The sequence below is a fragment of the Streptomyces sp. NPDC047028 genome (assembly GCF_040644095.1).
In the GTDB taxonomy this organism is placed as follows: domain Bacteria; phylum Actinomycetota; class Actinomycetes; order Streptomycetales; family Streptomycetaceae; genus Streptomyces.
In genome coordinates, this window is record NZ_JBEYVS010000025.1 from 1 (window position 1) to 57,671 (window position 57,671).

The window sequence follows — 57,671 nt, forward strand, 5'->3', positions numbered from 1 at the left end:
CTCGGCGTGCGCCCGGATCGCCCTCGTACTGGACGTACTCGGGTGATTCGGGCGTGCGGCGAGAGGGCGTGCCAGGCGTCGCGGGCCCACGAAGATCCGCCGGACAGGTCCTGGCGGCACGCATGCCCGCAGCTGGGTAGGACGGCCGCTGCCGGGTGGGCGCCGCCTCGCCCGGCGGGCGGCGGGGCTGCTGGGCTGTCCGCCGTGGCCTGAGGGCGGGAGGCCGGGGCCGCTCGATGGCCGCGACGGCTTCTTGGTCGTCGAGTCGTTCGGCATCCGGCGGGCGGGGCCGGGCCATACTGAGGGTCGTGCGTATCGCGATCATGACGGCGGGATCACGGGGTGACGTGGCCCCCTTCACCGGGCTCGGGCACGGGCTCACCCGGGCCGGACACGAGGTCACTCTGGTCACACACGGCTGCTTCGAGCCACTGGCCGAGGGGGCCGGCATCGGTTTCCACGCCCTTCCCGTGGACCCGCGGGCCGAACTGGAGTCCGCGTGGGGGCGTGAGCTGCACCGCAGTGCCAGCGGTGCGGGGAAGCTGGCGCGGATGGTCGTGATGGCGCGGCGGCTGGTCGGGCGGATGACCGACGATCTGGTGGCGGCGGCGCGCAGCAGTGACGTGCTCCTGCTGTCGGGCCCGCTGGGGCCCCTCGGGCACACGATCGCCGTGGGTCTGGGACTGCCGAGTATGGGCGTGTATCTGCAACCCCTCGCGCCCACCCGGGAGTTCGCGCCGCCGGTGCTCGGCGGCGGCTCGTGGGGCGGGGCCGGGAACCGGATCGCCGGGCACGGCGTGAACCTGGCGGTCGAGGAGGTCTGCGCGGCGGCGGTCCCCGCCGTGCGGGCCCGACTGGGCCTGCGCCGGGCGCGGGCGGGTGCGGCGCGGCGGGTCCGGGAGCGGCAGCGCTGGCCGGTGCAGCACGGGTTCAGCCCGCTGGTGGTGCCGAGGCCCCGGGACTGGCGGCCGGGCCTGGACGTGTCCGGCTACTGGTGGCCCCGCGACCCCGACGACCGCCTGCCCGACCCGCTGCCGGAGTTCCTCGCCGCCGGTCCGCCGCCCGTCTTCGTGGGCCTCGGGAGCGCGACCGTGCCCGATGCCGGCCAGCTGAGCGCCCGGGTCGTGGCGGCGCTGCGGCGGGCCGGGCTGCGCGGGGTGATCCAGCGCGGCTGGGGCGGGCTGGCCGCCGACGGGGACGACATGCTCACGATCGGCGAGGTGTCGCACGCCGCGCTGTTCCCGCGCATGGCCGCCGTGGTCCATCACGCGGGCGCCGGCACGACCGCGGCGGGTCTGCGGGCCGGGGTGCCGTCCGTGCCGGTCCCGATCCAGTTCGACGGCGGCTTCTGGGCGTCCCGACTGGTCCGGCTGGGCGTGGCCCCGGCCGCGGTCCCGCTCCGCGGGCTGACCGTCGAGGCGCTGTCCGGCGCCCTGATCCGGGCGACACGGGACCCGTCGTACGGCGAACGCGCCCGGGCCCTCGGCACCCGCGTCCGCGCGGAGGACGGGGTGGGCCCGGTGGTGGAGGCGGTAAGCCGTCTGGGCGGGTAGCCGGGTGAGCCGCCTGGGCGGATGGCCGGCTGGGCGGGGAGCCGCCTGGGTAGGTAGCCGGGCCGGCGGGCCGGACACGTGGGCGGCGGCCGATCAGCGGCGGCGATCCGCCCGTGGCCGGCTGCTCAGGACCCCCGGGTCCAGCCGTCCGGGCGGAGCATGCCCAGGAGGAGGCGGACCAGTTCGTCGACTACCTCGTCGAGCGTCGCGTCCACCCAGCCGGCGCTCCAGTCGTGCAGCAGACCGTTGACGCTGCCGATGAAGGCGGTCGCCGCGAGGCGGTAGTCGCGGGGGGCCGCCTCCCCGCGGGCCGCTGCCGCCTGGGCCTCGGCGCGGATGAGGTCGACCCAGCGGGCCCGGCGGGCGAGCCGCTGCTCCTCCAGTCGGGGGCTGACCCCGATGATCTCGACGAAGGCGATGCGGATGCGGCGCGGGTCGGAGGTCACGTCCCGGGCGTAGGCGCGGAACAGGACCGTCACCCGCTCGGCCAGCGGCAGCCCCTCCGCCGCCGTGAGTGCGGCCAGCACAGCCTGCTCGGCCCAGCCGTTGACCTCCAGGTGCAGCGCGGCGAGGACGTCCTCCAGGGTGCGGAACTCCTCATAGAACTGCCGGGTGGAGAGACCGGCCGCCTGACTGAGCGCGGCCACGGTGGTCCCCCCGTAGCCGGGCTCGTCGCCGAACAGCCGCAGCGCGGCCTCCAGGAAGCGACGTCGGCGCTCGGCCTGCCGTTCCTCCGCGGAGCGTCCGCCGTACCGGCCCGTCGGTGCCCTGAGCCTGCCCGCCACGGTCCCACCCCCTTCTCCGACCGTCGGCCAATTTTGTCGTGTACGCATCTTGCGGAGTAGGCCGCCCCCTCCTTACTTTCCAGTAAGTCCACTGTGAATGCGCCCGTGTTCAGATTTGACGACCCGCTGCCGCACGCGCGTTCCCCCACACCCAGAGGAGAGAGCAGTCATGCCTGCTTCGAGAACCAGGCACCTTTGCTCCGTGGCCGCCGCCCTCGTCCTGACCGTCACCGGCCCCGCCACCGCCGCCTCCGCCGCCACCTCCGGCTCCGCGGACCCGGCGCTGCGCGAGGTGATGTTCGTGGGCAACAACTGGGACGGCACCGCCGATGTCATCAAGTCCACCGGCGACTTCGCGAAGATCGGCCGAATCGACGTCATCCCCGACAAGGACCAGCGGATGGCCGAGATCAACGCCGACCCGATCAAGTGGATCTACTTCCAGGCGATCCGCAACAGCGTCGGCGAGGGACACGACCAGTTCGCCGACGACATGTACTCCACCCCGGACGGCAGGTCGGTCGTGGTCTCCCGGCCGAGCTTCGCGGACGTCGTCTCCATCGACCTGGCCACCGGAAGGATCAACTGGCGCTTCCCCGTGGCCGGTTACCGCGCCGACCACATGGCGGTCTCCCCCGACGGCAGGCGTGTCGCCGTCTCCGCCTCCACCGCCGACGTCGTACAGGTGCTGGACATCGACACCGGGAAGGAACTCGGTCGGTTCGCGACGGGCGACAAGCCGCACGAGAACATCTTCACCAAGGACGGCAAGTACATCTGGGACATGTCCATCGGGGAGGTCAACACCTCCCTGGACAGCCCCGGCTGGGACTGGACCAAGGGCGACCGGCACATCACCGTCGTGGACGCGACGACGTACAAGCAGGTCAAGGTCATCGACATGCGGCAGCGGCTGGACGCCTTCGGGCTGAAGGACTTCTCCGACGCGCTGCGCCCGGCCGTGTTCTCCCCCGACGAGTCGAAGTTCTACTTCCAGGTGTCGTTCTTCAACGGCTTCTTCGAGTACGACGTCGCCACCGACAAGATCACCCGGATGAAGACACTGCCGAAGAACCCCGCGACCAGCGACGACCGCACCACCATGGTCAACGACTCGCGCCATCACGGCCTGTCCATGAACCCCTCGGGCACCAAACTGTGCGTCGCGGGCACGATGGACGACTACGCGACCGTGGTCGACCGGGCCACGCTGCAGGAGGGCCCGCTGGTCGCGGCCTCGAAGCCGTACTGGGCGACGGTCAGCGGCGACGGCAAGGACTGCATCATCTCCGAGAGCGGCGCCGACCAGGTCACGGCCATCGACTTCGCCACCGGCGAGAAGGTGACGTCCGTGGCGGTCGGGGACCACCCGCAGCGCGTCCGGCTGGGGCACGTCCAGGCCGACTGGCACGGCCCGAGCGGGAGTTGACGCGGGCCGGCCTCCCCCGAGGGGCCGACCACGCGGCTCTCAGAAGTGTGCCGCCGCCCACCCGGCCAGCTCGGAGCGCGCCGCGTCCAGCAGGGCGGCGGACGGGTTCGCGGCGCCGTTGGTGACCAGCGCGTAGTGCAGGGTGCCGGCGTCGGTGTCGGTCAGCAGCAGCCGCCTGCTGCCGGTGCCGCCCGGCTCGGGCGCCACGCCCACCGGCGCCGACGGGGTGTACACGGGCGGCGCGAAGACGGTGCCCAGGTCGGAGACGACGGTGGTCGCCGAGGCGGGGAAGGACGCCGGGAGGTGCAGTTCGGTGGGTGCGCTGCCGTCGCCCGAGCGCCACACCAGCAGCCCGTACTGGCCCGAGCCGACCAGCCGGGCCACGTTCGGCAGGGAGGGCGGCACCGGGTTCCAGGTGAGTGTGGCCGCGCCGTCGCGGGAGCGGTCCTCGTAGGTGAAGGCGAGGGCAGACCCGGCAGTGGCCGCGGGATAGATCCGGTCCAGCAGGCGGGCGTCCTGACGCAGCGTCACCCGACCCGAGTCGTCGAGGCGTACGGCGGACAGGTCCTCGTCGTTCCAGGCGTCGGCCGCGGTGCGGACCTTGCCGGGGTCGCCGTTCATCAGCTCGTGGTGGCGGCCGCTGTAGAGGTCCCACTGCCACTGGGAGCCGGAGAGCACCGGGCCGGACCCCGCCGGGTCCGTCCACCAACGCGCCCCGGGGACAAGGGAGTCGAGTGCCTGGTACATGGCCTTGAGGACGGTGGGCGCCTTGTCGGACACGAGGCCGGACAGCGGGTGCCCGAACTCGCTGACGACGGCCGCGGTCCCGGCGGCCGACGCGCGGTCGCGGACCGTGCCGAGGTCGGCGGTGTACTGGCCGTCGGCCGCCTTGCCCCACATGAGGATCCCGGAGATCGCCTTCTGGTCGTAGAAGTGCGTGTTGAAGACGTAGCGGGGGCCGAGCGTGCCCGCGTCCAGCAGGCCGCCTTCCTGCCTCTGCGAGGAGATGTCTGCGTTCCAGAACAGGTTCGGTTCGACGAGGGCGGGCTTGTCCTGCCAGCCGGCCGCGTCCATCCGGGCACGGAACCGCTGGTAGAAGGGCCACAGCAGGTCCTGCTCCCAGGTGCGGGAGGTCTGCCCGGACTCATAGGCGCCCGCGTACGGCTCGTTGCAGGGGTCGAAGCCCACGATGCCCGCGAAACCGGCCTCACCGAGGTGCTGCCGGAGGTAGGTCATCGTGGCCCCGGCCGTGTCGAGAAACGCGTCCTGGACGCCGTGGGCGTTGTGCCAGAAGTCGTACTGCGCCTGCCGCACGGCGGTGTTCTGGGTGATGTTCTGCCCCCAGAAGAGGCAGATGCCGCAGGACTCCTTGGGGTAACCACCGGCTTCCACCGCCCACTTGGGAGCACCGTCGCCGGTGTACCAGCTGCCCTCGTCGAACAGGTACCGGGAGTAGAGGTCCTGGTGGAAGTCGGGGTAGACGCGGATACCGGCGTCGAGGAAGGCCCGCATCTGCGCGGTGGCGGCGGCCAGGTAGGCGGTGTCCACCTGGCCGCGCCCGGGTTCGGCGCGGGCCCAGGAGAGCAGGAAGCGGACCGCGTTGCCGCCGCCGAGGGCGCGCAGCGCGGTCGCGGACTTCTCGGCGTCGGCGACGGAGGCGAAGGGCAGTCCGCCGTTCTCCGCGAGCTTGGTCTCGCCGGATACGTTGTAGCCGCGCAGGACGATCTCGCGGCCCTGCCCGTCGGTGAAGCGGCCGTCCCGAACGGTGAGCGGGGCGCCGTCGAACCAGAGGGAGCCGGAGGGGGTGGTCGCGGTGGCCGGCGAGGCGCCCGCGGTGGCCGGCGAGGCGCTCGCGGGGACGGGCGCGGCGCCCGCCACCGTCAGGAATCCGCAGAGGACGACCAGAGCGACCAGCAGACGTGCCCGGACAGTCGGCATGCCCCCTACCGTCCGGCGATGTCCGGTCGACGTCAATAGGTTCTGACCCACGAGTAAGTTGACTACAAGTCAGATCAGTTGCCCCCGTCCGCCGTTCTGCGGGTGACGTTCAGCAGGTACTCCTTGCGGTCGAGCGGGTTGTGGTCGGTGCGCGGCCGCTCGGGCGGCGTGGTGCCGGTGAAGGGCGCGTAGTGGTCGAAGGCGCTCTCCAGCTCGCCCTCCCCGCGGGTCAGTCCCGGCAGCCGCTGTCCGAGGGCGTGCACCCGGGCGGCGGGTACGGTCCCCTCCAGTACGCAGGTGTCGCCGCGCGTCCAGGTGGTCCGCGGTACGGCCCGTGACCGGGTCAGCAGCGGCAGCAGCGCGCCCAGGGTGTCCGCCGGGGCGTCGACGCGGAAGCGGTGCATGGGCTCGTACACCCGGCTGCCGGCCCGGCGCAGGGCCTCGACGAGGACCAGCGGGGTCAGGCACCGGAAGTCGTAGCCGGTGCTCGACATGCTCTTGTCGAAGCCCTGGTGGGCGTGGCTCTGCCGGGGCGAGTAGCCCGAGTGGGTCATGGTGACCGCGCAGTCGGTGACCTGCCAGCCGTGCAGTCCCTGGGCGAGGGTCTCGCGGACGGTGTCCTCGACGGCCTTGAAGAAGGCGTACGGCATGGAGCCCAGCTCCACTTCCAGGCCGAAGCGCACGCCCGAGCCGGGCGGGGCCTCCTCTACGCGCAGGCCGACGGTGGCGAGGAACGGGTTGCCGTCCTTCTTGTTGAACTCCACGGCCCAGCCGCTGCCGGCCGGGCGCTCGACGCACAGGGTGGTGGTCTCGCGGAAGGTGACGTCCAGGCCGTACTCGTCGGCGAGGGTCGCCTGGACGACCTCCTTCTGCACCTCGCCGTACAGGGACACGGAGGTCTCCTGGCGCACCTCGTCGTGGCGGACGCCGATGAGCGGGTCCTGTTCGGCCAGTTGGGTGAGGGCGAGGTGCAGCCGGCCCCGGTCGGTGCCGGGGCGGGGGACGACGACGGACTCCAGGGTGGGCGGCGCGAAGTGGTGCTCGCCGGCCCGGCCCGGACTGCCGAGCGCGTCGCCGATCCGGATGCCGCCGAGGCCCCACACGCGGGCGATGCGGCCGGCGCCGGCGGCGTCCGCGCGCCGGTCCGTGCCCCGGTCGAAGACACCGAGCGCGGTGACCCGGCCCTCCTCGCGGCCGTCGCCGACCGGGATCCGGTCGCGGACGCGCAGGGTGCCGGAGAAGATCCGCGCATAGGCGACCTTCTCCCCCGCCGGGCCGCGTTCGACCTTGAACACGGTGCCGGACAGCGGGCCGTCGGCCGTGCCGCCCGCGGCGGGCAGCAGCCGTTCGACGCCGTCGATCAGTTCGGGTACGCCCGTTCCGGTGAGGGCGGAGCCGAAGTACACCGGATGGACGAGCGCCTTGGCGGTCTGCTCGGCGAGGGCGCCGCGCAGGCGGTCGCCGGTGAGGCGGCCGTTCACATAGGCGGCGAGCAGATCGTCGTCGTGGTCGGTGAGCGCGTCCAGGGCGGACGGGGCGAGGCCCGGGACGAAGTGGGCGGCAGGGCAGCCCGGTTCGGCCGCGGCACCCATCGGGACGAGCGGGACGGCCAGGGTGCTGGCCATGTCCCGGAGCAGGTCCTCGCCGCGGGCGCCCCGCCGGTCGATCTTGTTGACGAAGACGAGGGTGGGGATGCCCAGCCGGCGCAGGGTGCGCATCAGCACCCTGGTCTGCGCCTGCACGCCCTCGACGGCCGAGACGACCAGGACGGCGCCGTCGAGCACGCCGAGCACCCGCTCCACCTCGGCGATGAAGTCCGGGTGGCCGGGGGTGTCGAGCAGGTTGACGGTCACGGTGTCGAGCGGGAACGACACGACCGCCGATTTGATGGTGATACCGCGCTGCCGTTCCAGCGCGAGGGTGTCGGTCGTCGTGCTGCCGGCGCCGACGCTGCCGATCTCTTCGATGACTCCGGCCGTGTGCAGGAGCCGTTCGGTCAGGCTGGTCTTACCGGCGTCGACATGGGCGAGGATTCCCAGGTTGAGCATGTGCACGAAGCGTCATGTCCTTGAGTGAGTGGGTGATTCCTTCCTGGGTGGACATGAACGGTGCGCGCATGATCGCTCCTGACGGTGTGGGGGACTCGACCGGGGAAGTGCAGCAGACCGGCGGCCACCGCGCCAACGGATTAACGTTCAACTACAGCTCGCCGTGGGGCGGGCCGAGGAGCGGACGATGCGCGAGATTCTCGCCGTGCTGGAGCGGTGGTACGCCGCCGGTGAGCCGTTCGGCCTGGCCACGGTCGTCGCGGTCAGCCGCAGCGCGCCGCGCGGCCCCGGCGCGGCGATGGCGGTCGGCCCGGACGGCGAGGTCGCGGGCAGCGTCTCCGGAGGCTGTGTGGAGGGCGCGGTGTTCGAGCTGGCCCAGGAGGTGCTCTCCGACGGTACGGCGCGGACGGCGACGTACGGCTACAGCGACGAGGACGCCTTCGCGGTCGGGCTGACCTGCGGCGGCGAGATCACCGTCCTGGTGCGGCGCGTCACCCCGGCGGCGGATCCCGCCTTCGGCGCGGTCGCCGCGTCGGTGGCGGCCGGTGAGCCGGTCACCGTGGCCACGGTGGTCGACGGGCCGGCCCCGCACGGAGCGAGCCTGGCCGTGTGGCCCGACACGGAGGCGGGCGGTCTGGGCGCGCCGGGACTCGATGCGGCGGTGACCGCCGACGCGCGCGGTGAGCTGGCCCAGGGTGCGACGGGTCTGCGGCACTACGGCGCCCAGGGGGAGCGGCGCGAGGACGCTGTCGGGGTGTTCCTGCAGTCGTTCGCGCCGCCGCCGCGGATGCTGGTGTTCGGTGCCATCGACTACGCGGCGGCCGTGGCCCGGATCGGGGACTTCCTCGGCTACCGGGTGACGGTGTGCGACGCCCGCCCGGTGTTCGCCACGCCCCGGCGCTTCCCGGCGGGCGTGGAGGTCGTCGTGGACTGGCCGCACCGGTATCTGCGGGGCACGGACACCGACGAGCGGACGGTGATCTGTGTCCTCACCCACGACCCGAAGTTCGACGTGCCGCTGCTGCGGGAAGCGCTGCGCCGCCCGGCCGCCTACGTCGGCGCGATGGGCAGCCGCCGCACCCACGAGGACCGCCTGCGCCACCTGGCCGACGCCGGCCTCACCCCCGCCGACCTCTCCCGCCTCCGCTCCCCCATCGGCCTGGACCTCGGCGCTCGCACCCCGGAGGAGGTGGCCGTCTCGGTGGCGGCGGAGATCGTCGCCCTCCGCTGGGGCGGCACCGGGTCACCCCTGACGGCGACGCCGGGAGCGATCCATCCGCGCACGCGGAAGTGAGGTGGGGGGCCGCCGACCCACGGTGGCGTGCCCGGGGGGCGCCGGGCCGGGGGCGGGGCGCCGGGCCGGGGGCGGGGCGCCGGCCCACGCCGGTGCCTCCGGGCGGAGCCGCCCAGGGGCCGGCTGCCGTGTCGTCGCCCGTCCTTTTTTCAGCGGCGGCGGGGCAGGAAGGTGCCCGGTAGCAGGGACAGGGCGAGGAGGGCGGTCGCCGTGTACAAAGCGGCGGAGCCGAGGGCGACCGTGTGGAAGCCGTGCAGGAAGCTGGTCCGGTCGCTCGGTGGGCCGGCGATGGCGCCCGCCACGGCGATGCCGATCGCGCCGCCGGTCTGGCGGGCGGTGTTGTTGACGGCCGAGGCCAGGCCGGAGCGTTCGGCGGGGACGGCCGAGATGGCCGCGGCGACCACGGCGGGCGTGAGCAGACCGCAGCCGACGCCCCAGAGGAGGAACGCGGGCACCAGCAGGGCGGAGCCGGCGTGGGCGTCGGCCCGGGTGAGCAGGGCGAGCCCGGCCGCGGCTACGAGCAGCCCGGCGGCGGCCGGTACGCGGGCGCCGATGCGGCTGGTGATCCGGCCGCCGAGCAGCGCGAACACCGCCAGCGGGCTGAACAGCGGCAGCATCGCCAGGCCCGCCCCGAACGCCGACCGGCTCTGCACCGACTGCAGGAACAGCGGCAGTACGAACAGCGTGCCCAGGGTGCACAGGTTCATGATCCCGGCGGTGAGGTTGGCGGCGCCGAACGCCGGGCGGCGCAACAGGGCGAGCGGCACCATGGCGCTGTCGCCGCGCCGGGCCTCGGCCGCGACGAGTCCGGCGAGGGCGAGCGCGGCGACGACGGCGGAAACCAGTACCGGGGGCGCCGTCGCCCCGGCGCGCCCGCCCTCGATGAAGGCGTACGTCGTCGCCAGCAGCGCCAGGCCGCCGAGCAGCAGCCCGGGCAGATCCAGGCGGGGGGCGTCCTCGTCCCGGCTCTCGCGGACAACGGCCCGCGACCGGAGCAGGGCCACGAGCACGATCGGCACGTTGACCAGGAAGATCGCCCGCCAGCCGAGACCGTCGGTGAGGGCGCCGCCGAGCAGCGGGCCCGCGGGCAGGGCGAGGCTCCCCACGCCCGCCCACACGCCGATCGCACGGGCCCGTTCCGCCGGGTCGGGGAAGGCGCGGCCGATGATGGCCAGCGTGCCCGGCAGCAGCAGGGCGGCGCCGACGCCCTGGACGACCCGGGCCGCCACGAGCACGGGCACGTCCGGGGCGAGCCCGCACCCGAGGGACCCGGCGCCGAACACGGCGAGGCCCGCGAGCACGACGCGCTTGTGGCCGTACCGGTCGCCCGCCGTGCCGCTGGCGAGCATGAGCGAGGCCAGGGCCAGCGCGTAGGCGTCGACCATCCACTGAAGGCCGGCGATGTCCGTGCCCAGCCCGGAACCGATCGCGGGCAGCGCGACGTTGACGATGGTCACGTCGAGCAGCACCAGGAAGTAGCCGGCGCACATGACGACGAGGACGGTGTACGGCGAGCCGCCGCGGACGCGGGGAGTACCGGTGCGGCGCAGCAGGGTCAGCGGTGACTCGGGCATACGTCACGGGTACCACGGGCCACTGACACCACCCCCGGCCGGCCGGAGGCCCGTGCGCCCGCTCAGACGTCCCCGGCGACCCGGGCGTGCAGGTGCTGGTCGTGCCAGCCGTCGGCGTGCAGCAGGGCGCTGCGCTGGACGCCCTCGAAGGCGTAGCCGGCCTTCTCGGCGACCCGGCAGGAGGCGGGGTTGGCCGCCGAGTGGCACAGGCGCAGGCGGTGCAGCCCGAGGTCGTCCAGCGCCCATGTGCTGAGCCGGCGGGTGGCCCGGCCGACGAGCCCGCCGCCCCGGGCCTCGGGCAGGACCCAGTAGACGACCTCGGCACTGCCGCCCGCGAGATCGACGTCGTTGAGCCCGACGAGGCCGACGGCCGCCCGGCCGGGCGGGCCCACGGCCCAGACGGCGCCGGTCTCGGAGCGCCACCGCTCGTGCATGCGGCTGATCCGCTGCCGGGCCTCTTCCCGGTCGGCGACGGAGAACAGGTTCCACCGGCGGATCGCCGGGTCGCGGCCGGCGGCGAGGAGCGCGTCGGCGTCGGCGTCGTCCGCGCGCCAGGGCCGCAGTTCGGCGCCGCCGGGCAGGCCGAGCACGGGCTGGCCCGCCCCGGCCATGCGTCCGGCGGGTACGACGGCGGGTATGCCGGAGCTGGAGATCATCGCGGCATCGTGTCACAGGTCGCTCACCGGGGCGGCAGGCGGTGCAGGGTGACGTCGGTGAGCGTGCCGTCGGCGATCTCGGCGGTGAGGTACGTGCAGTGCGGCTGGCGGCGCCGGTCGGTCGGGGAGCCGGGGTTGAGCAGGCGGAGGCCGGTCGGGGCGGTGGTGTCCCAGGGGATGTGGCTGTGGCCGAAGACGAGGACGTCCAGGCCGGGGAAGCGCGTCGCGCAGCGGGCCTCGCGGCCCTGGGCGGGACCGGTCTCGTGGACCACGCCGAAGCGGAGCCCGCCGAGGTCGGCGTGGGCGACCTCGGGGAGGCGGGCGCGCAGTTCCGGGCCGTCGTTGTTGCCGTACACCCCGATCAGCCGGCGACTGCGACTCTGCAGCAGGTCGAGCGTGGCAGTGTCGACCCAATCGCCGGCGTGTACGACGACGTCGGCGCGCGGGAGTTCGGCGAGCAGCGGGTCCGGGAGCCGCTTGGCCCGCTTGGGGAGATGGGTGTCGGACATCAGCAGCAGGCGCACGGCTCTCACCTCAGGGAGTCACCTCAGGGAGTCATGAGGTCAGGCGGCGGATGCCGGTGACCGCGCCGGCGAGTACGGCGCCCGCGCCGACGGCGGTGGCGGCGGGGTGTCGTACGAAGGTCTCCTGCCAGGACCGGGAGTGGGCGCTGTCGTCGAAGGAGCCGTGGGCGCCCTGGTCGTCGGCGGCTGTCCGGTCGGCCGGTTCGAAGAGGTTGTCCAGGCCGGCCGGCGGGATGCTGTCGGTCTGCTGGGAGTCGAAGCCGGTGCGGGCGAGGTAGCGGTCGAGCAGGGCCGGGGCGAACCGGTTGGCCCAGGTCGTGGCCACGGTCGTGGCGCCGATGTAGTACTGCTTGCGCGTGGGGTGGTCGGCCGCGTAGGCGACTCCGCGGGCGGCGACCTCCGGCTGGTAGATCGGCGGGACCGGCATCGGGTGCTTGGACAGCTTCGAGCGCACCCATTCGAACTGGGGCGTGTTGACGGCGGGCATCTGGGCGACGGTGACGTGGACGTTGCTGCCGCGGTGCAGGAGTTCGACGCGCAGGGAGGAGGTGAACCCGTTGATGGCGTGCTTGGCGCCGCAGTACGCGGACTGCAGCGGGATGGACCGCTCACCGAGCGCGGAGCCCACCTGTACGACGGTGCCGCGGTCGCGGGGCAGCATGCGCTTCAGGGCGGTGCGGGTGCCGTTGACGAAGCCGAGGTAGGTGACGTCGGTGATGCGCTTGTACTCCTCGGCGGTGATCTCGTCGAAAGGCGCGAAGACGCTGGCGAAGGCGCAGTTGATCCAGATGTCGATCGGCCCGAACGCCTGCTCGGCGGCCTCCGCGACGGCCTCCACCTGGTCGGGGTCGGCGACGTCGGCGGCCTGTACGAGGGGGCGTCCGCCGAGGACGGCGACCTCGTCGGCCGCTTCCTCCAGGCCGCCCTTGCCGCGCGCGACCAGGACGACGTCCGCGCCGCGCCGGGCGAACAGGCGGGCGGTGGCGCGGCCGATCCCGGCGCTGGCTCCGGTGATGACGACGGTGGGAGGCATGTCAGTTCCTTTCGGCGACGTGGGCGGCGCGGGTGCGGTGGCGGGTGTTCCGGGGTGTCCCGGCGGTCATCGGTTCCTCCGCAGCCGCAGGGCCGCGCCGGTCCCGGCCGCGGCGGCGAGGGCGGCGGCGGAGGCGGTCGTGGCCCAGCGGGCGGTGCGGGAGGGCCGGTCCGGGCGGACGGCGAGGCGTTCGGGCATGCTGCTGGGCAGGTTGCCGTCGAGCCCGAGGGCGAGGACCTCGGCGAGGTGCAGGGCGCGGCGACCGGTGCCGCCCTCCTCGATCTGGGTGCGGCAGCTGAAGCCGTCGGCGAGGACGACGCTGTCGGGGGCGGCTCCGCGCACGGCGGGCAGGACGCCTTGTTCGGCGACGGCCATGGAGACCTCGTGGTGGCCGCGTTCGAAGCCGAAGTTGCCGGCGAGGCCGCAGCAGCCCTCGTCGAGGACGTCGGCGTCGAGGTGGGCCCGGCGCATCAGTTCGCGGTCGGCGTCGAATTTCATGATGGCGTGCTGGTGGCAGTGGGTCTGCACGGTCGCCTGCCGGGTCACCCGGGGCGGCTGCCAGTCGTCGGGGGCGTGGTGCACGAGCTGTTCGGCGAAGGTGCGGACCTGCCCGGCCAGCCGCTGCACGTCCTGGTCGGCGGGCATGAGTTCGGGTGCGTCGGAGCGGAACACGGCGGTGCAGGAGGGTTCGAGGCCGATGACCGGGGTGCCGGCGTCCAGATAGGGGCGCAGCACGTCGAGGGTGCGGCGCAACACCTTCTGCGCGACGGTCAGTTGCCCGGTGGAGATCCAGGTCAGGCCGCAGCAGACCGGCTCGGCGGGTACGGCGACCCGGAAGCCGGCGTCCTCAAGGACCCGGACGGCGGAGATGGCGATGGAGGGATGGAAGTAGGCGGTGAAGGTGTCGGGCCACAGGACGACGGTGCGGGGGTCGGCCGGGTCGGGCTCCTCATGGCCGCGGTCCTGCCACCACTGCTGGAAGGACTGCTTGGCGAACACCGGTGCGGAGCGGGCCCCGTCGACGCCGGCCAGGCGTTTGCCGGCGCCGGACACGCCGGGCGCGTGGAGCGCGGCGTTGACCAGGGAGGGGGCGACGCGGGAGAGCCGGGCGAGGACCGGGAGCCAGCCCAGGGAGTAGTGGGACGCCGGGCGGACGCGGCCCTCGTAGTGGTGGGCCATGAACTCCGCCTTGAGGGTCGCCATGTCGACACCGGTGGGGCAGTCCGACTTGCAGCCCTTGCAGGCCAGGCACAGGTCGAGGGCGTCGCGCACCTCGGTGGAGCGCCAGCCGTCCTTGATCGCGGAGTCGGCGTGGCCGTCGAGCATCTCGAACAGCAGCCGGGCCCTGCCCCGGGTGGAGTGCTCCTCCTCCATCGTGGCCCGGTACGAGGGGCACATCACGCCGCCGGAGTGGCCGCGGCAGTTGCCGATGCCGACGCAGCGCATCACCGCGCGGTTGAAGGAGTGCTCGTCCTCCGGGAAGTCGAAGTGGGTGTCGGAGGTGTTCGGGCGCCAGGCCGGCCCGAGGCGGAGCTGGCCGTCGACCGGGTTGGGGTCCACGATCTTGCCGGGGTTCATCCGGTTGCCCGGGTCGAACAGCTCCTTCAGCTCGCCGAACGCGGTCACCAGGCGTTCGCCGAACATCCGGACGAGCAGTTCGCCGCGGGACTGTCCGTCGCCGTGCTCTCCGGAGAGGGAGCCGCCGTAGGAGGCGACGAGGTCGGCGGCGCGTTCCACGAAGCGGCGGAAGTCGGCGACGCCCTCGGCCGTCTTGAGCCCGAAGGGGATACGGGTGTGGACGCAGCCCTGGCCGAAGTGGCCGTACAGGGAGGGGTGGTCGTAGTCGAACTCCTCGAACAGGCCCTTGAGGTCGCGGAGATAGTCGCCGAGCCGCTCGGGCGGGACCGCGGAGTCCTCCCAGCCCTCCCAGGTCTCCCGGTCGTCCGGCGGCCGGGCGGTGACGCCTAGGCCGGCCTCACGGGCCTTCAGCATCTCCTGTTCGCGGTCGGGGTCGTCGGAGAAGGCGACCCGGTCGTCCTTCTCGCTGCGGCCGAGTGCGCGCAGCAGCGAGTGGGCCTGTTCGTCGACCTCGTCCTGGGTGTCGCCGGAGAACTGCACCATCAGCCAGCTGTCGCCCTCGGGCAGCACCTCCAGGGAGTCCAGGTAGGCGCCCTCCTCGTGCATCAGCTGGGCCATGCGCCCGTCGAGGGCCTCCAGTTGGGTGGGCGAGCAGTGCTCCAGCAGGACGGAGACGTCGTCGCCGGCGGCGCAGATGTCGTCGTAGCCGAGGACGAGCAGCGACTGGTACGCCGGCACGGGTACGAGGTCCAGTTCGGCGCGCAGCACGGTGACCAGGGTGCCCTCGCTGCCGACCAGGGCCTTGGCCACGTCGAAGCCGTTCTCGGGCAGCAGGGAGTCGAGGTTGTAGCCGGAGACGCGGCGCGGGATCTTCGGGTAGCCGCGCCGGATGTCGGCGAGGTACTCCTCGGCGATGCGGTCGAGGCCGGCGTAGATCCGGGCGAGCGGGCCGCCCTCGTCGGCGATGCGGGCGCGTTCAGCGGCGGAGGCCGGGCCGACCCAGGCGCGGGTGCCGTCGTAGGTGAGGATCTCCAGGCGGCGCACGCTGTCCACGGTCTTGCCGTACGCCTGGGCGGAGGAGCCGCAGGAGTTGTTGCCGATCATGCCGCCGAGGGCGCAGTGGCTGTGGGTGGAGGGCTTGGGCCCGAACTGCAGTTTGTGGTCGGCGAGGCGCCGGTTGAGTTCGTCCAGGACGATGCCGGGTTCCACCACGCAGACGCGCCGGTCGGGGTCGACGGAGATCAGCTGGTGGCAGTACTTGGTCCAGTCGATGACGACGGCCGTGTTGGTCGTCTGCCCGGCGAGGCTGGTGCCGCCGCCGCGGGACAGGACGGGGGCGTCGAAGCGTGCGCACACGGAGACCGCCCGGGCGCCGGCCTCCACGGTGCGGGGCACGACCACGCCGATGGGTACCTGCCGGTAGTTGGAGCCGTCGGTGACGTAGGCGCCGCGGCTGCCCGCGTCGAAGCGGACCTCGCCGTCCACTTCGGCGCGCAGCGCCGCCTCGAGGCCCGACAAGTCCGCAAGGGTCATCTGCGCTCCCTGTGATCGCTGGCGTACCGGCTCTTCCAGGACCAGCGGGTACCCCGCTCTTGTCCTGTGCAACGGCCCGCCGGGAATTCCACCCGACCGCACGCGTCCCACATCGTCAGTCGAAACTGAACAGTTCGAGCTGGACAGTTTCTCCTGCCGGTTCTAGGGTGGCGGGCATGGACGAGATCTCCGACTCGGCCGCGCGGGCCGCGCGTGACCTGCGCGTGGTGTTCAGCCGGCTGCGGCGCCGCATCCGCGAGGTGGCGCAGGACACCGACCTCTCCCCCTCGCAGGAGTCGGCGCTCACGCTCGTCGGCAAGCACGGCGCCGCCACGGCCAGCGCGCTCGCCGCGGCGGAGGGCGTCCGGCCGCAGTCGATGGCCACCACCCTGGCCGCCCTGGACCAGCACGGTCTGATCCGCCGCGCCCCCGACCCGGAGGACGGGCGCCGTCAACTGGTCACGCTCACCGAGACGGGCCGGGCCCGGATCGAGGGCAACCGCCAGGTGCGCGAGGAGTGGCTGGCCCGCGCCTTCCAGGACCGCTACAGCGAGCAGCAGCGGGAGACGGTCCTCGCGGCACTGGCCCTGATGGACCGGCTGTCCCGCCCGTGAACCACCGGTACGACGGCGCGGGCGGCCCGGGCCACGCGCGCCCGGCCGGCCGCCATCACAGCGGCGGCACGCCCGTCCCCGTCGCCCGACGCCTCGGGGGGCGGCTCCCGCCCCTCTCTCCTACGCGTACACCGAGGAGACGTCGGGCCCCGGCCCTTCTGCCGGGCCGGCCGGCCCGGCTCCGATCGCGCCCGTCGGCGCCGCCCCGCGCCGGCGCGCTTCCTCCCGGACCGGCACCCGGTCCGTTCACCCCCTCGAAAGGCCTGAACGACATATGTCCGTCAGCACCCTCGACCCGCGTACCGCGCTTGTCGTGATCGACCTCCAGCAGGGCATCGTCGGCATGCCCACGCAGCCGCACGCCGCCTCGGACGTGGTGGCCCGCACGGCCGAACTCGCCGCCGCGTTCCGCGCCCGGAACCTGCCCGTGGTCCTGGTGCGGGTCTCCTTCGCCGCCGACGGCTCGGACGCGCTGCCCGGCCGCACCGAGCGCCAGGGACCGGCGCGCGCCTTCCCCGAGGGCTGGGACTTCGTCGTGGACGAGCTGTCCGGGCACCCCGGGGACATCCTGGTCACCAAGCGCAACTGGGGCGCCTTCCACGGCACCGGCCTCGACGTGCAGCTCCGCCGCCGGGGCGTCACCCAGATCGTGCTGACCGGCATCTCCACCAGCATCGGCGTGGAGTCCACCGCCCGCGCCGCCTACGAGCACGGCTACCACGTCACCGTCGCGACCGACGCCGTCACCGACTCCGACCCGGTCTCGCACGCCCACGCCGTCGAGCGGATCTTCCCGCGGCTCGGCGAGTCCGGCAGCACCGCGGAGATCCTCGAACTCCTGGCCAAGACACACGCCTGAGCAGCTGACGGCCCCTGTCCCGTGGCACACGTTCGGGTGTGCCACGGGACAGGGTCCGTCAGCGGGTCGTGCCGCTTCAGTCCTCGCCCCGCACGATGTTGCCGTCCCGGTCCGTGCAGCCGTCCGGCGACGCGGCGCGCTCGGCGATGGCGGGGAGGCAGGTGCGCGGGCCCTTGTCGCGCCGGTGCGCCTTGGACCAGCCGGTCTCGGGATGCGGAACTGCCGATTTCTCAGTGGTGTGCGCGGTCACGGCCCTTCAACTTCCTTCTGCCTGAGGGGGCGGCCCGCCGATCCCGCGGGATCCGGGGGCGGCCCGTGCGCGGTGTGTGCCGAACGGGTCCCCGCGCGCCGGGGGCGCAAACCCGGGCAGCGGCCCGTGCGCCGGCTCAGGTACGGCCGCTGCCGCCGCTGCCGAAGGAGCCGCTGGAGCCGGGGGACCACCGGCGGCGCCGCTGGTCGTCGGCGCGCCTGCTGCCGGCCGCGTTCAGCTCGTGCGGGGTGAGCCGTTCGCTCTCGTCGGCGGCCCGTGGCACCGCGTCGGGCTCGCGGACCTCGCTGGTCTCGTGCACCGGCCCGGAGGCCGGCGGCCGGGGCTGCTCGTGCGGCCGGGGCGGCGAGGGTTCCCGGTCGCGCACCTTCATGCCCAGGCGGACGGCCCACACCAGGGCGACGACGACGGCGACACCGGCGATCAGGATGAGCACGTAGCCGAACACCTGACCACCCGTGGCTGCTGCATACATGGCACTGTCCATGGCCGTCGGGTACCCGGCGGTCCGCACCGGATGCCTGCGGTCACCCCGATGCCGGTCAGGGCTCGCACCCCGTTCAGTCCTGGTCGGCCGCCGCGCGTTCCACCTCGGCCTCCACTTCGTGGCGGGGGCGGCTTGTGTCCCTGGCGTACTCGCTCACGGCGGTCTGCACGTCACGGGCCAGGTCCCGCCAGGCGCGCAAGGCCGTCTCGTAGGTGCCCGACTGGGCGCCGATCCGCTGCTCCGCCGGCGGGCCGTAGGTGTCACGCAGGTCGTCGACCGTGCGGTGGGCCGCCTCGGCCGCGCGCTGCTTCTGCACCAGTTCCTCGAAGGTGTGTGCCACGCCCACCGACCCTAGGCACGAGGGGCACGCACACTCCTCCGACCTGCCGCGCCCACGCTCCGGCGCACCCGAGTGGCGGTCAGCCGCGGGGCACCGGACCGGCGGCTCAGCGTCAGAGGCGTGGGTGGAGAGGGCCGGTCACCGGCAGAAAGCCGGGCCGGGAAGGCCGGTCACCGACAGGAAACAGGGCCGAGAGCCGTCGCCTCAGAGAGCCGGGCGTGACGGCCCGTCGCCGCCGAAGGAGCCGCCGCGGGCCGCCCCGTCGGCCGCCCGGCGCCCAACCAGCCCGGCGACCGTCACCTCCACAGCGCCGCGCCCCCCGTCAGCCGTCCGGCACCAGGTCCGCCCAGACCTGTTTGCCGCCGCTGACCGGGACGGTGCCCCAGGCCGCCGACATGGCCTCCACCAGGAGGATGCCGCGCCCGCCGGTGGCCTCCCAACCGATGCTGGTGGGCTTGACCGGGCTGCGGGGCGAGGAGTCGGCGACGGCGAGCCGCAGCCGGTGGTTGACCAGGCTCAGGTCGAGCCGGACCGGGCCCTCGGTGTGCACGAGGGCGTTGGTGACCAGTTCGGAGACGACCAGCAGGGCCGCGTCGACACAGTCCCGGGCCACGCCCCAGGTGCGCAGGGTGCGGCGGGTGAAGCGGCGGGCGTGCCGTACCGCCTCCGGGACCCGCCACACGGTCCAGCTCTCGCGCAGCGGCCGTACGGCCATGCCGTCGTAGCGCATGAGCAGCAGGGCGACGTCGTCCTCGCGGTGGGCTCCGGTGAGCAGCGCGTCGGCGACCAGGCCGAGGTGACCGGGATCGGCGCGGGCCAGCTCGCGGGCGAGGCGGTCGAGGCCCACGTTGATGTCGGTGTCCGCGGACTCCACGAGACCGTCCGTGGTCAGCGCGAGGACCGTGCCGGGCCGCAGCCTGAGCGGGGTCATCGGGAACTCGGCCTGGCCGACCACGCCGAGCGGCGGGCCGCCCTCCGCGTGCGCGATCTCGGTGGTGCCGTCCGGCTGGCGCAGCACCGGCGGCACGTGCCCGGCGCGGACGCACCAGGCGGTGCCCTCCTCCATGTCGACGTCGACATAGGCGCAGGTGGCGAAGAGGTCGGTCTCCATGTCCAGCAGCAGCCGGTTGGCGTGCGCGACGACCACGTCGGGGGCGTGGCCCTCGGCGGCGTAGGCGCGCAGCGCGGTGCGCATCTGGCCCATCAGGGTGGCGGCGCCCGCGTTGTGGCCCTGGACGTCGCCGATGACGAAGGCGACGTGGTTGTCGTTCAGCGGGATGACGTCGTACCAGTCGCCGCCGACCTCCAGCCCGGCGGTGGTGGGCAGGTACCGGGCGACGGCGACCGCGCCGGGCAGCCGGGGCAGCCGGCGCGGCAGCAGGGTGCGCTGGAGCATGCCGACGAGTTCGTGTTCGGCGTCGAAGGCGTGGGCGCGCAGCAGGGCCTGGCCGGCCAGGCCGGCGCAGGCGGTGAGCAGGGCGCGCTCGTCGGGGGCGAAGTCGTGCGGGCTGTCCCAGCCGATGAGGCAGGCGCCGGCCATGCGGCCGCCGGCGGGCAGCGGCAGCACGGCGAGACCGCCGGGGCCGACCTCGGCGAGGGCGGGTTCGAGGGGGCTGTCGGCGGGCCAGATCCGGGCGCGGCCCTCCCGCAGGGCGGCGGCCAGGGTGGGCATGGCGCGCACCGGCGCGTCGGGCCACTCGGTGCGCCACTCGCTGCGCCACAGCTCGGGCCAGGACTCGGGGGTCGGCGGGTCCAGGACGGTGACGACGAGGCGGTCGTTCTCCAGTTCGGCGAGCGCGATCCGGTCGGCCTGCAGGGGCTTGCGCAGGGCGGCCACGACGGCCTTGCCGACGTCCTTGACGGTGCCGGCGGTGGCGAGGGCGGCGGCGAGGCGCTGCACCCGGGCCACGTCGGTGACGTCGGAGCGCAAGGTGGTGGCGTCCGCGACGGTGCCGACGAGCCGGGCCGGCCGGCCCTCGCCGCCGGGCAGCAGCCGGCCGCGCAGCCGCAGCCAGGCGGGCGGCCCGGCGGGCTGCAGGACGCGGAACTCCAGCTCGCGGTCGCCGATGGACATGTGGTCGGCCTCGACGACCGACATCAGGGCGGGCAGGTCCTCGGGCACGGTCAGGGCGAGCAGGGTCTCCACCCGGCCGTCGAACGCCTCCCGGCCGATGCCGAAGAGCCGCAGGATCGTGTCGCCGACCTCGACCCGGCCGGTGTCCATGGCCAGGCTGAAGGCGTCGGCGGCCAGTTCGCCGGTGTCGGCGGCCGCGCCCGCCGGTACGGGCACGGCGACGGCGCCGGCGATCAGCTCCAGGCAGACGCGGTCGTCGGTGCCGAAGCCGCCGGGCTCCTCGCTGACGGCGACCAGGCAGCCCGCGCCGGCCGCGCCGAGCGGCAGGACGGCCAAGCTGAACTCCGGCGACGGGGTCCGCCGGGCCTCGGGGCAGTCGGCGAGCTCCTCGGGGCCCAGCCAGAGCGGGCGCCCGCCGCGGTGGGCCGCCGCGACCGGGGAGCGTCCGCCGCCCGGGTAGCCGTCGCGCAGTCCGTACAGGGTGCGGGGCAGGCCTGCCGACTCGACCAGGCACAGCGTCGCGGGGTCGTCGCCGGGCGAGTACACCCCGGCGAACGCCGCGCCGGCGAAGACCAGCGCCTGTTCGAGGACGCGGCGCAGCCGGTCGGGCGACGGGGGCGACGAGGTGAGCGTGGCGAGGGCACTTTCGGCACGCTCCGTCCTCGTTCTGCGCACCGCAGCGCCCTCACTGGCCACGTCGCCATTACAGCGCTTCTGGGCCGCCCGCGCAGCCCCTGTGGACCGTCCCCGTGGGTGGTTGCCGCCGGGCGCGCCTCGAAACGTGCGGGGCAGGCCTCGAAAGATGTCGAACACATCTTTACGCGTGCGTTCCGCACGGGGATCTCGTGACAGCCGTGACTGTCCGCGTCCCCCCGGTGCCTGAAAGTGTCAGGTCCGGGCCACGGAGAGGGAGCCGGGCCCCGGAGAGGGAGGCGCATGGACAAGCGGTACGAGGTGTACGCGCTGGCCGACGGGCAGTTCTACGACACGCCCGACCGGCTCTCGGCGGCCGGACAGGAGCCCCCCGCACCCTTCGCGACGGCGACCCGCGCGGTCCCCGACGGCTGGCACACCGGGCGCACCGGCGACTGGCTGACGCTGACCCCGCTCGGCGCGGACGGCACACCGCTCCCGGGGCCCGAACAGGGCTGGAAGGTCCACGCGTCGGCGACGGCGGCGAACGCGGACCGGATCGCCGGGATCGTGTGGGACTACTGCGTGCCGCGCCGCATCCCCTTCAAGTTCGTGCCGGCCCCGCACCTGCTGCACCTGAGGAACGCCAAGTACGCCGGCCGGGACACCAGCGGCAAGTTCGTCACCGTCTACCCGGCGGACGAGGAACAGCTGCACCAGGTCCTGCGTGAACTCGGTGGGCTGCTGGAGGGCTTCGCGGGGCCGTACGTCCTCACCGACCTGCGCTGGGCCGAGGGCCCGCTCTACGTCCGCTACGGCGCCTTCGCGCGCCGCTACGTCGTCGACGAGCGCGGCTCTCTGGTCCTCGCGGTGCGCGACGGCGACGGCCGCCTGGTCCCGGACCGGCGGACACCGACCTTCCAGGTGCCCGACTGGGTGACGCTGCCGGAGTTCCTGCGCCCGCATCTGGAGGCGCGCAACACGACGACGGTGGGCGACCTGCCGTACCGCATCGAGAAGGCGCTGCACTTCTCCAACGGCGGTGGGGTCTACGTCGGTACGGACACCCGGGACGGGCGGCGGGTGGTGCTGAAGGAGGGGCGGCCGCACGCGGGGCTCGCCGCCGACGGCGCCGACGCGGTGGCCCGGCTGGAACGGGAGAAGACGGCGCTGGAGCGGGCCGCCGGGACGGGCGTCGTACCGGAGGTGCGCGACTGGTTCGCGCTGGGCGACCACCGGTTCCTGGTGATGGAGCACCTGGAGGGCCGCACGCTCAACTCCTTCTTCGCCGAACGGCACCCGCTGCTCACCCCGGACCCGGACCCGGCGCGCGTCGCCGCGTACACCGCCTGGGCGCTGCGGATCCACGGGGCGGTGGAGCGGGCGGTGGAGGCGATCCACGACCGCGGTCTGGTCTTCAACGACCTGCACGTCTTCAACATCATGGTCGGCCCCGACGAGGAGTCGGTGCACCTCATCGACTTCGAGGCGGCCGCACCGGTCGAGGAGAACGGCCGTCAGACCGTCGCGCACCCCGGCTTCTTCGCGCCGCCGGACCGGCGGGGCAAGGACGTCGACCAGTACGCGCTGGCCTGCCTCCGGCTGGCCCTGTTCCTGCCGGTCACCACGCTGTTCGTGGTCGACCGCGGCAAGGCCGCCCACCTGGCGGACGTGATCGCCGAGCAGTTCCCGGACGTGCCGCGCGCCTTCCTCGACGAGGCGGTCGCCGAGATCACCCGGGACGCCTCGGGGAACCGGGGCCGCAGCAGGCCGGCCCCGCCGGTGGTGCCGGGCGACTGGCCGTACAGCCGGGACTCGATGGTCAAGGCGATCCTCGCCTCGGCCACCCCGGAACGCGACGACCGGCTCTTCCCCGGCGACATCGCCCAGTTCTCCGACGGCGGCGGTCTCGGCCTCGCGCACGGCGCCGCCGGTGTGCTGTACGCCCTGGAGGTCTGCGGCGCCGCCCGCTACGACGAGGGCGAACGCTGGCTGCTGGACCACACCGCGCCGCCCCCGCCCGGCACCCCGCTCGGCCTGTACGACGGACTCGCGGGCGTCGCCCTGGTCCTCGACCGGCTCGGGCACCGGCAGCGCGCCCTGGACCTGGCCGACGGCATCCTGCGGGAGAACTGGCAGCGCCTGTCCCCCGACCTGCACGGCGGCCTGGCCGGCCTCGGCCTGGTCCTCGGGCACCTGGCGGACACGACCGGCGAGCCGGCCTTGCGCGAACGGGCCGCCGAGGCCGCCGAGATCGTCGTACGGCACCTCGCCGAACCGGTGCCGGACACGCCCCGGCGGCGGGCCGGACTGCTGCGGGGCGCGAGCGGGCCGGCGCTGTTCCTGCTGCGCCAGTACGAGCGGACCGGGCAGGCGCGTCTGCTCGCGTCCGCGGCCGAGGCGCTCCGCCGTGACCTTGCCGTCTGTGTCGTCCAGAAGGCGGGCGGCGGCCTCGAAGTGGACGAGGGATGGCGGACGCTGCCCTACCTCGGCGACGGCAGTGCCGGCATCGGGCTGGTCCTCGACGACCTCGTCGCCCACGCGCCCGACCTCGCCGGGGAGTTCGAGCGGGCCAGCGAGGGCATCGTCACCGCCGCCTCCTCCCGCTTCTACGCCCAGCCAGGACTCTTCCAGGGCCGCGCCGGACTGATCCTGCACCTCGCCCGCACCACCACGCCGGGCACGGCACGGGAACGGCTGGACCGTCAGGTGTCGGGGCTGGGCTGGCTCGCGATGGCGTACCAGGGCCAACTGGCCTTCCCCGGGCACCAGATGATGCGGCTCTCCATGGACCTCGCCACCGGAACGGCCGGCTGCCTGCTGGCGCTCGCGTCGGCCCTCGACGGCGACCGCGCCGCGCACCTGCCCTTCCTCCCGCCGCCACCGGCGGCCCACACACGCGGCTCCGCGCACTGACGGAGTCGTGACCCAACCCCCGTCCCCATCAAAGGAAAGGACACGATCATGGCACTTCTCGACCTGCAGGCACTGGAGTCCGACGAGCACAACGGAGGCGGCGGCGCCAGCACCGTGAGCCTGCTGTCCTGCGTCTCGGCGGCGAGCGTCCTGCTCTGCCTCTGACGGCAGACCGGCACACGGCTCCGGGCTCCTCTCCCCACGGGGGAGGGGCCGCCCGGAGCCTCACCGCACGTCTCCGACGCGGGAGCCGATCCGTTCGGCGTGCCGCCTTTCGGTTCGCGACCGGGCGCCCACGAACTGGCCGCCTGAAGTCTTCCCGGGCCCGTACGCGCATCCCCGGAACCGCCGCCAACGACGGCGTCCCCTACCGGCGTTACCGAAAAGGCTTGACGCGTTCAGCAACGGTTTGGCCCGCGCCGGCAACCGACCGTCGAACCGTCCGACCCCGACGTGAGGCCACGCAGCCGATGACCACCCGTCTCGATGGCGCCCCTTCACCCGACACGTGCCCGGCACCCGCCGGTGCCGTGGCTCCGTCCGGGAGCGGTCTGCCGCGTGCGCTGCTCCGGTACGGCGCGGGGCGCTGCGTCGCGCTGGGTGCCATGAGCATGGGCGCCACGGCTGTCGGGCTGCTGCTGCCGGCCGTGCTGGGCCGGACCCTGGACCGGCTGCTCGCCCAGGCGCCGGCGACCCGCTGGGTGGCCTGCTGCGCGGCCCTGGTGCTGCTGCTCGCGGTCCTGGAGGCAGGCGCGGACGTGGTGTCCGGCACGCTCGACGCGCGGGCCACCGGCTGGCTGCGCCGCCGGGTCACCGGGCACGTCCTCGCGGTGGGCCCGCGCGCGGGGGCCCAATTCGGCGCCGGGGACCTCGTCGCGCGGCTGGTGGGCAACGCCGCTCAGGCGGGAACGGCGCCGGGTGCGCTGGCCGCGCTGCTCGCGGCACTCGCCGGCCCGGTCGGGGGCGTGGTCGCGCTCGGTCTCCTCGACCCGTGGCTGGTGCTCGTGTTCCTCGCCGGCGCGCCAGTGTTGGCGCTGCTGCTGCGTGCGTTCGCCCGGGACACGACGGCGTGCGTCGCCGAGTACCAGCGGGAGCAGGGCAGGATCGCCGCCGCTCTCGCGGAGGCGGTCGGCGGCCACCGTACGATCCGGGCGGCCGGCGTCGAGGACCGTGAGACGGCCCGGGTGCTGGCCCCGCTGCCCGCGCTCTCGCGCGCCGGGCACCGGATGTGGCAGGTGCAGGGGCGGGCCGCGGCGCAGGCCGTGACCGTGGCGCCGCTGCTGAACCTGGGGGTCGTCGCCGTGGCCGGGCTGCTTCTCGCCCGGCACCGGCTGTCGGTGGGCGACGTGCTGGCCGCTTCCCGGTACGCGGTCCTCGCGAGCGGCTTCGGCGTGTTGGTCGGGCAACTCGCCGCGCTCAGCCGGTCCCGCGCCGCGACCGGCAGGCTCGCCGAGGTGCTCGCCGAACCCGCCCCCGCCCACGGCGTCCGGCGTCTGCCGCCCGGCCCCGGGCGCCTCGAACTGCGCGGTGTGTCGGCTCTCCGGGGCGGCCGCACCGTCCTGGACGGCGTGGATCTCACCGTGCCCGGCGGCAGCACGCTCGCCGTGGTCGGCCGCTCCGGCGCCGGCAAGTCGCTGCTCGCCGAGCTGGCCGGCCGGCTGGCCGACCCGGACACCGGCGAGGTGCTCCTGGACGGGGTCCCGCTGCGCGACCTCGCCCACGACGAGCTGCGGCGCGCGGTCGCCTACGCCTTCGAACGCCCGGCTCTGCTGGGGGAGACCATCGAGGACACGCTCCGCCTCGGCCTCGCCGAGCCCGAGCCGGCCGCGATCCGGGCCGCCGCCCGCCGGGCCCACGCCGACGCGTTCATCCGCCGCCTCCCCCACGGCTACGCGACGCGCTGCGCCGACGCGCCCCACTCCGGCGGCGAGTCGCAGCGCCTTGGCCTCGCCCGCGCCTTCGCGCACGGCGGCCGCCTGCTGATCCTGGACGACGCCCTGTCCAGCCTGGACACGGTCACCGAGCACCACATCACCGACTCCCTCCTGTCGTCCGCCCCGTCCCCCACCCGCCTGCTGATGGCGCACCGCGTGACGACGGCCGCCCGTGCCGACCGGGTCGCCTGGCTGGCGGACGGCCGCGTACGGGCGGTGGGCACGCACACGGAGCTGTGGCGGGACGCGGAATACCGGGCGGTGTTCGGGGGCCTCACGACAGGCCCCGGCCGCCCGGACGAGAAGCCGGACGGCTGACCGTGCGGGGCGCCAGGGAGGCGGCGGTGCCGGGGAAGAGGGACGTGGACGGGAAGCGGTGGGTGCGCGGGTGAGGGAGCTGTGGGTACGGGGCGTACGGTTCCAGCGCGGACGCTGGGGGGTGGTCGCGCGGCTGGGCGGCTGGTCGGTGCTGGAGGCGGCGCAGACCTTCGTCACCGGCTACGCGCCGGCGCGGGCGCTGGACGCCGGGTTCCTGGCCGGGAACGCGTGGCTCGGGCTGCTGTGGCTGGCGGGTGCGGGACTCGCCGTCTGCGCGGGGGCGTACGGGACGGGGCGGGTGTACGGCGTCGTCGCCGCGCTGGTCGAACCCGCGCGGGACCGGTTGGTCGAGCGGGTGGTGGCGCGCGGGGTGCGCGAGGCGGACAGCGGGGCGCTGTCCCGGCTCACCCAGCAGGTGGAGATCGCGCGGGACACTCTGGCCGGTCTCGTGATGCTCTCCCGCTCCTTCCTGTTCACCGCGGCGGGCGCGCTGATCGGCCTGTTCTCGCTGGCGCCGCTGCTGCTGGTCGTCGTCGTACCCCCTGTCCTGGCCGGTCTCGTCCTCTTCGCGGCGACCCTGCGCCCCCTGGCCCGGCGTCAGGAGCGGTTCCTCGTGGCCGACGAGGCGCTGGCCGAGGAGCTGGGCGCGGTGGGGCCGGGGTTGCGGGACATCACGGCGGCCGGCGCGCAGGAGTGGGCCGCGGCGGGTACGGGCCGGCGGATCGAGGCGGAGGTGCGGGCCGCGCGGGCGCTGGCCCGCTGGAGCGTGGCCCGGGTGGCGGCGCTGGCCGTGGGCGGCCAGCTGCCCGTGGTCCTGCTGCTCGCGGCGGCGCCCTGGCTGCTGCGCCACGACGTCACTCCGGGCGCCCTGGTCGGCGCGCTCGCCTACGTCACCCAGTCCCTGCTCCCCGCCCTGCAGAACCTCGTCCACGGCCTGGGCACGAGCGGCTCACGCCTGACGGTGATCCTGCGTCGGCTGACCTCGCCTGCGGGGCGCTCCGCTTCGGACGCGATCCGCCGTCGTCGGCCTGCGGCGCCGTCTGGGCCGGTCGCGCAGTCCCCCGCGCCCCTTCAGGGCGCTGCCCTCCCCGGGGCGGCCGACGCCGAGCCTTCCACCACCGACGACACGAACCGCCGCCGTCCGCCCGCAGCGGCGTCGGGGCCCGGCGCGCAGTTCCCCGCGCCCCTTCAGGGCGCTGCCCTCCCCGGGGCGGACGCCCCCTGCGCCACGGACGACACGAACCGCCCTCGTTCGGCCGCAGCGGCGTCGGGGCCGGTCGCGCCGTTCCCCGCGCCCCTTTGGGGCGCTGCCGTGCCCGGGGTGGCCGACGGGGAGCGGTCCGCCGCGGGTGACACTGACCGGCGCCGTTCGGCTGCGGCAGGGGTGGGGTTGCCCGTGGCTCTTTGGGGTGAGGGTGTTCCCGCGTTGGAGCTCTTCGCCGTCACCTTCGCCTATGGGGCGGCCAGTGCGCCCGTGCTTGACGGGCTTGAGCTGGTTGTCCCGCAGGGTGGGCATCTCGCTGTCGTGGGGCCGAGTGGGGTCGGGAAGTCGACGCTCACGGGTCTCGTCGCCGGGCTGCTGCACGCGCGGGAAGGGACGATCCGGGTGTTCGGGGAGCCTGTACCGGGGGCGGAGGCGGAGGGGGCGCGGGTGCTCATCCCGCAGGAGGCGTATGTGCACGGTGGCACGCTTGCCGAGAACCTCGGCCTGTTCCGGGCGGATCCGGTGCCCGAGGCTGAACTGCTGGCCGCCGTTGAGGCCGTCGGGCTCGGCCCGCTCATGGCCTCGCTGGGCGGCCCCGGCGCCCGGGTGGACCCGGCGGCGCTGTCCGCCGGTGAGCGCCAACTGATCGCGCTGACGAGGGCGTACCTCTCCCCCGCGCCGCTGGCGCTGCTCGACGAGGCGACCTGCCACCTCGACCCCGAGGCGGAGGAGCGCGCCGAGCGGGCGTTCGCCGCGCGCCCGGGCGGCACCCTGGTCGTGGTCGCGCACCGGATCAGTTCGGCCCGCCGCGCCGCGCGCGTCCTCGTGCTGGACGGACCGCGCACCGCCTACGGCACGCACGACGAACTGCTGCGGACCTCGGCCCTGTACCGGGACCTGGTCGGCGGCTGGACGGCGGCGCCGGCCGCCCCCACCCGGTGATCACACCCAGCCCTCGCCCCGCGAGATGCGGATCGCGTCGACGCGGTTGCGCGCACCGGTCTTGCGGGTGATCGCCGCCATGTAGTTGCGCACGGTGCCGTGGGACAGGTGCAGGCTCCCGGCGATCTCCGCGATCGACGCCCCCTGCGCCGCCAGCGACAGCACGCTCAGCTCGCGGCGGGTCAGCGGCATCTGCGCGGCCTTGAGGAAGCCGAAGCCCAGCGAGGGGTCGACGAAACGTTCCCCCTCTGCGACCCGCCGGATCGCGCGCACCAGCCGGTCGGGCGATCCGGCCTTGTCGACGAAGCCCAGCGCGCCCGCCTCGGCCGCCCGCTTCAGCAGCCCGGGCCGGCTCGCTCCCGCGAGCACCACGAGGGCGGGCGGTCTCCCCCCGGTGCCGGGCGGGCACAGGTCGGACAGCGGCGGCGCGCCGTGCCCGTCACCGCATTCCAGGTCGGCCGCGCACACGTCCGGGCATAAGGACCGTACCCGCGCGGACGCGGCACGCCATGGCGTGTCGGCGACGTCGAGGCCCGGTTCCGCCCGCAGCCAGTCGGCCAGGACCGATCGCACCAGACACGCGTCGTGCACCAGTAGAACCCGGATCACTGCCCGCCCCCTCGAACTCGCCGTATCCACCTGTGCGTGCCACACGCACCGTGTCCGTACTCCGTATTCGTACTCACGTGCCCGCGCCCGGGCGTGTCCCGCCGTACTCGGACCCCTGATGGTGAGCGCGTGCCCCATTGTTAGCGGCCGTCACCGTCCGCGTGCGCGGAGAACCGGCCATCACGATGCGCGGGGGCGCACGCAGGGCGTCCGTACGCCACCGCGCGCTTCCACTGTGGGGGCATGGCGGGGCCCGGCCGGGGTACGCAGCAGGGTTTCCCTCCCCGTAGCCCCGCGCCCGGCCCGGCGTGTCCGTTGTGCACCGCTCCGCGTTCGCCGTGCGCGGATCGCCGGTACGAGGGAGTCTTGACCCGGATGAACGCGCGGCCGTACGAGGAGGTGGTCGGCGTGTCCGACGGGCCGAGGCCGGCGGCGGCCACCGGCAGGCGGGTGCGCCGCCCGGTGCTGTCCGTCGCGCTGGCCTCGATGATGGAGGAGGTCGACGCGCACTCGGGTGCCGTGTACCTGCTCCGGACCGATGAGCCGGTGCTGGAGATGGCGGTGATGGCGGGGCTGCCGAGGGCGTTCGCCGCGCCGTGGGAGCGGGTGGGGCTGAGCGCGCCCATCCCCGTTGCCGACGCGGCGCGGGAGCGGCGGCTGGTGTGGGTGGGCGGCGAGGAGGAGATGGCCGGCCGCTATCCGCGCATCGCGGTGGTGCTGCCGTATCCCTTCGCGCTGGCTGCCTTGCCCGTGGCGACACCGGATCGGGTGTACGGCGCGGTGTTCCTGACCTGGCCCGGATCGCATTCGCCGGAGCTGTCCGACCGGGAGCGGGACCATCTGATGGCGGCCTGCGACCGGCTGGCGACGCGGCTGGAACGGGCCGCCGCAGAGAGCCGGCCGCTGGGCGACGAGGCCGATCTGCTGGCCGCGACGGCGGTCGGCTCGACGGACACGCCGGCCTCGGTCGAGGCGGCACGGATGGTGGCCCGGCTGCCGTACGGACTGGTGTCGCTGGACCTGTACGGCCGTATCGCCTTCGCCAACTCCGCCGCCGCCGAACTGCTCGGCCGGCCGGCCGGTGAACTCCTCGGCACCCTGCCCTGGGTGTCGGTGCCGTGGCTCAACGACCCGATGTACGAGGACCGGTACCGGGCCGCGCTGATCAGCCAGCACGTCACGTCGTTCGTGGCGCTGCGGCCGCCCGGCGACTGGCTGTCGTTCCGGCTGTATCCGACCACCACCGGGCTCAGCGTGCGGATCAGCCGCGCCCGGGCGGTCGCCCAGCTGACGCAGGCGGCGCCGAAACCCGCCTCCGGCCCGTCCCGCCTGGTGACCATCTCCCAGGTGCTGAGCCTCGCGGGCGCGCTGACCGAGGCGGTGGGCGTGCAGGACGTGGTGCAGCTGGTCGCGGACGAGATCGCCCCGGCGGTCGGCAGCCAGGGTCTGGTGGTCCTCGGCTCGCAGGCCGGACGGCTGCACCTGCTCGGGCACCGCGGCTATCCGGACCCGCGGGTCGTGGAGCACTACGACGGCCGGCCGCTGAGCGACCGCGCCCCGGGCACGCGGGCCCTGAACAGCGGGCTGCCCGGGTTCTTCGAGTCCCGGGAGCACCTCGAACGCCTGTACCCGGAGCGGCGCGACACACCGGACGGGTACGCGGCGTGGGCGTACCTGCCGCTGATCGCGTCGGGCCGACCGGTGGGCACGTGCGTGCTGGCGTACGCCGAGCCGCATCCCTTCCCCGCTGACGAGCGGGCCGTGCTGACGAGCCTCGGCGGCCTGATCGCCCAGGCCCTGGAGCGGGCCCAGCTCTACGACGCCAAGTTCCACCTCGCCCACGGCCTCCAGGAAGCGCTGCTGCCGCGCACCCTCGCCGCCCCGCCGGGCATCGAGGCGGCCGCCCGCTATGTGCCGGCCACGCGCGGACTGGAGATCGGCGGCGACTTCTACGACCTGGTGCCGAGCCGGCCGCTCGCGGCGGCGGTGATCGGGGACGTGCAGGGGCACAACGTGACGGCGGCCGGGCTGATGGGGCAGCTGCGCACGGGGGTGCGGGCGTACACCACGGTGGGGCAGGCTCCGGCGGAGGTGATGCGCAGCACCAACCGGCTGCTCATCGACCTCGGCGTCGATCTGTTCGCCAGCTGCCTGTACCTGCGGCTGGACCCGGCGCGCGGACGGGCCGTGATGGCGCGGGCGGGGCATCCACCGCCGCTGCTGAGGAGGCCGGACGGGCGGGTGAAGGTGCTGGACCTGGCCGGCGGGCCGCTGCTGGGCATCGACGCGGAGGCGGCGTATCCGACGACGGAGGTGTCCCTCCCCCCAGGCTCACTCCTCGTCCTCTACACCGACGGTCTCGTCGAGTCACCCGGTCTGGACATCGAGGACGCCCTGGCCGACCTCGGTGCCCTGCTCACCGACATCGGTGACCGGCCCCTGGAGCAGCTGGCCGACGACCTGGTGGCCCACGCCGCGTCGGCGCGCGAACTGGTCGACGATGTCGCGGTGTTGCTGCTGCGGGCGTGCCCGGCCGGCTGACCGCTGCGGGCGCACCCGGCCGGACGACAGCGGGCGGGCGGCACAACCGCCGGTGGTCCGGCCCTCCGGGCGGAGGGCCGGACCGTTCCCCGCCGGCCGGAACCGCGGGCGGGGCCCGGACGGGGGCTGGGGGGAGACCCGGTGGGGCGGGCCCCGGTCGCGGGGCCGGGACGGCGGTGCCGTGGCCCGTCGCCGGCCCCCTGAGCGGACGGGTCAGTTGGTCCCGGTGAGGGACGACCCGTCGTTCCCGCCGGAATAGGACGGGGCGTCGGCACCCGACTGGTCCCCGGTACCCGACTGGTCGCCCGAGCCCTGGTCGCCCGCGCCCTGGCCCTGGTCCTGGCCCTGGCCCTGGCCGCCGCCGTTCTGGTCACTGCCGGTGGCGGACGGGTCGGCCGTGCCACCGATCTGGTCGCCGCCGGCCTGGTCCCCGGCACCCGACTGGTCACCGGCTCCGGACTGGTCGCCCGCGCCCGACTGGTCACCGGCACCGGACTGGTCGCCCGCGCCCGACTGACCCCCGGCACTCGCCTGGCCGCCCGCGCCCGCGCCGAGCGTGGCGCCCGTGGCCTGCAGCGCCGCCGTCACCGGCTGGAAGAAGGTCTCGCCGCCGTTGGTGCAGTCGCCGCTGCCGCCCGAGGTGAGGCCGACCGCGCCGCCGTCCTGGGTGAAGAGGGAGCCGCCGCTGTCGCCGGCCTCGGCGCAGACGTTCGTCTGGATGAGGCCGTTGACGGTGTCGACCCCGCCCGGGTTGGTCTCGCTCTGGAAGTTGACGGTGGCGTCGAGGCCGGTGACCTGGCCGTCGTGCAGACCGGTGGTGGAGCCCATGCGGAACACGGTCTCGCCGACGGTGGCGTCCTGGGCCTGCGTGATCTGCACCGTCTGCCCGTTGCCGGCGTTGACCTCGCCGGGCGCCTGGGTGGTGGCGTCGTCGTACTTGACGAGGGCGAAGTCGTTCCCGGGGAAGGTGGCCTGGTCGACGGTGGCGAGGGGCTGCCCGGTCTGCGAGTCGGACCACTGCTTGGCGGCCACCCCGCAGTGACCGGCCGTCAGGAAGGCTGGGCTGCCGTCGGACGCGGTGACGTTGAAGCCGAGGGAGCAACGGACACCGCCGCCCTGCACCTGGGCGAAGATGGCGTCGCCACCGGAGAGGAACGTCTTGAAGGTGCCCGAGGATTTCTTCAGGGTCGCCATGCCGGAGCCGAGACCGCGCACGGTCGACTGCACCCGGTCCCACTTGGCGCCCGTGACGGTGCTGTCGGCGGTGACCCGGATCTTGTCGGTGCGCGGGTCGACGGCCCAGGCGGTGCCCGGGACGGTCGCCCGGGTCTTCAGGGTGTGGGCGGCGGCCTTGAGTTCGGAGGTGCTGTTGGCGACGTGGCGGACGGCCGCGCCCGCCTTCTGCGCCTGCGCGGCCGCCGTGCCGTCGCCGTCGGCCACGTTGACGACGAGTTGCTTCTTCGCGTCGTCGTAGTAGGTGCCGGCGATGGAGTCGCCGAGCGTCTTCTGCAGCCGGGCGGCGACGTCCGAGGCGTCCGCGGCCTTCAGGGTCCTGGCGGTGCCGCCGGCGTTCGAGGCCTTGCCCTGGTCCTGTGAAGCCATGGCGTTGGGCAGCAGGAGTGCTGCCGCTCCGAGCGCCGCGACGCCGCCCACCGCTATCGCGGCCTTGCGCTTGGGCATTCGCTTGTGACTCAACTTCTCGACCTCCTGGGGACGGGGGTCTGCCGCTGTCGGCAGGTGATCGGGGGCGCCTGGATGGCTGTAGGTACGGGCGGTTCGCGTGGTGCGTTCAACGTCGGGCGTCAACTTCCGCTCCATGGAGGCGAATCAGCCGCCCGCCCGGGCCCCGTTCGGCCGACACGTTCGGCTACTGATCGGTAACGGTCGGTTCCGGACACGTACCGGAATCCCGGCTTCAGCGAATCTGCACATCGAATGCCCAAGCGGGTCACGGCGACCAGGGGATCTGCACATCCGCGCAGCCCGCAAAACGCCTTTGGGGCGGAGTGCCGGATTCCGCCTCCGCTGGACAAGGGGCGTGTCGTACCGATGCCGTGCGGCTTGTGAAGGAGTCGCCGACATCCCGTGCGCACACCTGCACGGTTACGTGGCTCCCGGAGCCAAGTGTGCTGGTGAGAGCCCTGTTTGAGTGGAAGGGGGCCGCGCGTGCGTGCTTTGATCCTTCGCATCGCGGGGGCCGCTGCGGGCCCCGGAGACGGGTGCCCGGCACCCGCGTTCGCGGCCGTCCGTCTGTCCCCAGAGGGGGCCGCTCCCCCCTTGTGAAATATCCATACGAAGGGAAGTTCCACCATGAACTCCACCCCCCAGGTCGAGACCGCCGAGATCTCGGACGCCGCCCTCGACGGCATCTCCGGCGGTCTCTCCGTGAACGCCCTCAACACCGCCACCGGCGCCCTGAACGGCGTTGCCCCGGTCGCCGGCCTGGCGGACACGCTCGTCGGCACCGTCGAGGGTGTCACCGGCCTGAACGTCCAGCCGGTCACCAACCTGGTCGCCGGTCTCTGACCGCACCCCGGTGTCACCGCGGGTCCCGGAGCCGTCCCTCGGCTCCGGGACTCCCGGCACGGCACCTCGCCGCACGGCCGAATCATCCAAGTACATCCAGTACGAGGACGATCCGGCCGCACGCCGAGGCACCGCACCGGACGCCGCGGGGCCGCCCTCCGGGCGACGACGGGGAACTCCAGACAGGGCCTCGGATGCCCGCACACATGCCGTGACGTCGTCTCTCCCCGGGTGAGGGAAGTTCCGTGCAGTTCCGCCAACAGGCCCTCGCCAAACTCCAGTCGCCGGAAGAACTGGATCTTCCCGTGCGGCTGGCCCGCCCGCAGGGGTGGCTCGCGCTGGCCGTCACCGTCGTGGTGATGGCGGCCGCCACCGTGTGGGCGCTGACCGGCTCGGTCTCCTCCACCGTGAGCGCGCCGGCCATCCTCACGCACGGACAGGGCAGCTATCTGCTGCAGAGCCCCGTGTCCGGCCAGGTGACGGCCGTGCTCGCCAAGCAGGGCGAGCGGCTGGCCGCCGGCGCCCCGGTCGTCAAGGTCCGTACGGCGCAGGGCGATTCGATGGTCCGCACGGTCGCCGCCGGCCGGGTCACCGCTCTCGCCGCCACGATCGGGCAGATCGTACGCACCGGCACCGCCGTGGCCTCGGTCGAGAAGGTCGCGCATGCCTCCGACCCGCTGTACGCGACGGTGTACGTCCCCGCCGAGAACGCCGCCTCGATCCCCGCGCACGCCGCCGTGGACCTCACCGTGTCCTCGGTGTCCACGCAGCGGTACGGCGTGCTGCGCGGGCACGTGAAGTCGGTGGACCGCGCGGCCCAGTCCGCCCAGTCGATCGCCGCGTTCCTCGGCGACAGCCAGCTCGGCGAGCAGTTCACCCGCAAGGGGCGCCCGGTCGCCGTCCTGGTCTCGCTTGACCGGTCGGCGTCGACGAAGAGCGGCTACCGCTGGTCGTCCGCGGACGGGCCGCCGTACCGGCTGGACTCCATGACCCTGGCCTCCGGCTCGGTCAAGCTGGCCGACCAGCGCCCCGTCGACTGGCTGCTCCCGTGACCGCCGCGCAGGAGACCCGTGGCCGCAGACGCGCCGCCCCGGCCGGGCGGCAGGTCCCCCGGCCCCGCGGCCGCGCCGTCCGCACACCCACGGTGCTGCAGATGGAGGCCGTCGAGTGCGGCGCCGCCTCGCTCGCGATGGTGCTCGGCCACTACGGCCGGCACGTCCCGCTGGAGGAACTGCGCATCGCCTGCGGCGTCTCCCGGGACGGCTCGCGCGCCAGCAACCTGCTGAAGGCGGCGCGCGGTTACGGCCTCACCGCCAAGGGAATGCAGATGGACCTGGCCGCCCTCGCCGAGGTGCGCGGCCCGGCCATCCTGTTCTGGGAGTTCAACCACTACGTCGTCTACGACGGAATGGGGCGCCGCTTCGGCCGGCGCGGCGTGTACGTCAACGACCCCGCCAAGGGCCGCCGGTTCGTGCCCATGGAGGAGTTCGACGGCAGCTTCACCGGCGTCGTACTGGTGCTGGAACCCGGCGACGACTTCACCCGGGGCGGGCGCAGGCCGGGCGTGCTCGGCGCGATGCCGGCCCGGCTGCGCGGCACCGCGGGCGCCCTGCCCGCGGCGGTGCTGGCCAGCCTGCTGCTGGTCGGGGTGGGCGCCGCGCTGCCCGCGCTCAGCCGCACCTACATCGACCTGTTCCTGCTCGGCGGGCAGACCTCGCTGCTGGGCGTGCTGTTCGCCTCGATGGCCACGTGTGTGCTGCTCACACTGGCCCTGACCTGGCTGCAGCAGGCCAACCTGCTGCACGGCCGGATCATCTCCTCCACGCTGTCCAGCGCCCGCTTCCTGCGCCATCTGCTGCGGCTGCCGGTGACGTTCTTCGCCCAGCGCTCCCCCGCCGACCTGGTGCAGCGGCTGCAGTCCAACGACCAGGTCGCCGAGACCCTGGCCCGCGACCTCGCGGCGGCCGGCGTCGACGCGATCGTGGTCGTGCTGTACGCGGTGCTCCTCTACACCTACGACCCGCAGCTGACGTTCCTCGGCATCGGCGTGGCCCTGCTGAACGTGGTGGCGATGCGGATCGCCGTACGGCTGCGCGCGACCCGGACCGCCAAGCTGCGCGCGGACACGGCCCGGCTCACGAACACGTCGTACACGGGTCTGCAGCTGATCGAGACGATGAAGGCGACCGGTGGCGAGGACGGCTACTTCCGCAAGTGGGCCGGGCAGCACGCCACCACGCTGGAGGAGCAGCAGCGGCTCGGGGTGCCGAGCGCCTGGCTGGGTGTGGTCGCGCCGACCCTGGCGACGCTCAACAGCGCGCTGATCCTCTGGATCGGCGGGATGCGGGCGGTCGAGGGGCACATCTCGGTCGGTCTGCTGGTCGCCTTCCAGGCGCTGGTCACCCGGTTCACCGCGCCGCTGACCCGGCTCAACGGGGTCGCGGGCCGCATCCAGGACTTCGCGGCGGACGTGGCCCGGCTGAAGGACGTGGAGAACTTCCAGGCCGACCCGCTCTACGCCCGCCCCGGCGCGGGTGACTCGACGCGCCGGCTGCACGGGCACGTCGAGCTGGAGAACGTGGCCTTCGGGTACAGCCCGCTGGACGAGCCGCTGCTGACCGGGTTCGACCTGACGGTGGGTCCGGGTCAGCAGGTGGCGCTGGTCGGCGGCTCGGGCAGCGGCAAGTCGACGGTGTCCCGGCTGATTTCCGGCCTGTACACGCCGTGGGACGGGGTGATCCGGATCGACGGACGCCGGCTGGAGGACATCCCGCGCGGCGCGCTCGCGTCCTCGGTGTCCTTCGTCGACCAGGACGTGTTCCTCTTCGAGGGCTCGGTCCGCGACAACGTGGCGCTGTGGGACCCGTCGGTTCCGGACGAGGCGGTGGTGGAGGCGCTGAGGGACGCGGCCCTGTACGACGTGGTGACGCGCCGGCCCGGCGGCATCCACAGCCCCGTCGAGCAGGACGGCCGGAACTTCTCCGGCGGGCAGCGCCAGCGCCTGGAGATCGCGCGGGCGCTGGTGCGCCGGCCCAGCATCCTGGTCCTGGACGAGGTGACCAGTGCGCTGGACGCGGAGACCGAGCAGGTCGTGATGGACAACCTGCGGCGGCGCGGCTGCGCCTGTGTGGTCATCGCGCACCGGCTGAGCACGGTCCGCGACAGCGACGAGATCGTCGTGCTCCAGCACGGCACGGTCGTCGAACGCGGGCGGCACGAGGAGCTGGTGGCGCGCGGCGGCGCGTACGCGGCGCTGGTCAGGGAGCGGTGAGATGACGTCGGTTCAGGAGGGGTACGACGGCGACCTCGTGCTCGGCGCGCTCGGTGCGCTGGGCACGCGCGTCGACTGCGCCGGGTTCACCCGCGTCGACCTGGAGGGTCCGCAGGTGCTGTGGCTGGTCGCGGCCGGCGCGCTGGACCTGTTCGCGGTGGACGCCGCCGAGCAGGGCCACTGGCACCACCTGGGCCGGCTGGAGGCGGGCGCGCTGCTGCTCGGCCCGGTCGCCGGGCCCCGGCACACCCTGGTCGCCCGCCCGGTCCGGGACTGCGTGCTGCACCGGGTGAACCTGCGCGAGCTGTACCAGCCGGCCCACACGCAGACCTGGTCGTACGACGAGTACGGCAACCCCCAGTACGTGCCGCCCGCGACGAGCCCGCTGGAGTACGCCGTCGCCCTGGGCGTGGGCCGCGGCCTCTCCGTCCTGTTCCAGGCGCCGATGGCCGAGGAGCGCACGGCGGCGCCCTCCGACGACGACGTGTTCTGGATGCAGGTCCCGCCGGGCAGCGTGCAGTACGGCTCCGTGTACGGCGCGGAGGCCGCGGCCGACCTGCTGATGGACCCGGCGCTGTGGCAGAGCATGGTCGACCAGCAGTACCGGCTGCTGACCGCGCTGGACCGCTGGATCGAGCAGCTGGAGCGCACCCACGAGACGCGGACGGCCGCCGGGATCAAGGCGGGCGAGGCGGTCCGTGCGCAGGCCGACCAGACGCTGCTGGCGTCCATCGGCCGGCGCTCGCCGCGCCCGGCGACGGCCGCCGACACCGACGCCACCTACGCGGCCTGCGCGCTGGTCGCCGAGGCCTCCGGGATCACCCTCGCCGAGCCCGCCCGGGGCGGCGCGGAGAGCGAGCGCCTCGACCCGGTCGAGCGGGTGGCACTCGCCTCCCGGGTGCGCACGAGGGCCGTACGGCTGGACGGCCGCTGGTGGCGGGAGAACGTGGGCCCGCTGGTCGGGCACCGGGCGCTGTCCGGGGCGCCGGTGGCGCTGCTGTGGCGGCGCGGCGGCTATGTGGCCGTGCATCCGGGGACCGTGCGTGAGACGCCGGTGGAGAAGGAGAACGCCCAGGAGTTCGAGGCGCGCGCGGTGACGTTCTACCGGCCGCTGCCCGAGCGGCGGCTCGGGCCGCTCGGGCTGCTGCGGTTCAGCCTGCGCGGCACCCGCGGCGACGTGCTGCGGCTGCTGCTGGCGGGGCTGGTGACGGTGGCGATCGGCGCGCTGGTGCCGGTCGCCACCGGCAAGGTGCTCGGCAGTTACGTGCCGAAGGCGCAGCAGGACCTCATCGTCCAGGTGTGTCTGGCGGTGATGGTGAGCGGGGTGGTGTCGGCCGCGTTCACGCTGCTGGAGAACCTGACGATCCTGCGGCTGGAGGGCCGTATCGAGGCGGCGCTCCAGCCGGCCGTCTGGGACCGGCTGCTGCGCCTGCCCACCCGGTTCTTCACCCAGCGCTCGACGGGTGAACTGGCCAGTGCCGCCATGGGCATCAGCGCGATCCGACGGCTGCTCGCGGGCGTCGGCCCGGTGGTCGCCCAATCGGTGACGGTCGGCGCGATGAACCTGGGCCTGCTGTTCTGGTACAGCGCGCCGCTGGCGCTGGCGGCGATCGGCATGCTCGTCGTCATCGGGGGCGTCTTCCTGGGACTCGGGCTGTGGCAGGTGCGCTGGCAGCGGCGGCTGGTGGTGCTCGGCAACAAGCTGAACAACCAGGCGTTCCAGACGCTGCGGGGCCTGCCCAAACTGCGGGTGGCCGCGGCGGAGAACTACGCGTACGCGGCCTGGGCGCGGCAGTTCGCGCACAGCAGGGAGCTGCAGCAGAAGGTCGGCCGGATCAAGAACCTCACCACCGTGCTGGGCGCGGTCTATCTGCCGGTGTGCACGCTGGCGATGTTCATGCTGCTGGCGGGTCCGGCCAAGGGCACGATGTCGGCGGCGGCGTTCCTCACCTTCAACACCTCGGTGACGATGGTGCTGACCTCGGTCACCCAGCTCACCGGCTCGTTCGTGTCGGCGGTGGCCGCGCTGCCGCTGTTCGAGGAGATCAGGCCGGTGCTGGACGCCCCCCCGGAGGTGCGCGCGGCCAGCACCCGGCCCGGCCCGCTGTCGGGCGCGCTGGAGGCGCGGCGGCTTTCCTTCCGGTACGCGGACGACGGCCCGCTCGTCCTGGACGACGTGTCCTTCGCGGTCCGCCCGGGCGAGTTCGTGGCGATCGTCGGCCCGAGCGGCTGCGGCAAGTCGACCCTGCTGCGGCTGCTGATCGGCTTCGACAAACCGGTCTCGGGCAGCGTCCTGTACGACGGGCAGGATCTGGCGGCGCTGGACCAGTCGGCGGTGCGCCGGCAGTGCGGGGTCGTCCTGCAGCACGCGCAGCCGTTCACCGGCTCGATTCTGGACGTCATCTGCGGCACCGAGCCGTACACGCCGGAGGAGGCCATGGCCGCCGCCGAGCTGGCGGGGCTCGCGGAGGACATCCGGCGGATGCCGATGGGCCTGCACACGATCGTCTCGGGCAGCGGCGCCGTGTCCGGCGGGCAGCGGCAGCGGCTGATGATCGCGCAGGCGCTGATCCGCCGCCCCTGCATCCTGTTCTTCGACGAGGCGACCAGCGCCCTGGACAACGACACCCAGCGCACGGTCATCGACAGCACCCGCAAGCTGAACGCCACCCGGATCGTGATCGCCCACCGGCTGTCGACGGTGCTGGACGCGGACCGGGTCGTTGTCATGGAGGACGGCAAGGTGGTCCAGCAGGGGCCGCCCGCCGCGCTGCTCGCCGACACCGGCGGCCGGCTGCACGAGCTGGTCCGCAGGCAGCTGACCTGACCGCGTGCGGCGCCCCCGGGCCGAGTCGCAGGGTGGCGGGCGCCGGGGTGAGCATGGAACGGACAGGCAACACGGCACAGGGCGGTCGCGCGGGAGCCGCGAGCGGGTCCGGCCGCCGCCCGGACGCCCGGCGGGAGCAGCGCATGACGGACACCGAGGTACTGATCGCCGGGGCCGGCCCGGTCGGCCTGACCGCCGCCCTGGAACTCAGTCGCCGCCAGGTCCCGTGCCGCCTCGTAGACCGGCTCGACGGACGGCTGCCGTACGCGAAGGCCGTCGGGATCCAGCCGCGGACGCTGGAGATCTGGGACCGGATGGGCGTGGCCCGCGCGGCACTGGACGCGGCGGTGCCCATGCTCGGCCAGCTCACCTACGTCAACGGCGGCGAGCAGCCCCGGCTGGACCTGTCACTGCCCGAGCAGGTGCCGTACGGCTTCGCGGCCCTGCCGCAGTACGACACCGAGCGCATCCTTGAGGAGGCCGTGGCCCGCTACGGCACCCGGATCGAGCGGGGCACCGAGCTGGTGTCCTTCACGCAGGACGCCGACGGCGTCACCAGCGCGCTGCGCAACCGGGCCGGCGAGGAGACCGAGGTCCGGTCGCGCTTTCTGATCGGCTGCGACGGCGCGCACAGCGTGGTGCGCAAGACGCTGGGCCTGTCCTTCGAGGGCGGCGCGCTGCCCGAGGAGTACATGCTGGCCGACGTCGAGGTGGACTGGGATCTGCCGGCCGGCTACACGGTGCGGTCCATGCACCGCGCGGACGACGGCGAGGTCGACGACCTTCTGGTGTGCATCCCGCTGCCGGGCCGGTGCCGCTACCGCATGTCGATGCTGGTCCCCCCGGAGCTGTCGCCCCGGGAGCAGGCGGATGGGTCGGACGCGGTCGCGCACGGCCTGGAGTCGGGCCGCGCCCCCGGCCTGGAGCACATCCAGGCGGTCATCGACCGGCTGTCGCCCCGGACGACCACCGCCTCGGCGATGCGCTGGTCGTCGGTGTTCCGCATCAGCCACCGGCTCGTCGACCGGTACGGCGACGGCCGGGTCTTCGTCGCCGGCGACGCCGCGCACATCCATCCGCCGACCGGCGCCCAGGGCATGAACACCGGTATCCAGGACGCCTGCAACCTGGCCTGGAAACTGGCTCTCGTGGCGAACGGCACCGCCCGTCAGACGCTGCCGGCCAGCTACGACGCCGAGCGCCGGCCGGTCGGCGAGGAGGTGGTGGGCCGCACCCTGCGGCACGCCGCGCACGGCGTCCAGGCCGATCCGGAGGACGCCGCGACCGTGATGATGCGCGAGGCGCAGCTGCTCATCGCCTACCCGGACGGCCCGCTGACCGAGCCGGACCCGTCGCCCGGGCCCGGCCCGGCCCCGGGCGACCGGGCTCCCGACTGCGGCGGCCTGATGGATGCGATCGCGGCCTTCCCGCTGCGCCTCCACGACCTGCTGCGCGAGCGCGATCACGTCCTGCTGCTGTACGCCGACTCCTCCGACGGCGCGAAGGGGTTCCCCGAACTCGCTGAGGGTGCCGAGGAGTTGGCGCACGGCAGGCTGCTGACGTACTGCGTGCTGCCCGAGCAGGTGGACGCCGGGCACGTGGTCACGCTGCCGGTGCTGCGGGACTGCGGGGGCGAGTTCCGCAGCCAGTACGCCAGTGACGGGCCGACCGCGTTCCTGGTGCGGCCGGACGGGCACCTCTCCGCGCGGGTGAGCCCGGCCGACGCCGGGACGCTGGCCGCCGCCCTCCGGCGGGTCTTCGCCGCCTGACCGCACGGACCCCACTTCGCCGCCTGACCGCCCCCTGCCTCTCCGGGCCCGGCAAACGAAACGTTGCCGTTTCGCTGAAAGTGTTCTAGCCTCGTTGTGTACGAAACCGTTTCGTTTATTTACCGAGACGGCTTCCCGAACACTTCCCTGGAGTGGTTCTCCATGCCCCAGAAGACCCTGACCGGAGGCTCCCGCACGGGAACCCCCGTGGAGGCGGCCCCCGGCCACGCCTCCGCCCGGCGGTGGTGGATCCTCGCGGTCATCGCCGTGGCGCAGCTGATGGTGGTGCTCGACGCCACCATCGTGAACATCGCCCTGCCGTCCGCCCAGGCCGACCTCGGCTTCTCCGACGGCAATAGGCAGTGGATCGTCACCGCGTACGCGCTCGCGTTCGCCTCTCTGCTGCTGCTCGGCGGCCGCATAGCGGACCTCTTCGGACGCAAGCCCGCCTTCCTCATCGGCGTCGTCGGCTTCGCCGGGGCGTCCGCGCTCGGCGGCGCCGCGAACGGCTTCACCATGCTGGTCGTCGCCCGCGCCCTGCAGGGCGTCTTCGGCGCCCTCCTCGCACCGGCCGCGCTGTCGCTGCTCAACACCACGTTCACCGACGCCCGGGAACGGGCCCGCGCGTTCAGCGTCTACGGCGCCATCGCGGGCGCCGGCGGCGCCGTCGGACTGCTGCTCGGCGGCGTGCTGACCGACGCGTTCGACTGGCGCTGGACCCTGTACGTCAACGTGGCCATCGCCGTCGTCGCCTTCGCCGGCGGCTGGCTCCTGCTGGGCAGCCACCGGGACGCGGCCGGCGCCAAGCTGGACGTGCCCGGCACGGCCTTGGTGGCCGGCGGCCTGTTCGCCCTGGTGTACGGCTTCTCCAACGCCGAGACCCACGATTGGGGTTCCCCGCTCACCTGGGGCTTCCTGCTCGCGGGCGGCCTGCTGCTGGTGGCCTTCGCCTGGTGGCAGACCCGGGCCGCGCACCCGCTGCTGCCGCTCAGGATCCTGCTGGACCGCGACCGGGCCGCCGCCTTCCTCGCGGTGCTGATCAGCGGCGCGGGCATGTTCGGCGTGTTCCTCTTCCTGACCTACTACCTCCAGATCGACCTGGGCTTCAGTCCCACGAAGACGGGTGTGGCGTTCCTGCCGATGGTCGGCGCCCTGATGGTGGCCGCACAGCTCGGCACCACGGTCCTGCTGCCCCGGATGGGCCCGAAGGCTGTCATCCCACTGGGCTTCGCGATCGCCACGGCCGGCATGGCCTGGCTGACCGGGATCGGCCTCGGGTCGCACTACGCCAGTGCGGTGCTGCCCCAGGTGATCGTGATCGGCGCGGGCCTCGGCCTGGTCATGCCGCCCGCGATGCAGCTGGCCACCGGCGGGGTCGCGGCGGAAGACGCCGGCGTCGCCTCGGCGACGGTCAACGCGATGCAGCAGGTGGGCGGTTCGATCGGCACGGCCCTGCTGAACACCCTCGCCGCGAGCGCCGCCACCGCCTACCTGTCGGGACACGACGCCGGCAGCGAGCTGGTCCGGGCGCAGGCCACGATCGAGAGCTACACCACCGCCTTCTGGTGGTCGGCGGGCTTCTTCGCCGCCGGCACGGTGATCGCGTTCCTGCTCCACCGCCGCGGGGTGCCGCGCCAGGACGCGGGTGCCGCACCGGTCGTCCACATGTGACAACCCGCTCCGCGAGCCGCCGAGGGGCCGCCGTCCACAGGGAGACGGCGGCCCCTCGGCCACGCCCGGAATCGATCACGGTGCCTTCGGGGCCCGCGGGTACCCGGTCCCCATGAACCAGCACGAACCCCGGCTGCCCGGCACGCGGGGACCACTCTCCGCCGCGGTCATCGCCCACCTGACCGGCACCGGCCCGCTGCCCCGTCCCTGCGACGCCGACACGGCCGACCCCTACGGCGACGACCTCCAGCTCGCCCTGTACGTGTGCTACGAACTGCACTACCGGGGCTTCGCGGGCGTCGACCCCGGACACGAGTGGGACCCGGAGCTGCTGCGCGTGCGGGCGGCGCTGGAGCGGCGGTTCCTGTCCGCGCTGCGCGCCGACACCCCGGGGCATGACAGCCTCGACGAGGCCCTCGGCGCACTCCTGGTCGAGCCGGTCGAGGGCAGCGGCGTCACGCACCACCTGCGCGACGAGGGCGAGTTGTGGCAGCTGCGCGAGTACGCCGCCCAGCGCTCCCTGTACCACCTGAAGGAGGCCGACCCGCACGCGTGGGTGCTGCCCCGGCTGTGGGGACGGGCCAAGGCGGCGATGGCGGCCGTGGAGTTCGACGAGTTCGGCGGCGGCCGGGCCGAGCGGGTCCACGCCCGCCTCTTCGCCGACCTGATGACGGACCTGGGCCTGGAGACGGCGTACGGCCGCTACCTGGACGCGGGCGGGGCCGAGATGCTCGCCGTCGTCAACCTGATGTCGCTGTTCGGGCTGCACCGGGAGCTGCGCGGCGCCCTGGTCGGTCACTTCGCCGACGTCGAGATCACCTCCTCCCCCGGCTCTCGCCGGCTCGCCGAGGCCATGCGCCGCACGGGCGCCGGGCCGGCCGCCGAGTTCTTCTACGACGAGCACGTCGAGGCCGACGCGGTGCACGAGCAGGTCGTACGCCACGACGTGATCGGCGGCCTGCTGGACGAGGAACCGGGGCTGTCGGCCGACATCGCCTTCGGGATCGACGCGACGGAGTACCTGGAGGACCGGCTGGCCCGGCGGCTGCTCACCGACTGGCGCGCGGGTCGCTCCGCGCTACGAGTTCCGCTTGATCCCACTATGTCTCATACATCCTGATCGGCCGGGTACTCGGACGACATGATCGCTCTGGTGCTTCCCGGGGTGTACGCCCCGCAGGACGACACCGCACTCCTCACCGAGGCCCTCCATGCGGAGGCGCCGCCACCCGGTGCGCGGGTGCTGGACGTGGGCACCGGAAGCGGTGCCCTGGCGCTGGCGGCCGCCCGGCGCGGTGCCGAGGTGACCGCGGTGGACGTGTCGTGGACGGCGGTGTGGACGGCTCGGCTGAACGCCTGGCTGACCCGGCAGCCGGTGCGGATCCGGCGCGGCAACCTGTTCCACCCGGTGCGGGGACGGACGTACGACCTGATCCTCGCCAATCCGCCCTACGTGCCGGCGCCCGGCGCCGCACGCCCCCCGCACGGCCGGGCGCGGGCCTGGGACGCGGGTCACGACGGGCGGCTGCTGCTGGACCGGATCTGCCGGGACGCGCCAGGTCTGCTGAGGGCCGGCGGTGTGCTGCTGATCGTGCACTCGGCGCTGAGCGGCACCGAGCGGACCCTGCACGCGCTGCGGGCGGCGGGCCTGCTGACCACGGTGGTCCGGCGGCGCCGCATCGCCTTCGGGCCGGTGCTGCGGTCCCGGGCGGGCCGGCTGCGCCGCAGCGGTCTGCTGCCGGCGGCCGACGAGACGGAGGAGCTGGTGGTCATCCGTGCCGAACGACCCTGCTGAGCGACCGCGCCGGATCACCGTGCAGCGTTGTGGCCCGCTGCTGGTGGAGGGGCCGGTGGAGGTGGAGCTGGAGGACGGCACCGTCGTCTCCTCCGACCGCTTCCGGGTGGCCCTGTGCACCTGCCGGCGCAGCCGCCGCTATCCCTGGTGCGACACGAGTCACCGGCGCAGGACATGAAAGGGCCCGCCCGGCCATCGCGGCCGGACGGGCACCGACGTGCTGCCACCGCTCCCCGGGTGGACCCCCACAGTCCACCGCGGGGAGGGGCGGCGTGCCCGGTGACCGGAGGGCGGCCCCACTCCGCCCAGTCGGTCCCGGTGCGAGATCGCAGGTCCCCGCCCGAAGAGCCGCACTCCCCAGTTGCAGGCCTGATCCGGTGATACGGGGTACCGGCGATCCCGGTCTCTAGAACGCGAAGAGGCTGCCGACGGCATCCTTCGCGCAGGCGTTGCCGAACGTGCGCTCGTAGGAGACGCGCTTGCCCTGCCACACGCCCTCGACCGTGACGACGACCGGGTCCCACAGCTTGGTGCACATCACACCGTCCTGGGCCTTCAGCGCGTCGAAGTCACCGCCGACACCGCGCAGTTCGGCGCAGGCCTGAACCGCGGCCGGATGCGTTCCCGAGGCCGTCGGGGCACAGGTCAGGGTGACGGCGCGCTCCGGGGTGGCCGTGGCCGCCTGGTCGCCGTGGCCGGTGGTGAGCACCAGCGCCGAGGGGGCGTAGAGCGACGCCGGCGCGGCGTGCGGCGCGGCGACGGCGGCCCCGGTCAGGGGTCCGCAGACGGCGGCGGCCGAGAGGCCGAGGGTCGCTGCCCAGCGCGCGGTGGTCCGCATTGTGTGCATCCTTCCGCTTGGAACTTCGAGGGTGCCGCCCGGACCGGTCGGGTGCCGGAGCGGCGAGCGCCACTCTGCCGAGTCCGCCGGGGAAACACACATCGACCCCATGGCTTTCAGTAACCTTGCGTATTGAATCAGTGGCGCGAAGTTACGGAAACTGAGCGTGTAACCCCCATAACTGAGCGGTTCTTGATCGCGAGAAACGGCCAGATGGCCGAAAACCACCGCTTTCCCAAACGGCCGGAAACATTCCGTCCCGACCTTTCACCAACCCCTCACCAAACCCCTGCGGTCACGAGGCGTACATCCCGTCGTCACCGCCGCGACAGGAAAACGGGTCCGGGACCCGCGGCGTCATCCGTTGCTACCGGCCAGTATCGTCTGGCTGCACGTGCCGGCGGCGCGTACTCGGCGAGGAGAGGCGGGACGGACGGATGGCGAAGCACTGGGCCGACTTCCAGTACGAGATCTACCTGAACGGGATGACGGGCGCCGTACCCCGGCTGCCCACCGATCTGACCCGGCTGGAGGAGCTGGCCGAACACCGGCTCGGACCGGGCCCGGTGGGGTACGTGGCGGGCTGCGCGGGCGACGGCAGCACCGCGCGCGCCAACCGGGAGGCCCTGGCCCGGCGCCGCATCGTGCCCCGCATGCTCCGGGACGTGCACGAGCGCGACCTGTCGGTCGAGGTGCTGGGCCGCGCCCTGCCGGCGCCGCTGGCCCTGGCCCCCGTCGGGGTGCTGTCGATCATGCACCCGGACGCCGAGTGCGCCGCCGCCCGGGCCGCCGCCGCGCAAGGCGTGCCGTACATCCTGTCCTCGGCGTCCAGCACCCCGCTGGAGGAGGTCGCCGAGGCCATGGGCGACGCCGAGCGCTGGTTCCAGCTGTACTGGGGCAAGGACCGCGAGGTGACGCGCAGCTTCCTCGGACGGGCACGGGCGGCCGGGTACTCGGTGCTGGTCGTCACGCTGGACACCCCGCTGCTGTCCTGGCGGCCCCGCGACCTGGACCAGGCGTACCTGCCGTTCCTGCACGGGGTGGGCACCGCCAACTACTTCACCGACCCGGCGTTCCGGGCCGGGCTGGCCAAACCGGTCCACGAGGACCCGAACGCGGCGGTGCTGCACTTCCTCGGCCTGTTCGGGGACGCGAGCCACACCTGGCCGGACCTGGCGTTCCTGCGGGAGCACTGGGACGGGCCGATCGTCCTCAAGGGCGTCCTGCACCCGGACGACGCCCGGCTCGCCGCCGACGCCGGGATGGACGGCGTGGTGGTGTCCAACCACGGCGGCCGGCAGGTGGCCGGTTCCGTCGCGGCAGTCGACGCGCTGCCGGGGATCGCGGATGCCGTCGGCGACCGGCTCGCCGTGCTGTTCGACAGCGGGGTGCGCACCGGCGACGACGTCTTCAAGGCCCTCGCCCTGGGCGCGCGGGCGGTGCTGCTGGGCCGGCCGTACGTCTACGGGCTCGGCCTGGACGGGCAGGCGGGCGTGGAGCACGTCGTGCGCTGCGTGCTGGCCGAACTGGATCTCACCCTGGCCCTGTCCGGCCACTCCTCCCCCGCCGGCGTCGGGCGGGCCGACCTCGCCGAGGAGTCCGCGTGAGCGCCCCGAAGAACGTCCTCGCCGTGGTGCCGCCGCATGTCGGCGGCCGCGCCACGGGCGCCGCACTGGCCGGGCTGTTCCCCGCTGACGCCCCTGTCACCGTCGTCGAGTCCGCCGGCGAGGACCCGGACGCGCTACGCGCCGCCCGGGTGATCCTCACCGCGCTCGCCCCGGTCACCGCCGAACACCTCGCGCAGGCAACCGGGCTGGAGTTGGTGCAGTGCGCCAGCCACGGCTTCGACTACGTCGACACGGACGCGGCCCGCGCCCGGGGGATCCCGGTGTGCACGATCGGGTCCAGCGGCGCCGAGGCCCAGAACGTGGCCGAGCAGACCTTCGCGCTCATGCTGGCCCTCGCCAAGCAGGTGCTGCCCGCCCATCAGGCGCTGGCCGCGGGCGAGTGGGCGCTGCCCCGGCTCCAGCCGAGCCTGACCGAACTGTCCGGCAAGACGCTCGGCATCGTGGGGCTCGGCCAGATCGGCCGCCAAGTGGCCCGGCGGGCCGCCGCGTTCGACATGACCATCCTCTACGCCGGACGCCACCGGCTGCCCGAGGAGGCCGAACAGGCGCTGGGCGGGGCCCGGTTCGTACCGCTGGAGGAACTGCTCGCCTCCTCGGACTACGTCACCCTGCACGCGCCGCTCACCGAGGACACCCGGCACCTGCTGGACGCCGGGCGGCTGGCGCTGCTCCGGCCGACGGCGTTCGTCGTCAACACGGCCCGGGGCGCCCTGATCGACCAGGACGCCCTCGCGGACGCGCTGGAGAAGGGCGCCCTGGCCGGAGCGGGCCTCGACGTCTTCGACCCGGAGCCGCCCGCGCCGGACAGCAGGCTGCTGCGGGCCCCGAACGTGGTCCTCTCCCCCCATGTCGGGGGCGTCACCCGGGAGACCGTGATCCGCATCGCGCTGGCCGCGGTCCAGAACGTCCTCGGCTTCCTGGCCGGCACCGCACCCCAGGACGTGGTCGACTAGCCCTGGATGACTGCGTGTTCGGCGGAACGTGCGGGCGGTCCGGCGCTGCCGGCGACGGACAGGGAGCCGGGGCTCGCCGTGGGGCGGTCGGTCCGCCAGCGCTGGCCGGGAGAGTGGTCGCGCACCTTGACGACGATGTCCGCGCCCGCCTGCCCGCCGGCCGGGGCGAGGGCGAGGGTCGTGTCCCAGCGGGGCAGCAACTCGCCCCGCCCGGTGAGCTCGTAGCGCACGTCACCGCCGCGCTTCGTCCTCGCCCCGGCGCAGGTGCCGAGGATGACCACGCCGGCGTCGGCGTGCGAGTCCAGGCACAGGCCGGGGCCGGCCGCGCTGCGCAGCAGCCCGTCGCCGCCGTACGTCCACTGCTGGGTCCCGGCGCTGGAGCACACCGCGAGGACGGCGCTCGCGCCCGGCGTCGGCCTGCCCTTGACGTCCAGGCAGAGGCCCGTGCCCACATCGCGCAGCCGGGTCGGCCGGTCGGCGTGAGGCAGGCCGGCCGCGCCCGGAGCGGTGGCGGAGGCCGACGGAGAACCGGCACCGGGGCCGGTGGCGTCGTGGGAGCCGTCGCCGCCGTCGGGCCAGAGGCTGACGGCGAGGACGACGGCGAGCAGCGCGGCCGAGGCGACGCCGACGCCGGTGAGCAAAGCCCTGGACGACCAGCCGACGCCGGGCTCCCCGCGTCCGGGCCGGGCGAGCGGACCGGGCCCGCCCTCGCCCCGGCGGCGTCCGGGGAACGCGGGGAGCCGGGTCAGCGGTCCGGGTCTGCCACGCCGGCCTCCGCCGGAGCGCCGGGACGTGCCCCGGGCCGGGCCGGGGCGGCGGCCGGGGCGCGAGTCGAGGTAGCGGCGGGCGCCCCAGCCGAGGATCGCCTCGGCGAGGAGCACACCCGGATCGGCCTCGACATGGCCGAGTTGCTCGGCCGCGTGCCGGCAGTAGGAGCACTCGGCGAGATGCCGCTCGACGTCCGGCAGCAGGGCACCGCCGCGCCGGATCGGGATGTCGAGCAGCCGGTTGTAGTGGCGGCAGTCCATGCTCGGCGCGAGTTCCCGGTGCGCTTGGACACAGCCCTCGCGGAAGGCGTCGCGGGCCTGCGCGAGTGCCTCGGCCGCGACGTCGGCGGCCATGCCGAGCAGTCCGGCCGGCACGTGTGCCGGCTCAGCCTCGACCTCGGTGTGCCACAACAGCGCCTGGGCGAGCCGGGGAAGACCGGTGAAGGAGCGTTCGACGAGGAGCCGGTTCTCCGGTATCAGCGACTTCGCGTTGCGCATGCCGCGCCCGCCGGCGGGTTTGCCGAGGCCGGGCAGGACGGCGGCTATGTGTCCGGTGCCGGACCAGTTCAGGACGGTGTCCCGGACGGCCACCAGCAGGCGGGGCCGCAGCGCCTCGGCGGGTTCGCCGAGCGCGACCCGGCCGAGGACCTGGTGGAAGGCGGCGGCGGTCACCATGTGGGCGAGGGGACCGGGGGCGGCCAGGCAGATGACGGCGTAGTCGTGGACGGGCCGCCAGTGCCGGGCCATCAGCAGCGCGACGGACCGGGAGGCCTCGGCGTCGGAACCGGCCCGCAGCGGTGCGGCGAGGGACTCGTCGGACTCGGCCGGATCGCCGCCGGGCGGCGGGAACGGAGGGCGAGGGGGGTGGGGGGTGAACACGGAGCGGGTTCCTTCGATGCGTTCTGCTCAGCGGTGGTGCGGAGGCGTACCTGCGTACCTCCGGACGGTGGCGGGGGCGGGGACGCACCGGCTGCTGCCGGTCCTGCTCCTCAACTGCCCGATGAGCCCCGGCCGTTACCCTCCGCACCGGTGCCGCCACCCTTGCACAATTTCCACACAGGCAACAAGGCGCCCGTACGACATCACCGGTGTTGAAGGAAAGTCAGGCGACACGCCCGTGGCCTGGTTGAACAATGCACCTTCCGAGTGCGTCCTCCGGGCGTCCGCGCGCCCCGTGTGAAGGGCGCGCACGCACCGCCCGGCCGCGCACGCTCCCGGTGTCCGGGGGCCGGGAGTGGACTGGGGTCCGGCCCTTCTCGGAGGCCTCGCGCGGAACGGCGGCTCTCCCGCGCGACACGGCCGCCGGCCCCGTTCCTCCCGCCCTCGGCCGGCGGCCCCGGGGGGCCGCTTCCCTGCCGGCCCCGGGGCCTGATCAGTCAGATCTGCCAGGAGCGGAGCCGGTCGGCCGCGCCGTAGACGTCTGTCTTGCCGGACATCAGGTCGCGGGCGAGGTCGACGAGGGCGCCGTAGGGCGGATCGATGCCGACGCCGCTGACGAACATGTAGGCCACCGCGGTCGCGCAGGCGAAGCGAGCGTTCGCCGAGGGCAGCGGCTTGAGCAGGGCGAGGGTGTGCAGGAGGGCGGCGGCGCGCCAGGCCGGGTCGGAGTCCACGCCGAGCCGGGGCGGGTCGACGCGGTGCCGGGCGACGGCGGCGACCAGCGCGGAGAAGTCGTCGACCGTCGGCTGGTCGGGCAGGACCTCCTCGTGGCGCTGGAGCAGCCAGGGGACGTCGATGTGGAGGACGGGCGGCATCACTCAGGCGGCCTCGCCCTTGGCGGGGGCCTCGTCGTCCGGGAACGCGGCCGCGAACTCCGCGGCGTGTGCGGCGAAGAAGCGCCGGAATTCCTCGGCGCCCTCCTGCAGGGCCCGGTGCCGGGCGATGTCGGCCGCGGCCGCCTCGCGCACGAGGGCCTTCATCGACGTCCCGCGCTCCTTGGCGATCTGCCTCAGGTCCTCTAGCTCGCGGTCGCTGAACTCCACGTTGAGAGCTGGCATGGCCTCACGGTACCGCCGAGGGTATTTACGCGTAAATACCTCCAGGTCAGGGCCCTGTGGCGGCGGTACCTGCCGACGCCCGGCAGCGACGCCGGGAGGGCCCGGCCCGCGGATCGGCCGGAAACGGCCCTTGACCGGGCCCGGCCGGCCGGAGTCCGCGCCGGGGGTCGCGGTCCGCTCGAGCACGCGACGCACTAGGCTGGAACACAAGTGGTGCACCTGTTCACTGTGCGTGTGCGCTTGGGAGTGGCGAGATGAGCCGGGTCTATCCGTTCGACGATGGGGCGACGGCCCGGGCTGTCATCGGCGACGACGGCACGCTGGTGGAGTGGAACGAGGGCGCGCGGCGGCTGCTCGGCCACCCGGCCGCCGACGTCGTGGGCCGCCCCGCCGCCGATCTGCTCGCCGGGAGCGATCCGCCCGCCCCGCCCGGCACGCCGCGCTGGGAGGGAACGCTCGCTCTGCGCCACCGGGACGGCCGTACCGTCCCGGTCTGGCTGCTCGCGCACCACCGGGCGCCGCGCGACGGCCGGCCCGGGGACTGGCTCGTGGTCACCCCGCTCACCGGCGGGGAGACGGCAGCGCCGGACGACCCGGGCGACCCCCTCACCCGGGCGAGCCTGATCCAGGCGCCCTGTGCCGTCGCCGTGTACGACGAGCGGCTGCGGCTGCGCCGGATGAACGACGCCATGGCCGAGATCATCGGGCTGCCCGAGGAGCGGCTGCGGGGCCTCAGGCTCGCGGAGATCGGCGGCAAGCCGCAGAGCGACGAGCTGGAGCAGGGCATGCTCCGGGTGCTGTCCACCGGCGCTCCGCTGGACGTGCAGACGCTGCTGCGCACGGGCGCCCGGGACGAGGTCCGCGCCTGGCTGGCCCGGATGGCGCCGGTGACCGACGGCGCGGGCCGGGTGCGGGGCGTGTGCCTGGCCGCGCACGACGTCACCGAGAACCACCGGACCCGGCAGCGGCTGCAGCTGGTGAACGAGGCGAGCGTGCGCATCGGCTCGACCCTCGACGTCACCCGGACGGCACAGGAGCTGGCGGACGTGTGCGTTCCCGCACTCGCCGACTTCGTCAGCATCGATCTGCTGGACCCGCGGGAGCCGGGCTGGGAGCCTCCCGCGCACATCACGGCACCGGTGTCGCTGCGCCGCGCCGCACACCAGTCGGTCCTCCCCGGCATTCCGGAGGCGGTGACCGCGCAGGGGCAGGTCAGCGTGTACCCCGCCGCCTCCCCGCAGGCCGACTCGCTGATCGCCGGCCGCACCATCCGCGCCTCGGACAGGGCGGAGGCCACGGAGGCCACGGAGGTCACGAAGGCCAGGGACGACTGGCTGCGTTCGGACCCGGTGCGGTCCGGGCGGGCGCAGGACTTCGGCTTCCACTCGGCGATGTCGGTGCCCATCCAGGCCCGCGGCCTCACCCTCGGGGTCGCGCTGCTGGCCCGGCACCGGCGCCCGGAGCCGTTCACCGCGGACGACGCCCTGCTCGCGGAGGAGATCACCGCCCGGGCCGCCGTGTGCATCGACAACGCCCGCCGCTACTCCCGCGAACGCGAGACCGCGCTCGCCCTGCAGCGCAGCCTGCTGCCCCGCACCCTGCCGCGCACCGCCGCCCTGGAGGCCTCCTCCCGCTATCTGCCGGCGGCCCGCGCCGGGGTGGGCGGCGACTGGTTCGACGTGATCCCGCTGTCCGGGATGCGCGTCGCCATGGTCGTCGGGGACGTCGTCGGGCACGGCGTGCAGGCGTCGGCCACCATGGGCCGGCTGCGCACCGCCGTGCGCACCCTCGCCGACATCGACCTGGCCCCGGACGAGCTGCTCACGCACCTCGACGACCTGGTGATCCGGCTGTCGGAGGAAGCCGGTGGCGACGGCAGCACGGGCGAGGTCGGCGCCACCTGCCTGTACGCCGTGTACGACCCCGTCTCCCGGCGCTGCACCCTCGCCCGGGCCGGTCATCCGCCGCCCGTGCTGCTCCCCCCGGGCGGCGGCGGTGCCCGGCAGCTGGACCTGCCGGCCGGGCCGCCGCTGGGGCTCGGCGGGCTGCCGTTCGAGTCCACCGAGGTCGAACTGCCCGAGGGCACCGTCCTCGCGCTCTACACGGACGGCCTGGTGCAGCACCGGGACCGGGCGGGCGACGCCGGCCACCCGCTGCTGCACGAGGCGCTCGGGACGTACACCGGATCCCTCGACGAGACCTGCGACAGCATCCTGCACGCGCTGCTGCCGCAGGGCGGTGCCGGCGACGACGTGGCACTGCTGCTGGCCCGCACCCAGGGGCTGCCCGCGTCCCAGGTCGCGACCTGGGACATCCCGGCCGACCCGGCGCTGGTCGCGCCGATCCGCAAGCAGGTCGTCGACCAGCTGGACCGCTGGTCGCTGAGCGCGGCCGGGTTCACCGCGGAGCTGGTGGTGAGCGAACTGGTGACCAACGCGATCCGGTACGGCTCCCACCCGATCCGGCTGCGGCTCATCCATGACGCGACCACGCTGATCTGCGAGGTCTCCGACACCAGCCACACCGCGCCGCACCTCAGGCGCGCGAAGACCTGGGACGAGGGTGGCCGCGGACTCTTGCTGGTCGCCCAGCTCACCCAGCGCTGGGGCAGCAGGCACACCGCCGACGGCAAGACGATCTGGGCGGAACTGGGCGTGCTGGACGAGGACGAGGGCCTGGGCCTGGGCTGAGGCCCTCGGCACGGGGATGGACGAAGGCCTCAGGAGGCGGCCTGAGGCCGGACACCGGGCGGTCGAGGCCAGGACACGGGTTGAGCCGGGCACCGGGCCGGATGCGGGCTCAGGCCGGCACTGGCCCGCACGAGGGCCTCAGAACGCGGGCCGAGGCTGGGCACCGGGCCGGACGAGGACCCCAGACGCGGGCCGAGGCCGGACACCGGGCCGCACGAGAGCCTCAGGACGCGGTGAGCCAGGGGCGGACCTGTTTGCGTGCCTCGTGCAGGCGGGACTTCAGGGTGCCGAGCGGGATGCCGACGCGTTCGGCGACCTCGGCGTAGTCCAGCTGGCAGATGTCCCGGTAGACCAGCGGCGCCACCAGGTGCGGGTGCTCGCGCTCCAGCCGTTCCAGGGCCTCCAGCAGGTCGACGCGGGAGCCGGCGATGACGCTGGTGGTGCGCGGGTCGACGGACAGGGACGGCTCGATGACGGCGGGCTGTTCGGCGGCGCGCCGCTTCAGCTCGCGGTACTTCTGCCGGGCGCAGTTGGCGACCACCGTGTAGAGCCAGGTGCTGAAGCGGCTGCGGCCCTCGAAGGCGGAGATGTGCCGGGCCACCTGGAGCAGCACGTCCTGGGCGGCCTCCTCCGCGTCCTCCCGGCAGGGCAGGAACCGCCCGCAGCGGCGCACGGCCTCCGGCCGGATCTCGGTCAGCAGCCGGTCCAGCGCGGCTCGGTCACCGCCGGCGGCGCGCCGGGCGAGGTCTTCGGTCAGTGCCGGGTCCTGCACGTGAGGGTCCCCCTGGAAGTCGATCTCAGGCCAGGCATGATAGTCGTATGCACTCCCTGGAGCGGATCGGCCGCTACCGTCTCGAACGGCGCCTGGGCAGCGGGGCCTTCGCCACGGTGTGGCTCGCCCACGACGAGGAGCTGGACGCTCCGGTGGCGGTGAAGGTCCTTGCCGAGAACTGGGCGCACCGGCTCGACGTACGGGAGCGGTTCCTGTCCGAGGCGCGGCTGCTGCGCCGGGCCGGCTCCAGCCGGGTGGTGCAGGTCTACGACATCGGGGAACTCCCGGACTCACGGCCGTACTTCGTGATGGAGTACGCCGACGGCGGCACCCTCGCCGATCTGCTCGCCGAGGGCCCGCTGCCGGTGCCGGCGGCGCTGCGGCTGACGGCGCTGGCCGCGCGCAGCGCCGCCGCCCTGCACGAGGCGGGCATCGTGCACCGGGACATCAAGCCGACCAACGTGCTGCTGCACACCGCGCCGGACGGTGACCGGCGGGTGCTGCTGGCGGATCTGGGGCTGGCCAAGAGCCTCGCGCAGGCCTCGGTGCTGACGCTCGCTGCCGGCAGCGCGGGCTACCAGCCGCCGGAGCAGGCCGAGCCCGGGGAGGGCATCGACGAGCGCGCCGACGTGTACAGCCTGGGCGCGGTCGGCTACGAGCTGGTCACCGGCAGCGTGCCGGGACAGCCCGGCCGGGTGGTGCCGCCGGGGCGGCTGCGGCCGGAACTGGGCGAGGCGGCCGAGCGGGCGCTGATGCGCGCGCTGGAGCCGGACCGGCGGCGGCGCTGGCCGGGCGCGCAGGTCTTCGCGGACGAGCTGGACCGGCTGGCGGCGGCCCCGGACGACCCGCCCGCGCCCCACTCCCCCGCCGACCCGGCCGCGGCACACTCCCCTGCCGACCCGGTCACGGCCCTCGCCCCGGCCGCACCGCCCTCCGTCCCTGTCCGGGCCAAGCGGCTCGACCGTGTCCGGGGCCGGCTCAACGCGGTCACCCTGTCCCTGGCCGCGCTGCTCGCCGCCGCGGTCGCCGCCGCCGGGGTGACGCTGCTGCTCCACCGGCCGGGCTCGGCCGGGCGGACGAGGGTCGCGGACTCCACCGGCCGGGTGAGCGTGGAGGTGCCCGCGGACTGGGCACGGCAACTGCGCGACTCCGGCTGGGACCCGGCCGCGCTGGGTCTGGCGGCGGGGCACGAGCCGGGGCTTGGGGTCGCCGACGACCTGACCGCCTGGCCGGATCTGACGGCGCCGGTCGACGGCGTGTTCGTGGGCCTCAGCGAGCACGGCGACGTCACGGCCCGGGTGGACGCCCTCACCCACTCCGGCTGCCGCTACGCGGGCAGCCACACGTTCGCCGACGCCGACTGGCGCGGCCCCGTCCGGGTCTGGACGGGCTGCCCCGACGGCGGCACGGTCACCGAGTCCGCGCTGCGCCCGGCGGACGGCTCCGCGCAGCCGCAGGTGTACGTCCAGGTCCGGCGCCGGGGTGACAACTCGGCGTCCGACGGCGTACTCCGTTCGCTGCGGGTCTCGCCCCAGGGGTCGTAGGGACGGTCAAGGCGGGGAAAAGAACCCGGCACGTTCCGAACTTTTCCGGCGGTCCACGCATCGGAGTGTGATGACGGCGCACCCGGCGCCCCAGGCACGCGTCCGGCGCGTGCCGTGACCCTCCAGGAGTGTTGAGAGACATGGCGTACACACCTCGATCCTTGCGGCGCACCACCCTGCTCGCGGGCGCGGTCGCCGGCCTGAGCCTCCTGACCGCCTGCGGCAGCACCGACGGCCACACCAGCCCCGCGGTGAAGGTGTCGGGGACGGCGGCGCCCGCGACCGAGTCCAGCCCGGGCTCGACCCCGCACAAGAGCGCCGCGTCCAGCGCGTCCACCCCGGACGGGGGCACGAAGACGTCCGCAGCCAAGCCGGCGACCACGTCCCCGGACGGCGGGACGCGCACGTCGGCCACGAGTTCCCGCTGCCACACCTCCGAGCTGCGTGCCTCGGTGGGCCGCAACGATCCGGGGGCCGGCCAGGAGAACTTCCCGCTCGTCCTCACCAACAAGTCGGCCCGCACCTGCACCGTGCGCGGCTATCCGGGTGCGGCCTTCGTGAACGCCTCCGGCGGCCAGCTCGGCCCGGACCCCAAGCGGTCCTCGGGCACGCCGGCGACGATCACGCTCAGGCCCGGGGGGAGCGCCTGGGCGGGGCTGACGTTCTCCAACCCGGAGATCAGCGGCGCCAAGACGGCCACGCCGGCTGCGCTGCTGATCACCCCGCCGGACGAGCGGGACCACCTGAAGGTGGCGTGGACGGCGGGGACGGTCCCGGTGGGCGGGAATTCCTCGTCCGTGTTCCTGACGGTCTTCCGCCCCGGCACGGGCGCCTGACCGGCACTCCCGCACGGGCTCCCGCCCGTCTCCCCGCAGCCCCGTCGCCCGTTCCGGGCGGCGGGGTTCGTCATGAGCGCGCCACAAGTGTCACAGGACGGCA

Annotated in this window: 43 protein-coding genes; 24 read left to right on the plus strand and 19 right to left on the minus strand. The window is 74.3% G+C overall.

Annotated features, from left to right (window positions below; all coding sequences use genetic code 11):
• The first annotated feature begins 323 nt into the window (after window positions 1-323).
• Window positions 324-1,553 carry a glycosyltransferase gene (locus tag ABZ854_RS22115; protein WP_361213763.1) on the plus strand — a complete coding sequence of 410 codons (1,230 nt, stop codon included), beginning with the start codon at window positions 324-326 and terminating at the stop codon, window positions 1,551-1,553.
• Between the two features lie 125 nt (window positions 1,554-1,678).
• Here ABZ854_RS22115 and ABZ854_RS22120 read toward each other — a convergent pair whose 3' ends face one another.
• Window positions 1,679-2,338, minus strand: a complete 660-nt coding sequence (locus ABZ854_RS22120) for a TetR/AcrR family transcriptional regulator (RefSeq protein WP_361213522.1) — start codon at window positions 2,336-2,338, stop codon at window positions 1,679-1,681.
• A gap of 169 nt (window positions 2,339-2,507) precedes the next feature.
• Here ABZ854_RS22120 and ABZ854_RS22125 point away from each other — a divergent pair, with 169 nt between their 5' ends.
• Window positions 2,508-3,767 (plus strand): YncE family protein, encoded by a 1,260-nt coding sequence (locus ABZ854_RS22125; RefSeq protein ID WP_361213525.1) that lies wholly within the window; start codon window positions 2,508-2,510, stop codon window positions 3,765-3,767.
• Window positions 3,768-3,806: 39 nt separating this feature from the next.
• On the opposite strand, the gene ABZ854_RS22130 is transcribed toward ABZ854_RS22125, so the two are convergent.
• Window positions 3,807-5,705 (minus strand): cellulase family glycosylhydrolase, encoded by a 1,899-nt coding sequence (locus ABZ854_RS22130; protein ID WP_361213528.1) that lies wholly within the window; start codon window positions 5,703-5,705, stop codon window positions 3,807-3,809.
• Between the two features lie 74 nt (window positions 5,706-5,779).
• On the minus strand, window positions 5,780-7,759 hold the full coding sequence (locus ABZ854_RS22135) for a translation factor GTPase family protein (RefSeq protein WP_361213531.1): 1,980 nt from the start codon (window positions 7,757-7,759) through the stop codon (window positions 5,780-5,782).
• A gap of 181 nt (window positions 7,760-7,940) precedes the next feature.
• Here ABZ854_RS22135 and ABZ854_RS22140 point away from each other — a divergent pair, with 181 nt between their 5' ends.
• Window positions 7,941-9,047, plus strand: coding sequence for an XdhC/CoxI family protein (locus ABZ854_RS22140; protein WP_361213534.1), 1,107 nt, complete (start codon window positions 7,941-7,943; stop codon window positions 9,045-9,047).
• Window positions 9,048-9,196: 149 nt separating this feature from the next.
• On the opposite strand, the gene ABZ854_RS22145 is transcribed toward ABZ854_RS22140, so the two are convergent.
• From ABZ854_RS22145 to ABZ854_RS22165, 5 genes are all read right to left on the minus strand, one after another.
• On the minus strand, window positions 9,197-10,621 hold the full coding sequence (locus tag ABZ854_RS22145) for an MFS transporter (RefSeq protein ID WP_361213537.1): 1,425 nt from the start codon (window positions 10,619-10,621) through the stop codon (window positions 9,197-9,199).
• Between the two features lie 62 nt (window positions 10,622-10,683).
• Window positions 10,684-11,277, minus strand: a complete 594-nt coding sequence (locus tag ABZ854_RS22150) for a GNAT family N-acetyltransferase (RefSeq protein ID WP_361213540.1) — start codon at window positions 11,275-11,277, stop codon at window positions 10,684-10,686.
• 23 nt (window positions 11,278-11,300) lie between these two features.
• A complete protein-coding gene (locus ABZ854_RS22155) occupies window positions 11,301-11,801 on the minus strand; it encodes a metallophosphoesterase (protein ID WP_361213765.1) in 501 nt (166 codons plus the stop codon).
• 31 nt (window positions 11,802-11,832) lie between these two features.
• Window positions 11,833-12,834 carry an SDR family oxidoreductase gene (locus ABZ854_RS22160; RefSeq protein ID WP_361213543.1) on the minus strand — a complete coding sequence of 334 codons (1,002 nt, stop codon included), beginning with the start codon at window positions 12,832-12,834 and terminating at the stop codon, window positions 11,833-11,835.
• A 66-nt stretch (window positions 12,835-12,900) separates the two neighbouring features.
• A complete protein-coding gene (locus ABZ854_RS22165; protein WP_361213546.1) occupies window positions 12,901-15,945 on the minus strand; it encodes an FAD-linked oxidase C-terminal domain-containing protein in 3,045 nt (1,014 codons plus the stop codon).
• 176 nt (window positions 15,946-16,121) lie between these two features.
• Here ABZ854_RS22165 and ABZ854_RS22170 point away from each other — a divergent pair, with 176 nt between their 5' ends.
• Together ABZ854_RS22170 and ABZ854_RS22175 are read left to right on the plus strand one after the other, a co-directional pair.
• Window positions 16,122-16,559: a MarR family transcriptional regulator gene (locus ABZ854_RS22170; RefSeq protein ID WP_361213549.1), complete on the plus strand. Its 438-nt coding sequence runs from the start codon at window positions 16,122-16,124 to the stop codon at window positions 16,557-16,559.
• A 274-nt stretch (window positions 16,560-16,833) separates the two neighbouring features.
• The gene (locus ABZ854_RS22175; protein ID WP_361213552.1) at window positions 16,834-17,418 is read left to right on the plus strand and encodes a hydrolase; all 585 of its coding nucleotides are present in this window, start codon (window positions 16,834-16,836) and stop codon (window positions 17,416-17,418) included.
• A 76-nt stretch (window positions 17,419-17,494) separates the two neighbouring features.
• On the opposite strand, the gene ABZ854_RS22180 is transcribed toward ABZ854_RS22175, so the two are convergent.
• From ABZ854_RS22180 to ABZ854_RS22195, 4 genes are all read right to left on the minus strand, one after another.
• Window positions 17,495-17,668, minus strand: coding sequence for a hypothetical protein (locus ABZ854_RS22180; protein ID WP_361213555.1), 174 nt, complete (start codon window positions 17,666-17,668; stop codon window positions 17,495-17,497).
• Window positions 17,669-17,804: 136 nt separating this feature from the next.
• Entirely contained in the window at window positions 17,805-18,173 is a 369-nt protein-coding gene (locus ABZ854_RS22185; protein ID WP_361213558.1) for a DUF6479 family protein, read from the minus strand.
• 73 nt (window positions 18,174-18,246) lie between these two features.
• Window positions 18,247-18,513 carry a hypothetical protein gene (locus ABZ854_RS22190; RefSeq protein ID WP_361213561.1) on the minus strand — a complete coding sequence of 89 codons (267 nt, stop codon included), beginning with the start codon at window positions 18,511-18,513 and terminating at the stop codon, window positions 18,247-18,249.
• 322 nt (window positions 18,514-18,835) lie between these two features.
• The gene (locus ABZ854_RS22195) at window positions 18,836-21,283 is read right to left on the minus strand and encodes a SpoIIE family protein phosphatase (RefSeq protein WP_361213564.1); all 2,448 of its coding nucleotides are present in this window, start codon (window positions 21,281-21,283) and stop codon (window positions 18,836-18,838) included.
• A 240-nt stretch (window positions 21,284-21,523) separates the two neighbouring features.
• Between ABZ854_RS22195 and lanKC the strand changes: the two genes are divergently transcribed.
• The 4 genes from lanKC to ABZ854_RS22215 all read left to right on the plus strand — a co-directional run bounded on the left by lanKC (window position 21,524) and on the right by ABZ854_RS22215 (window position 28,534).
• Window positions 21,524-24,136 carry a class III lanthionine synthetase LanKC gene (gene lanKC, locus ABZ854_RS22200; RefSeq protein ID WP_361213567.1) on the plus strand — a complete coding sequence of 871 codons (2,613 nt, stop codon included), beginning with the start codon at window positions 21,524-21,526 and terminating at the stop codon, window positions 24,134-24,136.
• A 48-nt stretch (window positions 24,137-24,184) separates the two neighbouring features.
• Complete coding sequence (locus tag ABZ854_RS22205; RefSeq protein WP_129305182.1) at window positions 24,185-24,301, plus strand: SapB/AmfS family lanthipeptide; 117 nt, start codon at window positions 24,185-24,187, stop codon at window positions 24,299-24,301.
• Window positions 24,302-24,741: 440 nt separating this feature from the next.
• Entirely contained in the window at window positions 24,742-26,388 is a 1,647-nt protein-coding gene (locus ABZ854_RS22210; RefSeq protein WP_361213570.1) for an ABC transporter ATP-binding protein, read from the plus strand.
• Window positions 26,389-26,467: 79 nt separating this feature from the next.
• Entirely contained in the window at window positions 26,468-28,534 is a 2,067-nt protein-coding gene (locus tag ABZ854_RS22215; protein ID WP_361213767.1) for an ATP-binding cassette domain-containing protein, read from the plus strand.
• On the opposite strand, the gene ABZ854_RS22220 is transcribed toward ABZ854_RS22215, so the two are convergent.
• Window positions 28,535-29,143, minus strand: a complete 609-nt coding sequence (locus tag ABZ854_RS22220) for a response regulator transcription factor (protein ID WP_361213573.1) — start codon at window positions 29,141-29,143, stop codon at window positions 28,535-28,537.
• 375 nt (window positions 29,144-29,518) lie between these two features.
• On the opposite strand from ABZ854_RS22220, the gene ABZ854_RS22225 reads away from it, so the two are divergent.
• Window positions 29,519-31,684 (plus strand): SpoIIE family protein phosphatase, encoded by a 2,166-nt coding sequence (locus tag ABZ854_RS22225; RefSeq protein ID WP_361213576.1) that lies wholly within the window; start codon window positions 29,519-29,521, stop codon window positions 31,682-31,684.
• Window positions 31,685-31,897: 213 nt separating this feature from the next.
• Here ABZ854_RS22225 and ABZ854_RS22230 read toward each other — a convergent pair whose 3' ends face one another.
• Window positions 31,898-33,379 carry a S1 family peptidase gene (locus ABZ854_RS22230; RefSeq protein WP_361213579.1) on the minus strand — a complete coding sequence of 494 codons (1,482 nt, stop codon included), beginning with the start codon at window positions 33,377-33,379 and terminating at the stop codon, window positions 31,898-31,900.
• Between the two features lie 615 nt (window positions 33,380-33,994).
• Between ABZ854_RS22230 and ABZ854_RS22235 the strand changes: the two genes are divergently transcribed.
• The 9 genes from ABZ854_RS22235 to ABZ854_RS22275 all read left to right on the plus strand — a co-directional run bounded on the left by ABZ854_RS22235 (window position 33,995) and on the right by ABZ854_RS22275 (window position 45,721).
• A complete protein-coding gene (locus ABZ854_RS22235; protein ID WP_129305186.1) occupies window positions 33,995-34,210 on the plus strand; it encodes a type A2 lantipeptide in 216 nt (71 codons plus the stop codon).
• 245 nt (window positions 34,211-34,455) lie between these two features.
• A complete protein-coding gene (locus ABZ854_RS22240) occupies window positions 34,456-35,262 on the plus strand; it encodes an HlyD family efflux transporter periplasmic adaptor subunit (protein ID WP_361213583.1) in 807 nt (268 codons plus the stop codon).
• Window positions 35,259-37,481, plus strand: a complete 2,223-nt coding sequence (locus tag ABZ854_RS22245) for an NHLP family bacteriocin export ABC transporter peptidase/permease/ATPase subunit (RefSeq protein ID WP_361213586.1) — start codon at window positions 35,259-35,261, stop codon at window positions 37,479-37,481. Before ABZ854_RS22240 ends, ABZ854_RS22245 begins: the two co-directional genes overlap by 4 nt.
• A 1-nt stretch (window position 37,482) precedes the next feature.
• Window positions 37,483-40,308 (plus strand): NHLP bacteriocin export ABC transporter permease/ATPase subunit, encoded by a 2,826-nt coding sequence (locus ABZ854_RS22250; protein ID WP_361213589.1) that lies wholly within the window; start codon window positions 37,483-37,485, stop codon window positions 40,306-40,308.
• A gap of 143 nt (window positions 40,309-40,451) precedes the next feature.
• On the plus strand, window positions 40,452-42,077 hold the full coding sequence (locus ABZ854_RS22255) for an FAD-dependent monooxygenase (protein WP_361213592.1): 1,626 nt from the start codon (window positions 40,452-40,454) through the stop codon (window positions 42,075-42,077).
• A 162-nt stretch (window positions 42,078-42,239) separates the two neighbouring features.
• Window positions 42,240-43,748: an MFS transporter gene (locus ABZ854_RS22260; protein WP_361213595.1), complete on the plus strand. Its 1,509-nt coding sequence runs from the start codon at window positions 42,240-42,242 to the stop codon at window positions 43,746-43,748.
• Between the two features lie 112 nt (window positions 43,749-43,860).
• Window positions 43,861-44,868, plus strand: coding sequence for an iron-containing redox enzyme family protein (locus ABZ854_RS22265; RefSeq protein WP_361213598.1), 1,008 nt, complete (start codon window positions 43,861-43,863; stop codon window positions 44,866-44,868).
• A 21-nt stretch (window positions 44,869-44,889) separates the two neighbouring features.
• Window positions 44,890-45,543 carry a HemK2/MTQ2 family protein methyltransferase gene (locus tag ABZ854_RS22270; RefSeq protein WP_361213601.1) on the plus strand — a complete coding sequence of 218 codons (654 nt, stop codon included), beginning with the start codon at window positions 44,890-44,892 and terminating at the stop codon, window positions 45,541-45,543.
• Window positions 45,524-45,721: a CDGSH iron-sulfur domain-containing protein gene (locus tag ABZ854_RS22275; RefSeq protein WP_361213604.1), complete on the plus strand. Its 198-nt coding sequence runs from the start codon at window positions 45,524-45,526 to the stop codon at window positions 45,719-45,721. The genes ABZ854_RS22270 and ABZ854_RS22275 overlap by 20 nt, the downstream gene beginning before the upstream one ends.
• 228 nt (window positions 45,722-45,949) lie before the next feature.
• Here ABZ854_RS22275 and ABZ854_RS22280 read toward each other — a convergent pair whose 3' ends face one another.
• A complete protein-coding gene (locus ABZ854_RS22280) occupies window positions 45,950-46,381 on the minus strand; it encodes a protease inhibitor (RefSeq protein ID WP_361213608.1) in 432 nt (143 codons plus the stop codon).
• 437 nt (window positions 46,382-46,818) lie between these two features.
• Between ABZ854_RS22280 and ABZ854_RS22285 the strand changes: the two genes are divergently transcribed.
• Window positions 46,819-47,988, plus strand: coding sequence for a lactate 2-monooxygenase (locus ABZ854_RS22285; protein ID WP_361213611.1), 1,170 nt, complete (start codon window positions 46,819-46,821; stop codon window positions 47,986-47,988).
• Window positions 47,985-48,962 carry an NAD(P)-dependent oxidoreductase gene (locus tag ABZ854_RS22290; protein ID WP_361213614.1) on the plus strand — a complete coding sequence of 326 codons (978 nt, stop codon included), beginning with the start codon at window positions 47,985-47,987 and terminating at the stop codon, window positions 48,960-48,962. Before ABZ854_RS22285 ends, ABZ854_RS22290 begins: the two co-directional genes overlap by 4 nt.
• Here the strand turns inward: ABZ854_RS22290 and ABZ854_RS22295 are convergent.
• The 3 genes from ABZ854_RS22295 to ABZ854_RS22305 all read right to left on the minus strand — a co-directional run bounded on the left by ABZ854_RS22295 (window position 48,959) and on the right by ABZ854_RS22305 (window position 51,726).
• Window positions 48,959-50,608: an RICIN domain-containing protein gene (locus ABZ854_RS22295; RefSeq protein ID WP_361213617.1), complete on the minus strand. Its 1,650-nt coding sequence runs from the start codon at window positions 50,606-50,608 to the stop codon at window positions 48,959-48,961. The two genes, ABZ854_RS22290 and ABZ854_RS22295, sit on opposite strands and share 4 nt — an antisense overlap.
• Window positions 50,609-51,105: 497 nt before the next feature.
• Window positions 51,106-51,483, minus strand: coding sequence for a toxin Doc (locus ABZ854_RS22300; protein ID WP_361213620.1), 378 nt, complete (start codon window positions 51,481-51,483; stop codon window positions 51,106-51,108).
• 3 nt (window positions 51,484-51,486) lie between these two features.
• Window positions 51,487-51,726: a hypothetical protein gene (locus ABZ854_RS22305; protein WP_129305200.1), complete on the minus strand. Its 240-nt coding sequence runs from the start codon at window positions 51,724-51,726 to the stop codon at window positions 51,487-51,489.
• A 254-nt stretch (window positions 51,727-51,980) separates the two neighbouring features.
• Between ABZ854_RS22305 and ABZ854_RS22310 the strand changes: the two genes are divergently transcribed.
• Entirely contained in the window at window positions 51,981-54,416 is a 2,436-nt protein-coding gene (locus ABZ854_RS22310; RefSeq protein ID WP_361213623.1) for a SpoIIE family protein phosphatase, read from the plus strand.
• Between the two features lie 223 nt (window positions 54,417-54,639).
• Here the strand turns inward: ABZ854_RS22310 and ABZ854_RS22315 are convergent, their stop codons facing one another.
• Complete coding sequence (locus ABZ854_RS22315; RefSeq protein WP_361213626.1) at window positions 54,640-55,188, minus strand: RNA polymerase sigma factor; 549 nt, start codon at window positions 55,186-55,188, stop codon at window positions 54,640-54,642.
• A 47-nt stretch (window positions 55,189-55,235) separates the two neighbouring features.
• Between ABZ854_RS22315 and ABZ854_RS22320 the strand changes: the two genes are divergently transcribed.
• Together ABZ854_RS22320 and ABZ854_RS22325 are read left to right on the plus strand one after the other, a co-directional pair.
• Window positions 55,236-56,732 carry a serine/threonine-protein kinase gene (locus tag ABZ854_RS22320; RefSeq protein ID WP_361213628.1) on the plus strand — a complete coding sequence of 499 codons (1,497 nt, stop codon included), beginning with the start codon at window positions 55,236-55,238 and terminating at the stop codon, window positions 56,730-56,732.
• A 140-nt stretch (window positions 56,733-56,872) separates the two neighbouring features.
• Window positions 56,873-57,568, plus strand: a complete 696-nt coding sequence (locus ABZ854_RS22325; protein WP_361213631.1) for a DUF4232 domain-containing protein — start codon at window positions 56,873-56,875, stop codon at window positions 57,566-57,568.
• Window positions 57,569-57,671: the final 103 nt, after the last annotated feature.

Bases quoted from the DNA above. Each gene is read 5' to 3' on its own strand.
- ABZ854_RS22250 (WP_361213589.1), top strand. From the start codon at position 37,483: ATGACGTCGGTTCAGGAGGGGTACGACGGCGACCTCGTGCTCGGCGCG.
- lanKC (WP_361213567.1), top strand. From the start codon at position 21,524: ATGGACAAGCGGTACGAGGTGTACGCGCTGGCCGACGGGCAGTTCTAC.
- ABZ854_RS22145 (WP_361213537.1), bottom strand. From the start codon at position 10,621: ATGCCCGAGTCACCGCTGACCCTGCTGCGCCGCACCGGTACTCCCCGC.
- ABZ854_RS22185 (WP_361213558.1), bottom strand. From the start codon at position 18,173: ATGGACAGTGCCATGTATGCAGCAGCCACGGGTGGTCAGGTGTTCGGC.
- ABZ854_RS22235 (WP_129305186.1), top strand. From the start codon at position 33,995: ATGAACTCCACCCCCCAGGTCGAGACCGCCGAGATCTCGGACGCCGCC.
- ABZ854_RS22170 (WP_361213549.1), top strand. From the start codon at position 16,122: ATGGACGAGATCTCCGACTCGGCCGCGCGGGCCGCGCGTGACCTGCGC.
- ABZ854_RS22205 (WP_129305182.1), top strand. From the start codon at position 24,185: ATGGCACTTCTCGACCTGCAGGCACTGGAGTCCGACGAGCACAACGGA.
- ABZ854_RS22265 (WP_361213598.1), top strand. From the start codon at position 43,861: ATGAACCAGCACGAACCCCGGCTGCCCGGCACGCGGGGACCACTCTCC.
- ABZ854_RS22310 (WP_361213623.1), top strand. From the start codon at position 51,981: ATGAGCCGGGTCTATCCGTTCGACGATGGGGCGACGGCCCGGGCTGTC.
- ABZ854_RS22125 (WP_361213525.1), top strand. From the start codon at position 2,508: ATGCCTGCTTCGAGAACCAGGCACCTTTGCTCCGTGGCCGCCGCCCTC.
- ABZ854_RS22300 (WP_361213620.1), bottom strand. From the start codon at position 51,483: ATGCCGCCCGTCCTCCACATCGACGTCCCCTGGCTGCTCCAGCGCCAC.
- ABZ854_RS22260 (WP_361213595.1), top strand. From the start codon at position 42,240: ATGCCCCAGAAGACCCTGACCGGAGGCTCCCGCACGGGAACCCCCGTG.
- ABZ854_RS22255 (WP_361213592.1), top strand. From the start codon at position 40,452: ATGACGGACACCGAGGTACTGATCGCCGGGGCCGGCCCGGTCGGCCTG.
- ABZ854_RS22130 (WP_361213528.1), bottom strand. From the start codon at position 5,705: ATGCCGACTGTCCGGGCACGTCTGCTGGTCGCTCTGGTCGTCCTCTGC.
- ABZ854_RS22225 (WP_361213576.1), top strand. From the start codon at position 29,519: ATGAACGCGCGGCCGTACGAGGAGGTGGTCGGCGTGTCCGACGGGCCG.
- ABZ854_RS22140 (WP_361213534.1), top strand. From the start codon at position 7,941: ATGCGCGAGATTCTCGCCGTGCTGGAGCGGTGGTACGCCGCCGGTGAG.
- ABZ854_RS22270 (WP_361213601.1), top strand. From the start codon at position 44,890: ATGATCGCTCTGGTGCTTCCCGGGGTGTACGCCCCGCAGGACGACACC.
- ABZ854_RS22320 (WP_361213628.1), top strand. From the start codon at position 55,236: ATGCACTCCCTGGAGCGGATCGGCCGCTACCGTCTCGAACGGCGCCTG.
- ABZ854_RS22150 (WP_361213540.1), bottom strand. From the start codon at position 11,277: ATGATCTCCAGCTCCGGCATACCCGCCGTCGTACCCGCCGGACGCATG.
- ABZ854_RS22285 (WP_361213611.1), top strand. From the start codon at position 46,819: ATGGCGAAGCACTGGGCCGACTTCCAGTACGAGATCTACCTGAACGGG.
- ABZ854_RS22325 (WP_361213631.1), top strand. From the start codon at position 56,873: ATGGCGTACACACCTCGATCCTTGCGGCGCACCACCCTGCTCGCGGGC.
- ABZ854_RS22115 (WP_361213763.1), top strand. From the start codon at position 324: ATGACGGCGGGATCACGGGGTGACGTGGCCCCCTTCACCGGGCTCGGG.
- ABZ854_RS22305 (WP_129305200.1), bottom strand. From the start codon at position 51,726: ATGCCAGCTCTCAACGTGGAGTTCAGCGACCGCGAGCTAGAGGACCTG.
- ABZ854_RS22165 (WP_361213546.1), bottom strand. From the start codon at position 15,945: ATGACCCTTGCGGACTTGTCGGGCCTCGAGGCGGCGCTGCGCGCCGAA.
- ABZ854_RS22280 (WP_361213608.1), bottom strand. From the start codon at position 46,381: ATGCGGACCACCGCGCGCTGGGCAGCGACCCTCGGCCTCTCGGCCGCC.
- ABZ854_RS22175 (WP_361213552.1), top strand. From the start codon at position 16,834: ATGTCCGTCAGCACCCTCGACCCGCGTACCGCGCTTGTCGTGATCGAC.
- ABZ854_RS22160 (WP_361213543.1), bottom strand. From the start codon at position 12,834: ATGCCTCCCACCGTCGTCATCACCGGAGCCAGCGCCGGGATCGGCCGC.
- ABZ854_RS22210 (WP_361213570.1), top strand. From the start codon at position 24,742: ATGAGCATGGGCGCCACGGCTGTCGGGCTGCTGCTGCCGGCCGTGCTG.